The sequence below is a fragment of the bacterium genome, from assembly GCA_013360215.1.
Classification (GTDB): Bacteria; CLD3; CLD3; order SB21; family SB21; genus JABWCP01.
This window is the reverse complement of sequence record JABWCP010000039.1, coordinates 1-52700: the sequence shown is the minus strand read 5'-3', so window position 1 is coordinate 52700 and position 52700 is coordinate 1. Positions and strand designations below refer to the sequence as shown.

Annotated in this window: 50 protein-coding genes and 1 tRNA gene; 35 read left to right on the top strand and 16 right to left on the bottom strand. The window is 46.8% G+C overall.

Annotation, left to right across the window (positions count from 1 at the left end; translation table 11 throughout):
- Positions 1 to 819: 819 nt before the first annotated feature.
- The 11 genes from HUU58_15260 to HUU58_15210 form a co-directional block, all read right to left on the bottom strand.
- Positions 820 to 1461, bottom strand: coding sequence for a hypothetical protein (locus HUU58_15260; GenBank protein ID NUN47032.1), 642 nt, complete (start codon positions 1459 to 1461; stop codon positions 820 to 822).
- Entirely contained in the window at positions 1436 to 2515 is a 1080-nt protein-coding gene (locus tag HUU58_15255) for a hypothetical protein (protein ID NUN47031.1), read from the bottom strand. Before HUU58_15255 ends, HUU58_15260 begins: the two co-directional genes overlap by 26 nt.
- Before the next feature lie 72 nt (positions 2516 to 2587).
- Entirely contained in the window at positions 2588 to 3805 is a 1218-nt protein-coding gene (locus tag HUU58_15250) for a restriction endonuclease subunit S (protein NUN47030.1), read from the bottom strand.
- Positions 3802 to 5298: an SAM-dependent DNA methyltransferase gene (locus HUU58_15245; protein ID NUN47029.1), complete on the bottom strand. Its 1497-nt coding sequence runs from the start codon at positions 5296 to 5298 to the stop codon at positions 3802 to 3804. The genes HUU58_15250 and HUU58_15245 overlap by 4 nt, the downstream gene beginning before the upstream one ends.
- A gap of 3 nt (positions 5299 to 5301) precedes the next feature.
- Positions 5302 to 9417, bottom strand: a complete 4116-nt coding sequence (locus HUU58_15240) for a hypothetical protein (GenBank protein ID NUN47028.1) — start codon at positions 9415 to 9417, stop codon at positions 5302 to 5304.
- 86 nt (positions 9418 to 9503) lie between these two features.
- Positions 9504 to 12260 carry a DEAD/DEAH box helicase family protein gene (locus HUU58_15235; GenBank protein NUN47027.1) on the bottom strand — a complete coding sequence of 919 codons (2757 nt, stop codon included), beginning with the start codon at positions 12258 to 12260 and terminating at the stop codon, positions 9504 to 9506.
- A gap of 320 nt (positions 12261 to 12580) precedes the next feature.
- Positions 12581 to 12658, bottom strand: a tRNA-Val gene (locus HUU58_15230).
- A 152-nt stretch (positions 12659 to 12810) separates the two neighbouring features.
- Positions 12811 to 13779 carry an electron transfer flavoprotein subunit alpha/FixB family protein gene (locus HUU58_15225; protein ID NUN47026.1) on the bottom strand — a complete coding sequence of 323 codons (969 nt, stop codon included), beginning with the start codon at positions 13777 to 13779 and terminating at the stop codon, positions 12811 to 12813.
- 44 nt (positions 13780 to 13823) lie between these two features.
- Positions 13824 to 14570: an electron transfer flavoprotein subunit beta/FixA family protein gene (locus HUU58_15220; protein NUN47025.1), complete on the bottom strand. Its 747-nt coding sequence runs from the start codon at positions 14568 to 14570 to the stop codon at positions 13824 to 13826.
- Between the two features lie 550 nt (positions 14571 to 15120).
- On the bottom strand, positions 15121 to 16038 hold the full coding sequence (glsA, locus tag HUU58_15215; GenBank protein ID NUN47024.1) for a glutaminase A: 918 nt from the start codon (positions 16036 to 16038) through the stop codon (positions 15121 to 15123).
- A 28-nt stretch (positions 16039 to 16066) separates the two neighbouring features.
- Entirely contained in the window at positions 16067 to 17167 is a 1101-nt protein-coding gene (locus tag HUU58_15210; GenBank protein ID NUN47023.1) for an HIRAN domain-containing protein, read from the bottom strand.
- Between the two features lie 157 nt (positions 17168 to 17324).
- Between HUU58_15210 and cheB the strand changes: the two genes are divergently transcribed.
- The 9 genes from cheB (at position 17325) to HUU58_15165 (ending at position 31246) form a co-directional block, all read left to right on the top strand.
- Complete coding sequence (gene cheB, locus HUU58_15205; protein ID NUN47022.1) at positions 17325 to 18383, top strand: chemotaxis-specific protein-glutamate methyltransferase CheB; 1059 nt, start codon at positions 17325 to 17327, stop codon at positions 18381 to 18383.
- Positions 18384 to 18392: 9 nt separating this feature from the next.
- A complete protein-coding gene (locus HUU58_15200; GenBank protein ID NUN47021.1) occupies positions 18393 to 19856 on the top strand; it encodes a hypothetical protein in 1464 nt (487 codons plus the stop codon).
- Positions 19853 to 22774, top strand: coding sequence for a hybrid sensor histidine kinase/response regulator (locus HUU58_15195; protein ID NUN47020.1), 2922 nt, complete (start codon positions 19853 to 19855; stop codon positions 22772 to 22774). Before HUU58_15200 ends, HUU58_15195 begins: the two co-directional genes overlap by 4 nt.
- 1 nt (position 22775) lies before the next feature.
- Positions 22776 to 24503 (top strand): hypothetical protein, encoded by a 1728-nt coding sequence (locus HUU58_15190; GenBank protein ID NUN47019.1) that lies wholly within the window; start codon positions 22776 to 22778, stop codon positions 24501 to 24503.
- Between the two features lie 30 nt (positions 24504 to 24533).
- Entirely contained in the window at positions 24534 to 25784 is a 1251-nt protein-coding gene (locus HUU58_15185; protein ID NUN47018.1) for a histidine--tRNA ligase, read from the top strand.
- Between the two features lie 176 nt (positions 25785 to 25960).
- The gene (locus HUU58_15180; protein NUN47017.1) at positions 25961 to 27238 is read left to right on the top strand and encodes a VCBS repeat-containing protein; all 1278 of its coding nucleotides are present in this window, start codon (positions 25961 to 25963) and stop codon (positions 27236 to 27238) included.
- Between the two features lie 15 nt (positions 27239 to 27253).
- Positions 27254 to 28756 carry a D-alanyl-D-alanine carboxypeptidase/D-alanyl-D-alanine-endopeptidase gene (dacB, locus tag HUU58_15175; protein NUN47016.1) on the top strand — a complete coding sequence of 501 codons (1503 nt, stop codon included), beginning with the start codon at positions 27254 to 27256 and terminating at the stop codon, positions 28754 to 28756.
- A 2-nt stretch (positions 28757 to 28758) separates the two neighbouring features.
- Entirely contained in the window at positions 28759 to 30354 is a 1596-nt protein-coding gene (locus HUU58_15170) for a cyclic nucleotide-binding domain-containing protein (protein ID NUN47015.1), read from the top strand.
- A gap of 1 nt (position 30355) precedes the next feature.
- A complete protein-coding gene (locus HUU58_15165; protein ID NUN47014.1) occupies positions 30356 to 31246 on the top strand; it encodes a PorV/PorQ family protein in 891 nt (296 codons plus the stop codon).
- Here HUU58_15165 and HUU58_15160 read toward each other — a convergent pair.
- The 3 genes from HUU58_15160 to HUU58_15150 form a co-directional block, all read right to left on the bottom strand.
- A complete protein-coding gene (locus tag HUU58_15160; protein NUN47013.1) occupies positions 31224 to 31706 on the bottom strand; it encodes a cyclic nucleotide-binding domain-containing protein in 483 nt (160 codons plus the stop codon). The two genes, HUU58_15165 and HUU58_15160, sit on opposite strands and share 23 nt — an antisense overlap.
- Position 31707: 1 nt before the next feature.
- Complete coding sequence (gene rfbB, locus HUU58_15155; GenBank protein ID NUN47012.1) at positions 31708 to 32718, bottom strand: dTDP-glucose 4,6-dehydratase; 1011 nt, start codon at positions 32716 to 32718, stop codon at positions 31708 to 31710.
- A gap of 81 nt (positions 32719 to 32799) precedes the next feature.
- Complete coding sequence (locus HUU58_15150; protein ID NUN47011.1) at positions 32800 to 33681, bottom strand: aspartate carbamoyltransferase catalytic subunit; 882 nt, start codon at positions 33679 to 33681, stop codon at positions 32800 to 32802.
- A gap of 286 nt (positions 33682 to 33967) precedes the next feature.
- Between HUU58_15150 and HUU58_15145 the strand changes: the two genes are divergently transcribed.
- From HUU58_15145 to HUU58_15055, 19 genes are all read left to right on the top strand, one after another.
- A complete protein-coding gene (locus tag HUU58_15145) occupies positions 33968 to 34894 on the top strand; it encodes an EamA family transporter (GenBank protein ID NUN47010.1) in 927 nt (308 codons plus the stop codon).
- Between the two features lie 3 nt (positions 34895 to 34897).
- Positions 34898 to 35524, top strand: a complete 627-nt coding sequence (locus HUU58_15140; protein ID NUN47009.1) for an FMN-binding negative transcriptional regulator — start codon at positions 34898 to 34900, stop codon at positions 35522 to 35524.
- Between the two features lie 29 nt (positions 35525 to 35553).
- Positions 35554 to 36009 (top strand): GNAT family N-acetyltransferase, encoded by a 456-nt coding sequence (locus HUU58_15135; protein ID NUN47008.1) that lies wholly within the window; start codon positions 35554 to 35556, stop codon positions 36007 to 36009.
- Positions 36006 to 36530, top strand: a complete 525-nt coding sequence (locus HUU58_15130; protein ID NUN47007.1) for a GNAT family N-acetyltransferase — start codon at positions 36006 to 36008, stop codon at positions 36528 to 36530. The genes HUU58_15135 and HUU58_15130 overlap by 4 nt, the downstream gene beginning before the upstream one ends.
- A gap of 26 nt (positions 36531 to 36556) precedes the next feature.
- Complete coding sequence (locus HUU58_15125) at positions 36557 to 36925, top strand: hypothetical protein (protein ID NUN47006.1); 369 nt, start codon at positions 36557 to 36559, stop codon at positions 36923 to 36925.
- 30 nt (positions 36926 to 36955) lie between these two features.
- On the top strand, positions 36956 to 37510 hold the full coding sequence (locus tag HUU58_15120; protein ID NUN47005.1) for a putative metal-dependent hydrolase: 555 nt from the start codon (positions 36956 to 36958) through the stop codon (positions 37508 to 37510).
- A complete protein-coding gene (locus HUU58_15115; protein NUN47004.1) occupies positions 37507 to 37965 on the top strand; it encodes a GNAT family N-acetyltransferase in 459 nt (152 codons plus the stop codon). Before HUU58_15120 ends, HUU58_15115 begins: the two co-directional genes overlap by 4 nt.
- A 108-nt stretch (positions 37966 to 38073) precedes the next feature.
- On the top strand, positions 38074 to 38643 hold the full coding sequence (locus HUU58_15110) for a hypothetical protein (GenBank protein NUN47003.1): 570 nt from the start codon (positions 38074 to 38076) through the stop codon (positions 38641 to 38643).
- 34 nt (positions 38644 to 38677) lie between these two features.
- On the top strand, positions 38678 to 39154 hold the full coding sequence (locus HUU58_15105) for an N-acetyltransferase family protein (GenBank protein NUN47002.1): 477 nt from the start codon (positions 38678 to 38680) through the stop codon (positions 39152 to 39154).
- 49 nt (positions 39155 to 39203) lie between these two features.
- Positions 39204 to 39716 carry a DinB family protein gene (locus tag HUU58_15100; GenBank protein NUN47001.1) on the top strand — a complete coding sequence of 171 codons (513 nt, stop codon included), beginning with the start codon at positions 39204 to 39206 and terminating at the stop codon, positions 39714 to 39716.
- A 23-nt stretch (positions 39717 to 39739) separates the two neighbouring features.
- On the top strand, positions 39740 to 40171 hold the full coding sequence (locus tag HUU58_15095; GenBank protein NUN47000.1) for an EamA family transporter: 432 nt from the start codon (positions 39740 to 39742) through the stop codon (positions 40169 to 40171).
- Positions 40172 to 40186: 15 nt separating this feature from the next.
- Positions 40187 to 41332: an aminotransferase class I/II-fold pyridoxal phosphate-dependent enzyme gene (locus HUU58_15090; protein NUN46999.1), complete on the top strand. Its 1146-nt coding sequence runs from the start codon at positions 40187 to 40189 to the stop codon at positions 41330 to 41332.
- Positions 41329 to 41712 (top strand): ACT domain-containing protein, encoded by a 384-nt coding sequence (locus HUU58_15085; GenBank protein NUN46998.1) that lies wholly within the window; start codon positions 41329 to 41331, stop codon positions 41710 to 41712. The genes HUU58_15090 and HUU58_15085 overlap by 4 nt, the downstream gene beginning before the upstream one ends.
- A complete protein-coding gene (locus HUU58_15080) occupies positions 41703 to 42452 on the top strand; it encodes a class I SAM-dependent methyltransferase (protein ID NUN46997.1) in 750 nt (249 codons plus the stop codon). Before HUU58_15085 ends, HUU58_15080 begins: the two co-directional genes overlap by 10 nt.
- Positions 42413 to 43279 carry an MOSC domain-containing protein gene (locus tag HUU58_15075; protein NUN46996.1) on the top strand — a complete coding sequence of 289 codons (867 nt, stop codon included), beginning with the start codon at positions 42413 to 42415 and terminating at the stop codon, positions 43277 to 43279. Before HUU58_15080 ends, HUU58_15075 begins: the two co-directional genes overlap by 40 nt.
- Before the next feature lie 2 nt (positions 43280 to 43281).
- Positions 43282 to 44061 carry a PhzF family phenazine biosynthesis protein gene (locus HUU58_15070; protein NUN46995.1) on the top strand — a complete coding sequence of 260 codons (780 nt, stop codon included), beginning with the start codon at positions 43282 to 43284 and terminating at the stop codon, positions 44059 to 44061.
- Between the two features lie 5 nt (positions 44062 to 44066).
- The gene (locus tag HUU58_15065) at positions 44067 to 44492 is read left to right on the top strand and encodes a VOC family protein (protein NUN46994.1); all 426 of its coding nucleotides are present in this window, start codon (positions 44067 to 44069) and stop codon (positions 44490 to 44492) included.
- 62 nt (positions 44493 to 44554) lie between these two features.
- Positions 44555 to 44896 (top strand): hypothetical protein, encoded by a 342-nt coding sequence (locus HUU58_15060; protein ID NUN46993.1) that lies wholly within the window; start codon positions 44555 to 44557, stop codon positions 44894 to 44896.
- Between the two features lie 9 nt (positions 44897 to 44905).
- The gene (locus HUU58_15055) at positions 44906 to 46441 is read left to right on the top strand and encodes a PLP-dependent aminotransferase family protein (GenBank protein ID NUN46992.1); all 1536 of its coding nucleotides are present in this window, start codon (positions 44906 to 44908) and stop codon (positions 46439 to 46441) included.
- A gap of 53 nt (positions 46442 to 46494) precedes the next feature.
- On the opposite strand, the gene HUU58_15050 is transcribed toward HUU58_15055, so the two are convergent.
- The gene (locus HUU58_15050; GenBank protein ID NUN46991.1) at positions 46495 to 46899 is read right to left on the bottom strand and encodes a hypothetical protein; all 405 of its coding nucleotides are present in this window, start codon (positions 46897 to 46899) and stop codon (positions 46495 to 46497) included.
- Positions 46900 to 47054: 155 nt separating this feature from the next.
- Between HUU58_15050 and HUU58_15045 the strand changes: the two genes are divergently transcribed.
- From HUU58_15045 to HUU58_15015, 7 genes are all read left to right on the top strand, one after another.
- Positions 47055 to 47522, top strand: coding sequence for a DinB family protein (locus HUU58_15045; protein NUN46990.1), 468 nt, complete (start codon positions 47055 to 47057; stop codon positions 47520 to 47522).
- 5 nt (positions 47523 to 47527) lie between these two features.
- Positions 47528 to 48019 (top strand): MOSC domain-containing protein, encoded by a 492-nt coding sequence (locus HUU58_15040; GenBank protein NUN46989.1) that lies wholly within the window; start codon positions 47528 to 47530, stop codon positions 48017 to 48019.
- 40 nt (positions 48020 to 48059) lie between these two features.
- Positions 48060 to 48980 carry an EamA family transporter gene (locus HUU58_15035; GenBank protein NUN46988.1) on the top strand — a complete coding sequence of 307 codons (921 nt, stop codon included), beginning with the start codon at positions 48060 to 48062 and terminating at the stop codon, positions 48978 to 48980.
- A gap of 85 nt (positions 48981 to 49065) precedes the next feature.
- The gene (pdxS, locus tag HUU58_15030; protein ID NUN46987.1) at positions 49066 to 49947 is read left to right on the top strand and encodes a pyridoxal 5'-phosphate synthase lyase subunit PdxS; all 882 of its coding nucleotides are present in this window, start codon (positions 49066 to 49068) and stop codon (positions 49945 to 49947) included.
- Between the two features lie 20 nt (positions 49948 to 49967).
- A complete protein-coding gene (locus tag HUU58_15025; protein ID NUN46986.1) occupies positions 49968 to 50483 on the top strand; it encodes a DinB family protein in 516 nt (171 codons plus the stop codon).
- Positions 50484 to 50499: 16 nt separating this feature from the next.
- Positions 50500 to 51081, top strand: a complete 582-nt coding sequence (gene pdxT, locus HUU58_15020) for a pyridoxal 5'-phosphate synthase glutaminase subunit PdxT (protein ID NUN46985.1) — start codon at positions 50500 to 50502, stop codon at positions 51079 to 51081.
- A 41-nt stretch (positions 51082 to 51122) separates the two neighbouring features.
- Entirely contained in the window at positions 51123 to 52403 is a 1281-nt protein-coding gene (locus HUU58_15015) for an MFS transporter (GenBank protein ID NUN46984.1), read from the top strand.
- A gap of 70 nt (positions 52404 to 52473) precedes the next feature.
- Here HUU58_15015 and HUU58_15010 read toward each other — a convergent pair.
- Positions 52474 to 52700 (bottom strand): hypothetical protein (locus HUU58_15010; GenBank protein ID NUN46983.1); only part of this gene is annotated, 227 nt, incomplete at its 5' end.

Below are 52700 nucleotides of genomic sequence, written 5' to 3'. Positions count from 1 at the left end.
CTACGCTCGCAAGACTTCCTGCAATGTTCTATCACCAATCTCAATCCTTCTTTCCCTTCTATCCAAAGGGGGGTACGATGTTGCTTCCGTTTCCCATTTCATTGTAAACTTTTATTTGCTTTTATCGTTCAAATGTATGTATGTTAATGATGTCTTATTCCCGGTAGTCCCTGAAGCAATTCAAACTATCGGGTTTCGTTTTTTATGAGGGTTTCTAAGTCTATAATTTTCAGTAATCTGCTCAAAATTCATAGTGGTCTCCGATATTGCCACCAATGGTTTGTGGGTTTGTGTTCTCAAGGATTACAGAGCATCCTGTAAACTGACATAATCAATAAGTGCTGAATCTCCGAACGTGAATCACAAAGCCCCAATCTTGCACGCTGTGCTTGTCTTCCTTAAACAATCTATGCCTCTTTACTCTGCGCCGAAGGCGCATCGCTCAGGGCAAGTCAACTTACCAATTCTCCTTTAAATGCTCTTTGCATTAATGCTTGAAAAAGCAAATCCAATTCCTGCTCCGACGCGCGCTGCTTCGTACGCATGGCTTCAACTTTCTCGACAGTCGTAAACCTATAAGGTCTATCCTGACTATAGGTTTCGACCTGCCTGTTCCATATTCCCGCATTTACGTGTAATTCAATCAATTCCAATAGACCTTTTAGGTTTAACTCACCAACTTCACCTTAAACGCTCTCTGCATTAAACTCTGAAACAAATTTTCCAATTCCAGCTCCGACGCGCGTAACGTATTAAGTACTATAAGGATATTTTCAAGAATTTGAAAACACATCTGCATAATGCGGACAATCCTAATTGTCACGGCCGTTTGCCATCGATCCAAATCTTTAAGTTTTCGAGTTCTTTTTGTTGTTTTGTTATTTTTTCTTTTGCACTCCCCTGGTTAAGGTTATTTCGCGCTTCCAATATTGCATCCCTCATGGCTTGGATTTTCTTGTTATACTCCGTTTTGTCATTCGCGTTCATTTGCGAAACAACCGCTTGTATGCTTCCGTCGTTTTCCAAGTTCTTTATCTTGCCATCTAACTCGTCAAGCGTTTTCTTTAATATGTCTTGTTGCTTGTCCTGCGCCTTCCCATCAGTTGTTTGAGAATTTCCAACAATCGTTTTCCAGTCATCGGGTATTACAAAGCTGACTTTGTTGTCTCCTGTTCCATACTCACCATCCTCAATGAGTTTCCAATATTCTGACAGGTTTTCTGTCGTGATTGCCTTTTCAGTTACATGACTCAGAAGATCTGCACACTTTTGTTCCTTAGTAATCCCTTTGGGAGTATAGCATTCTGCGTAATTCCTCCTACAAACCGGTACCTGATTTTTTTCGCATCTAACTTCTAAGGGTTGTGTTCCACAAGAAGTTTTGGTTTGCGAATTGATTCCAAAGGAAGGGAAAATAAGCAAGTACAATCCGAATTTAATTTTCGTCGCAACTGATGTCATATAGACTTTGCTCCTGGTTTTTTTGGATTTTTAGTTGAATTCTGTTACTTCCTATAAGGCGCTGCCCAAGCAACGCAATGAACCTCTCAATTGACCGAGCCTTTAACTCACCCGCAACAATTTTTTTATTTTTGATTGTATCACAAGAAATGTAACGTGGAGCGAACCCAGTACCTCGCAATATTCCATTCACGGCATCATCGAAGCTCATCCCCTCAACTATGAACATGCCCACCTCTTCCTCTGGTGGTTCCACAGCCTCTTGGATGAAAGATCGGACCGTTTCATACAATCTATCCTCATATCCGTCTGGCTTCGCCATGTCAATATGATTCCTGTCCAGAGCGATTGGTAAACCATCGAAAGCCGTTAGAGTATATGTTCTCTCGACAATTTTGATAGTAATCATTGGTTTAGTTTCATAGAGAACATTAATCCTAGGTTGAAGTAACCCAGACTTCACCCTGCTATCAGCCAGTAGCTTCCAAGAATTATAATAAGCCTGTAATAGAGTGTTCATATCAGAAGATTTGAGATCTTTCAACTGTGGATTTGAGCTTAACCAAGATGTCAAATATGCAATAGTTGCTCCATGACTAGGGGTTGAAAGCAGTGTAATAGATTTTATTTTTGAATAGTCAGGTGTAGTCTCTGCCCTTAAAAGCACACAAATTCGCTGTGCAATAATTCCCCCCATGCTGTGAGCAATAATATGAACTTGATCATAGTCACGCAGAATACCCTTAGTTTGCAATTCTTGTTTCTTGGCAACCGAGACTTCTTCTATATTTGATGTTTTGGACAAGTATGGAGAGTCATAGTCAACTACGAAAACATCAAAATCTTCAAACTGGGGATCAGAAGAAATTAACATTGGCCATGCCTTATCCGTCTTACCCCACGTTGTGCGAGCATCGCCAAAAATACCATGATAGAAAATGACGATTTTTCTCTTTCCGGCCTTCTTCTGAAAGAAAGAGCCTTGATGAGTCGCAGTGGAAGGCATGCAAGATGCTATTGCGAGACAAAGAACGACTATTGATGTCTTCATCATAAGAAATGCTCCCCTATTTATACACTTAAAATGTTACAAGTTTTCCACTACCCACATTTCAGATTGCACTATTCAAGCAAGTACCAACTCCCCCTTAAACGCCTGCTGCATCAAACTGTGAAACAAATTTTCCAATTCCTGCTCCGACGCGCGCTGCCTGAAGCGCATGGCTTCGACTTTCTCGACCATCGCGGCGAATTTTTGCTGTAAGGAGAGAGGGGGAACTGGTATTTCAATCATTTTAATGTTACCTAAGCTTAAAAATGATTGAGCTCCACCAATTGAAAAGCGCTTGAGAAGAGCCTTTTTCATTCTTTGATCATTGAGAATGTATTCAAGAAATCGAGATTCCAGTTTCTGACGATTATGTTTGAGCAACGCAACATTCTTCATGCTGAATTCTTCATGCAGGTTGTTCATGACGGCGGTTCCAAGATTGACTCCAATATTTGTGTAAAGAACATCTCCGAATATAGGATTACACCTCCTATAGATTTCCTCATGAACATCTTGCGAAACAAAGTCCAGATTGCTGAAGTCAATCCTATGTGGGCGAATATTCTTTCCAGTTATGAACTTCACTCCTTGTGTTAGGCGTTTGGGAGTGTCGTGCGTACCATCTGTAATTCTATCACACAGCTCATCCATGGTCTCCTTTTCCCACCCCTTCGGATTTGTCACCGGATCGCCGAACATTTCGAGGAAGGCGGACTGGAGAAATTTTTCTGTGAGCTCGATGGTTTGGCGACGCTTTTCGCGCGCGGCGTCGGCTTTCTCAAGTATCACGGCGATGCGCTTCTGGATAGGAAGAGGAGGGAGAGGGATTTGAACATTCAACAATTGGTCTGTCGGTAGGTTCGAAATATTTGTAGTTTGCCTGGAAATACTTCTGAGAAGCGCTTGAATTTCGTCAGAATTCAAATAATGATAAAGATACGACGCGTCAAGGCTCTCACCATTTGCGCGAATAACGGAAATGAATCCCCCAAGTGTTGCCGGGACTTGAAGTGAGCGAATCAAGCAACACTTGCCAACCAAATTATTGCTATTGGCTGTTGATATTAGAATGTCTTTTTCACGCAATAACTTATCAGTCCTTTTTACTAGTGCCTTTGGAATATAGATAAGACTTCTCCAATCAACATTAGATTGGACATTGGCAGTACGTAAGCACACTATTGCATCATCAGAAGGAATATCAGTTTTTTGATGCGGCTTGAACGTAATACCCCTTATTAACAAAGCATGATCGCGTAAATTGACTTTGGGATAGTATTGAACAGTAGTCACTTCATCATCTCCCTAATCTCTTCCACATCCATCGCGATCCCTTTTTCCAATTCGACGATCTTATTCATGATCACATCCGGCTTTTCGTATTCGATTTCCGTGTGCACGATCTCTTTGTATCGTGAAATGGAAAGATCGTATTTATTTGCTCGGATATCGGAGACGGTCACTTTGAAGAATTTTTGATTGTCGATAGGTGATTCCGAATTTCTCAATCCCCAACTCTTCAGAATGTCCGGAATATCATTGGCCTCAACACGCTGACGTTTATCGTCGAGTGAAAATCCGTCGGCTTCCATATCGTAAAACCAGACGTTCTTCGTCGTGCCGCCCTTCTGGAATATCAGCACCGCTGTGGAAACGCCCGCATACGGTTTGAATACGCCCGAAGGCATAGAGATCACCCCTTCGAGCTTGCACTTATCCACGATGATCTTGCGGGTATCCACATGCGCATTGCTCGTCCCGAATAACACGCCGTCCGGCACGATCACGCCCGCCTTGCCGCCGTTTTTCAGCAGGCCGTAGATCAATTCGATGAAAAGCAGTTCCGTCTTGGTCGTGCTGGTGGTAAAACGCTCATTGATGTCGCTCTTGTCGATCGAGCCTTTGAATGGCGGATTGGCTAAAATAACGTCGTATTCCGATTTTTCGGTAAATGCCTTCGACATGGTATCGGTGTAAACGCAGCGCGGATTGTCAATGCCGTGCAGCATCAGGTTCATCGCGCCGATACGCACCATCGTGGAATCGAAATCGTATCCGGTGAGCGCGCGGCTTTTCAGGAATTGCATCAGTTTCTTATCCGCGATCTTATCGCCGATCAGGTGATGCGCCTTGCCGTCTTCGTCGCGTTCGATCAGGTCAGGGGTCGTGTTTTCTTCGAGAATTTGTTCATAGGCGGCGACAAGAAACCCGCCCGTGCCGCAAGCCGGATCGCAAATACGCTGGCCGATCTTCGGATCGACGAGTTTCGTGATCATACGAATGATATGCCGCGGAGTGCGGAATTGGCCGTTCTTGCCGGACGTGGTAAGCTGGCTCAACAAATACTCATACAGATCGCCCTGCACGTCCACGTTTTGTTCCGAAATGTGCATATCGTCGATGATCTTGACCGCTTCCTGCAAGAGCGACGCTTTCGGAATGACAAACACGGCGTCTTCCATGTGCTGTGTGAATGTGCTCGTCTCCCCGCCCACTTCCCGCAGGAAATCGAACACCTTATCGCGCACATGCTTGAGCATTTGATCGCCGGGCAATTGGCTCCAGTGCGACCATCTGCATTCCTTATTTCCGTGAAATACCGAGCGGTACGTTTCATTTCTCCGCTTAGCCGCGGCGGCGCGGGCATTGTCCATGTCTTCCAGTCTTTTCAGAAAGATCAGATAGGACATTTGTTCAATGGCTGTAATCGGATTGGCTATTCCACCGGACCAGAATTTGTCCCAGAGGGAGTCGATTTTTGATTTTAAGTCAGGGTTTGTGAGCATGATTTACTTGTGTTTGTTCTGCGCTTCAGTCATGTTACTGTCAATTATCATTTCGATCGTGTTATTGGACACCGTCGGAAATATATGTCGTATTTTTTCTACTGAATAACCAATTTCATAAAGATCCTTGATAGCCAGTCGCTGCTCTTCAGAAATCGTATCCTTTCTAATCTCGACCCGCGTACTTGCTCGTGCTTTTTGCTGCTGCACTGGAACTTTATACTCGTCTGAAAAAGATATACCATCAAGATCTTCATATTGCGGGATGTCATCAATAGAATAGCCCCACTCCGCAGAGTATTTTTCAAAGTCCTCAATTCCACGAGATGTGGATTTGCCACGTTCTATTTGCCTATTTTTACACCGCAACCAACGTCTTCTTGCAAATTCCAGATCTGCTTCTGATCCATATTTCTTGTGCTTCCAAATATTTTCATAAAATTCAAGAGAAAGAATCATACGATTTGATTTCTCAACTGACGTCCCAACTATCTTTATACTAAAAATTGATTCTGGGTGTTTGATATACCACTTCTCAATAAAATCTGCGATGGCTTTTTCGTTTTCTTCATTGAGTTTCGGTGATGATTTTGCAAATTCAAAAACAAATCGATTCTTTATACCTAAATCCAACTTTTTTATCTTGATATTACTGTTCAAGAACTTCAACACTTCTGTCCATCGGTTTTCATCTACGTAATGACAAATCAGCCGATGCGCCATTAACTCGTACGATATATCATCTTGTTCCTTTTCATAAACACTAAGCGCTTTAAAAAAATAGTCATACTTAGGATGAAACTCTATGAATTGAGGAAGGAGGTCAAACGCCTGCTTTTCAATAATAGCATTGTAGACTATTGTTTCATATTTTTCCTCAAGCAAAAGTGAATGCGTTTTCCATTGGGTTATTATTTCACTACCATTTTTTTGTTTGTGCAGCCATTCAATACTTTCCGGAAATGGCGAAAGTTGTGATTTTACAAAAACGTATTCGGGTGCATCAACCGGTTTGGGCGTGATTTTATTGAACTGTTTCAATGCTTCCTCATAAAGCCCTGCTTTGCATGCGAGTTTTCCAAGCTCCAAGTATTGTGACGTCGGGAGACCTTCTTGACTAATTGCCATAACTTTTCTATATGCATCGTTACCATCAGTTGTGTTGTCCATTTTCGCCAGCGCTGCTATCAGTTTCTCAAAAACGTTAATCCATGTCGGATTGTCAATTATATTATTTTTCCTGGGGCCGCGCATTTCATTCGAAATAAAATCAAGGAACTGTATACTGTCTGATCCACTTTGCACTCCCAGCATAAAATCTGACGCTCGGTACTCTGGATACTCCGAAAACGCAACATTTTTTACAACATTACTGAACAAGCCCCCCTGCCAATAGCACCCAAGAGCTTCTGTGTGTAAGGATTGTTCTTGATACAATTTAGCTGCTTCAGTATACTTATTTTCTATTTCATAACACAATGCCATACATCTTTTAGCTTCATCAGGTAAAGAAGCGCGCTCAAAATTTGCTGATGCTAGACGCAACTTATATGAACTCTTGGTTCTTCTTCCGTCCTCCTTTAAGTTCTTCGCTACTTCTGCGAGCTCTTCAGGGTTTTCCCGATCTTCGGACCATTTTCTATCTTTTGTGGTCTGGACGCCCGGCTGACAGAGACAGATATTTTTTGTCCCCCATGGATTATTCGGATCAAACATGGTTCTATACTTATCAATAAGAGCATCGGGGTTAGTCATCATTGCATTATTCCAGAATTTGCTAATGCCATCTTCTGTATCAACAATGATCAATCGCTTCTGAGCCCTGCTGGCTGCCACATATAGACGATTCATAAAATATTGCATGGGCAATAGCCTATCCAAGTCCTGTTCCTGAGGCTTTACGGAAGAGAGTGGGTCTAACAGAGTTGGGTAGTTGCGAACACAATCATCTCCGAACTTATAGATAACAACACGAGGGAATTCTTGACCTTTGGCAGCCATTGGACTTAAGAAGGTTCTTGGACGGTCTCCGGAAACCGACAATTCCTTTAAAATACTGTCTTTCTCGATGTAGTCTAATTCTTCATCTTCTTGACAGGGTAAGATAACCGTAATGCTCTCCTCCTCTCTTAGTCGATCAACACAATGCTGACTTTGTATATCATAAAATTCCGGAACTGAAGCATCCCTTTCAAACCAAGATACTTGTGGATGCAGCTTAGGTATATTAAAGAGAATGCCGCGAACTAAGAGTATGAGATTGCACACTCCTACGATGTGACGTGTCGAACGGTAACTGTTCTTCAGTTCTTGAGGATTGAATTGAAGCCGCCCTGATCCAGAAGGATCCAAATGTTGAACTATTCTTTCATAAAAAGCTGATGAAACTGATTCCCAATTGAATCCTGTTGGGTTGAGAGTCTGGAATGGGTCACCTGCAAATGAAAATGCGATATTTTTTATCTGATCCGGTAATGTCCGTCGTCGTGAAAAAAGATTCATCCTGAAAATAAGTTCCAATTCAATCCGAGTAAAATCTTGTGCCTCATCACAAAAAACGGCTGGATATTGGAAATAATCTGCCCCAACCTCATCAAGAACCTTGCGCGTCAGATCCTGATCATCCCAGTATTGCGATTTATTGCATAATGGATAATACCAACCTTCCCAACATTCATCATAAATTAAGTCAAATGTCTTCTGACTGACTGTTTTTCTCTTTTCCGGAAGATCAAAATAGGAATCCTTGTCAAAATAGTTATCCTCATCGTCACGCATGCCTTTGATGTATGTTCTAATAACATGCCATGCTAATTCGGCGTTGATTTTTTTTAGTTCATTCCGGAAATCACGCCTCATATGGTCTGACCATCTTTTCTTAAACTCTCCAAAATCAATCCTTTTATCTTTACGGAATAAGTTTGACTTTTCTGATGGCAGAGATTTTTTAAGAAAATCATGAAAAACTTCAAATGCCTGATCGAGGGTTTCCTCCAATTCCTGCTCCGTAAATACTTTTTTTTCTGCGGCAAATTTGTGGTTTGATGTCACTATTTTGACCACAGCGGCTCGGGCGTTTTCCAGTAGTCTCGGATTATATGTGAGATACAGGGGCGGCCGCTTTAGCCTCTGATCTTTCGACTTCTGAATATGTCGAAAAAAAAACTCTGCAAACATATAATGTAAGACCGTAGACTTACCGCTACCCGGTCTTCCATTAATGAACAGGGGAAATCTCTTTTCTTTGGGTCTCTTTGACAAGAAAACGGACTCTAGAATAACTGATTCCTCTGGAGAAAGGGCCAAATTGCCCTCTTTGTTAGACTCAATGGCACTCCACACTTCAAAATCATCAGCGAGTACTAATGCAGGATAAGATCTTCCGCTTTGTCTCAATAATTCGTCTTGGGACACCGTTGAATTCATTAAAATAGACGCAAATTGTTCCTGAATCTTCTGAATTTCTGATTGATTGGCTTTTGTAATCGGTGAAATCAGAAACAATATTTTTGATTCAGGAAAGTAACGGAATAAGATCTGTGCACTAGTTGAAGAGCTGATCTTTAATGTGTCTGTCGCATCCCCAAATATGCCACTAGCAATATTGTAGAAATCTGTTAGATATTGTTGGTATTCACCCTTGGAGATACGTTGGACCCATTCATGACTTTCGAACACAATGCCATCGTCAAAATCCAGGCTATTGCCCTGATCAAAAAGATAACTGTATTCTATGTCATTCGGCTCAGGAACAATTGGTACAGAATTTTCTTCTCTAATGCGAGCCCTGATTTCATCGGTAACTTGTAAATTTGATGGTTTAAGGTTTTCACAATACTCGACTTCTGCACCATGAAATTTCTCATATTTCGGAGTTCCCTTTTTCAAAATAGTAAGAAATACTATCGCCATTGTGGAGTCATCAACGATTCGCTTTTCTGCGACTAACCTATAACCCCCTAATTTCTTTTGTATGATAGGACTTGGCAAAAAATCTTCCCATGAGTCTACTGATTGATCGGCTTCAACCTTTATTCTCAGCTTCTCAATTTCCTTCGCAAAGCCCTTTTCTTGAGCATCTTTATGACAAGTTGTGGATATGAATACAAAAAAACGCATGTTACCTCCCATTATTTTGCAAATGTCTTTCCAAATAGATTAGAACAATGATTTATATATCACGAAAAAGTTCTTTACATCCATCTTCAAGCAACTAATCTTCTTGTTAACATAATCAATTCATCCACTTCCTCTTTCCCAAATAACTTCTCCACCGCATTCATTCCAAGATTCGTAAACGGTTCCTCATACAGATCGGCCAGTTCCAGTTTGCGTCTTTGCAGAAATACGCTTTGCACGACACGAAGAAAACGCGACTGATCGGCGTTGTAATTATGTTCCAGAATAAAGGCATCGAATGACCTTTGCACGATGGATGCGTAGGTCGGAAGCGACTCCAGGTGCAGGATATGTTTGAGAAAATCCACGAGATTCCCTACGCGCACGCCGAAAGCTTTGAGAATATTTTCTTCGTCAAGGCCGAGATGGATCAGTTCTTTTTCAAGTGTATCGTCTAAGTCTTCCAGATCGCCTGCCGTGATGGTTTCACCGGCTTTGAGCTTTTTGATCGTCGGATGTTTTTCGGCCAGTTCAAGGATCTTCTCCTCGACCTGCTTTTTGTATTCCTCGATCATGATCTTTTGCTTTCCGGTCTTGTCGCGCAGAATGATCCACCGGCGGGAATCGATGATGTCGTCGAGGCCGAGTTCGATGGGATCGGTTTTGATGTCTTCGGCCAGTTTCATCACCGGGGCGAGGGCTTTTTTGGCTGTGTCAAGACGTTCAAGCGTGAGTTCGGTCCAGAATTTATTGGCTAATATATTTTGGCGGTGTTCTTCGACCGCTTTTACCTGCGGCAGTGATGACGGCAGACGTGCTACGTCTTCACGAATGGATTCCATGAGCGCGGATAAGTCTTTTTTCTGCAGAAGAAACAGTTCCGCACGTTCCATCTTGCTGATGAAAAAGGCTTCTTTGGGATTGACTCCGGTGACGAACCGGAGCAAGGGCGCGATCCTGAGACGGAGCAGTTCGAGTTTGTCTTCCGTCAGATAAGCCCAGAAATCATCGTCCGTGACCTGCCTCAGGTCGCTCATGGATCTCTTTACGGTAAAAGAATCGGTTGGAATCCTGGCAATGTCCGCGCGTACGTCCTGCACGATGCGTTTGAGATCGGCGGAAGACTGGTCGCCCAGAAGAAACTGAAGTTTCTGAAGGCGAGTATGGAATATCGTGACGAGCACGGGCACCTGCGAAGGGCCTTTGTCGTCTTTGGGCATCATCTCGAAGTGTTCGAAATTCTCCCAGAAATCCACGATGAGGAAACTCTCTTTGCGGCTATTGGGCAGCCAGGCATAGTTTTGACAGGCTTCGTGCGGGCGCGTGCCGCGTCCGATCATCTGCCAGAATTTGATCTGCGAATTGACCGGCTTCATGAAGGCCAGATTCACGACCTCCGGCACGTCGATGCCCGTGTCGAGCATGTCCACGGAGATCGCTATGCGCGGCATGTCGTTTTTCTTGAAGGCATCGATCAGTTCGCGCGTGCGTTCCATCTTGCTGGTGATCACCTGCACCACCCGCCCCTGATGTTCGGGATACATTTTGTTGAATTCCTCCGCAATGCGCATGGCGTGATCCTGCGTGATGGCAAAGACGATAGACTTGCCCGGAAGCTGGCCGGTGGAATCTTTGTGACAGACTTCCATGAATTCCTCGATCTGTTTCCGCAGGGTGTCGCGGTTGGTCACTTTGCGTTCCAGGTCGGTGCCTTCGTAATTGATGTCCTCCGGATCAATGCCGCGCTCGCGCAGGGCGTTTTGTTCCTCCTCGCTCAGGTCCACGCCTTTGATGCCTTTGCGCTGGAATTTGGTCTGTGCGGAATAGACGTTGTAGTCTACCAGATATTCTTCTTTGACGGCATCCTCGTAGGAATACAGGAAGGTCGGGGCGTTATTTTCGCAATCGAAGAATTTGAATGTATCGCGGTCGATGAATTGCGCCGGAGTAGCCGTAAGGCCTATCTGAACGGCATCGAAATAGGCCAATACGTCGGTGAATTTATTGTATATCGAGCGATGGCATTCGTCGGTAATGATCAGATCGAAATCACCGGGTGTGAATTCCTTGAAACAGATCTCCAAAGTCTGCAGCGTGGATACGAAGACCCTTTTGGTTTTGTCGAGGTCGTAAGTTCGTATACGTCCGCGGGCTTCGTTGGGCAGATGGCGTTTGAGTCCGTCCGTCATGGCCTGTTGCACCAAGGCATCACGGTCAGCGAGGAACAGAACCCTCTGAGCGGCGCGGGCCTGCAGAAATACGTCGATCAGGGCCATCGTTGTGCGCGTTTTGCCCGTTCCCGTAGCCATGACAAGCAGGGCTTTACGTTTTTTCTTTAATTCGATGGTCTCGGAGATGCGGCGAATTGCTTCCGCCTGATACGCGCGGTCAACGATGGATTGTTTTATCTGAATCGTGCTTAGCGGAATGCGGTTTTGTTTGATCCAGAGCAGGCGTTCGAGATTCTCACGTGAAAAGAACCCGGCAACGTGGCGCGGTGCTGATTCCTCGGTATCCCAGAAGAAGATATCCGTGCCATTGGCCATAAAGGCAAACGGTCGGAAGGATTGGGTTTTAGCGATCTTAGTGACGTAATCTTCAACCTGCTTCTGCCCTACGCGGGCATCGCGGCTGGTTCGCTTGGCTTCCACGACGGCCAGAACTTCGCCGTTGGCGTGGTAGAGGCAATAGTCGGTGATCCCCTCTTCCAGCTTACCGTCGTATCGGTCGACCGGAATTTCAAACCCCACCTGCGACCGGTCGGACAGATTCCATCCGGCTTTTTTAAGATCGGGATCGATCAGGGAATAACGGGTTTCAGCTTCGGAAATGGATTTAGGCAAAATACGAACCCCAAAGAGAAAGGATTATAAGCAATTTCGTAGATGAAAAGAGAATAATCAAGAAAAATGCTTACCAAAGGATACTCGTATCATAAATGGAATCTATAGATTATGCTGGCGATTATAGCTCACAATGGAACCATGAACAACTGTTGCTTCAATGATATCGAATAGGGTATATATATTAAAGCGCTGATAGAAATATTCATGAGATAAATTGGCAATATCCCGCTTATGTTTAAGAATTGGTGGGCAATATCCCGCTTCAGGCGGGATGGCCTTTCGCGTCTAAAGAAATATATAGAAATATGTTTAAGAATTGGTGGGCAATACTGGATTCGAACCAGTGACCTTTCGCGTGTGAAGCGAACGCTCTGAACCAACTGAGCTAATTGCCCGAATGTCGTACGAAGATAAAATAAAAGCCGGTCAAAGATAGGCGGCTAAGGCTTATTTTGCAATGATTTTTTCCGCCGGCAGATATACTTCATAAACAAAAAAGGGCTGATCGCTTATGCGTCAGCCCCTGGCAAGCTAAAAATAAATCGGACTATTTGCCTTTGATCTTACGCACTTGGGCGGTCATGGCAGGCAATATCTCCATCACATCGCCTACGATACCGTAGTCGGCGATTTTGAATATCGGCGCTTCCGCATCGCTATTGATCGCCACGATGTATTTGGAACTCGACATACCGGCCAAATGCTGAATGGCACCGGAAATGCCGCACGCGATATAGAGTTGCGGGCTGACCGTTTTACCGGTTTGACCGACCTGCTCTTCGTGCGAACGCCATCCGGCGTCTACGACCGCACGTGATGCGCCGTGGGCGCCACCGAAAGCTTCGGCCAATTCCACGACCAAGTTCCAGTTTTCAGGCGCTTTGAGCCCGCGTCCGCCGGAAACGACGACATCGGCTTCGGTGAGCTCGACTTTTTTACCGGATTCGACGACCGTGTTTTTTACCGTAGCACGGATGGGGGCCATCGTCATCGAAAGATTTTCTACTGCCGCGGCCGCACCGGACTCGGTTGCTTTAAATACATTGGGGCGAATCGTGATCACTTGGGTGGCCGTCGTAATGCGCAGTTTTTGGAAGGCTTTGCCGGACATGATCGGGCGGGTAATGGTGATTTTACCGCCTTCGACGTCCAAACCGGTGACATCGCTCGCGATACCGGCGCCCAGACGTGCAGCCGTACGCGGTGCGAGGTCTTTGCCCATCGCCGTCGCACCCAAAAGTACCACCGAAGCATTTTCTTTTTTGACGGCTTCGTTCAGAGCTTGCGTGTAACCTTCGGTCGAATAGTTTTCCAACGCCGCGTTTTCTGCGACATAGACTTTGGAAGCGCCGTATTTGCCGAGTTCGGCGGCTATACCGGACACGTTATTTCCGATGACTACGGCGACGGCCTGCGTACCGAGTTTATCGGCCAGACGTTTGGCCTCGGCCACGGCTTCGAAAGCCGATTTCTTAAAAGCGCCGCCGCGCTGTTCTGCAAATGCTATAACGGACATATATACTCCATATTATTTTTTTTGTTGATCGGATCGTGAACCGCTTAGATGACTTTGGCCTCTTCGTGCAGTAAGCGAAGCAACTCGGGAACCGCATCGGCGCCTTTGCCGACGATTTTGCCCGCAGGACGTGCCGGTGGCAATTCGATCGCTACGATTTCCGTCATCGCCGGAGCTTTAGCCGGGTCTTTTTTATCGATGGTTTTTTTCTTGGCCGCCATGATGCCTTTGAGGTTAGGCAAACGCGGTTCATTGATTCCTTTTTGGGTGCCGATTACGGCCGGATACGAAAGTTCGACGATCTCTTTGCCGCCTTCGATTTCACGTTCGCAGGTGATCGCTTTGGTCTCGGCCTGGACATCCAGTTTGGTAACCACCGTGACGCAGGGGAGATTCAGCTTTTCAGCGATCATTTGCGGCATGACGGAGCTGTCTTCGTCAATGGCTTGTTTGCCGAAAAGTACCAAATCGTACGCGCCGGTTTTGATTTCTTCCGCCAGTGCATGGGCTACATCGCCGTCAAACGCATCGGCTTTGAGCAGGATCGCTTTGTCCGCGCCCATAGCCAAACCTTTACGAATGTCATTTTCCGCGCGATCCGTACCGAGCGTCAGGATCGTCACTTCACCGCCAAATTTTTCTTTGAGACGAATGCCTTCTTCGATGGCAAATTCGTCATAGGGGTTGACCACAAAATTGGCCGCCGAAAGATCCACAGACTTGCCGTCGGCGCCGATTTTTACGCGCGTTTCGCTGTCCGGAACTTGTTTCATGCAGACGATAATATTCATTAAAAAATCCTCCGAAATAATATGTTAAAATATGCAAAATCACATAGGCTGTACGCGCGCCGAAGATAGGCAAAATACCCATCGCGGTCAAATGATTTTGGTAAGTTTTTGGCGATATATCGTAAATTATTAATGATCGTATAACGGTCAAAACGTAACCAGCGACCCCAATGCGCATCGTTAAAACGCATGAAACTCAATTATATGGTCTTGATGTTTTTTTCGCGCCTTAGCGCCTTGGCGAGCTTGTATAATTTCTCGCAAAGCCGCAAAGAGAAAATAGAAACAGGTGTGATTTTACATTGTCTCACCCGCGCACGCGGGTGCTCATACACAACGGTCATTCCCCCTTTCGCGGGAACGGCAGGGTAGGGGTTGGCGTCTTAGCGAGAATATTTTTTTCGCCAAGTCGCAAAGAGAAATGGTAAGGGATATTTCGATATTATGTTATGCGTCACATAACGGTCACAACATAGTCTGCAAACCAAACGCTTTTTGCTAAAAGCCAATTAAAATTCAAGTATGAAGTCGTTAATAACAAGGGAAATGCTTATACCCAGGAGGAAAGTTGGCAGGCCGAAGAGAGATGTTCTAATATTTGAATGCCGCCGATGCTATTTCCTTTGTCATCCAAGGCCGGCCCGAATGTAACGATCGTATAACGGCCGGGCACGACGGTAAAAATACCCCCGCCCACGCCGCTTTTGGCCGGTAAACCCACGCGTACGGCAAACTCTCCCGAGGCGTCATACAAGCCGCACATGGTCATCATGGCCAATAAGAAACGCTGGCTTTTGGCATCCACGATGGTTTTGCCGGAAACCGGATCCGTGCCGTGTTGTGCCAAAAAAAGCCCGAGGCGCGCCAGTGTAACCGCATCCATCGTGATCGAGCATTGCTGAAAATAAGCATTAACGGCCTCTTCGACATTGCCCTCAAGATTGCCAAAATGTTTCATAAAATGCGCCACGGCGCGGTTACGATGGCTTGTTTCGTATTCAGAGAAATAAACTTTTTCATTGACCGCGATCGGAGTCCCGGATATCTCGGACAGGAAACGGCATAAAAATTCGGATTTTTCGCCGGCCGTCTGACCGGGTAATAAACTGGTCACGGCGATGGCGCCGGCATTGATAAACGGATTACGCGGTTTGCCGGATTCGTACTCAAGCTGCACCAGCGAATAAAACGGATTGCCGCTGGGTTCCATACCCACATGCTGCAGTACGGCATCCAGACCGCGCTGCCGGAGCACACAAGCTAATGAAAAAATTTTGGACACACTTTGTATCGAAAAAGAAACCTGGCAGTCGCCGGCACCAATCACTGTACCGCCGGTGTCCGCTACGGCTACGCCCAAATGTTGCGCATCCGCTTCGCGCAAAGCCGGGATATAGTCGGCGACACGGCCGTTTTGGAGATACGGTTTGGCCGCGAGTACAGCGTGATTGAGCGTTGAAATGTCCATGGTGTGTGCGTGGGAGGGCGTCGTCCGGTTAGTTGAAATGATGCGTCCACTTCCGGACCAGTATATGCAAGCGCAGATTGGCTTCTTCGGCGTCGGGCAAAACTTTGACGACGGTGGCGTGAAAAACTACGCCTTGGCGCAATTCCGAAAAAAGTAAGGCCGCCAGTTCTTTTTTGAGGTAACCTATTTTTTCACCGCGGGCGCTGTGCACGCTCACGGCCATAGGGTCGTGCGTATTTTCGGGTTCCGGCACGAGCGTCAGCCGCGCACCTTCGCTCAGCGTGCTGATGTCAAACTCCGTATGGCGCAGTCCGACTACGCGGGTATAAAAATGTGACTGATCCTGATAAAAATGTTTGAGTTCGTTTTCCAATTCGGTTTTTAGCAAACGATCTTCTTCATTGAGATCAAATGCACCGGCCGACGCGTCGGCGTCATTGGATTCCGACTCGGCGGGATCGTACGCATCGCCGAACGGCGGTGATTCTTCGTCGCGGTTATTAAAATCAGGCGTGTCGTGATGCCAATCGTTATCGCTGAGAAACTTGTCCACGGTTTGCAGATTGAGTTTTCCGAGAAACCAGATCAGATTGAAATCAATAAAATCGTCATCGTGTTTGTCAAAATTCATCAGCTGGTATTCGGCGAGTATATTGATTTTGAGCATATCCGGGAGCACGCGCGACAAAATTTCACGAAACGGCAACATGGCGATGACGCCCATATCAAGCAGCATTTCCAGTTTGTGAATGCCCGGGAAAATAGCGCCTTTATAAAAAAGATAAATGATTTCCAGTGTTTCCAAAAGCTCTTCGGATAAATCGGCGATCAAAAGATCTTTGGGCAGATCGTAGGCTTCGTAGATGGTGATATTGATCGTAGAATGGTCATCTAATTTGGCCGTATAATTTTCGATAACCTGAAATTCGTCCAATGCCGTATTGCGCGCCTGCTTTTGCATGGTTTTTTGATCCGAAGCGACATCGCTGAGTATCATTTGTGAATACGCGGTCTGCGCAAAGGAGGCATACAAATCAGGATACGGTACCGTATCGTGCGGTGCATGGGTATGCAAATGCAGGCAATAATAACGTACGATGGGGATGCGTAACATCGGCAAAGATTTCATGCGCCCAAAATAGGCACGATACCGGCGTAATGCAAGAATTTTAACCGGATGCGGGAAACGGCGCGATATTTTGTAGACTAAACCTTGTATATGCAGGCCGTCTGATATATATTTTCCCCATATTCAAAACGCGTTCTCACCTACCTTTTTTATTCGTATGAGTCAGATTCGTGTTCTGATTGCCGATGATTCGCCGACCGCCGTGGACATTATCGCCACGATTTTGGAAACCGATGACGATATCCGTATTGTCGGTAAAGCGGTCAATGGCCGCGAAGCCGTGGCTATGGCCGAAACGCTGCGCCCGGATGTGATCACGGTGGATATCCAGATGCCGATCATGAACGGCCTTGATGCGATCAAACAAATCATGGCGCACTATCCGACGCCGATTTTGGTGATCACCTCCAGTACGGATGCGAGCATTGCGTTTCAGGCGTTATCGTTTGGCGCGCTGGAAGTGGTCGAGAAGCCCTCCCTCGAATTGGATTTTCATGCGCGTAAATACGAAGAATTTATTCGCAAAGTAAAATTGATCGCACGGGTCAAAGTGATTACGCATATCTCAGGCAAAATGGTGGATGTCAAAACCGTCAACGATACGAGTGATTTTTTGCGTGTCATCGGCATCGTTGCGTCCACCGGCGGCCCGCGTGCGCTGGCTTCGATACTGGGTTCTTTGCCCAAAAACCTTTCCGCGCCGGTATTGGTCGTGCAGCATATTGCCGACGGGTTTACCGACGGTCTGATCCTTGCCGACGGGTTTACCGACGGTCTGATCCAGTGGCTTGCCGACGTGTCGCCGCTTCGGGTCAAGTCCGCCGAACAGGGTGAGGCGTTGGCACGCGGTACGGTATATATCGCTCCCAACGGTAAACACCTGGAAATCGGAGCGCAAAACAAAATCGTTCTGAGTGAAAAAGAAGACGTATCCGGGCACAAACCGTCGGGTTCGGTTCTTTTGCGTTCGCTGGCGACCCATGCCAAGCGGCATGCGGTGGGCGTACTTTTGACCGGTATGGGCCGGGACGGCGCCGACGGTATGCTGGCTATAAAACAAAACGGCGGACATACGATCGTACAAGACGAAGCGACTTCGCTGATTTTCGGTATGCCCAAAGCCGCGATAGACATAGGCGCCGCGGAAATCGTTTTACCGGCGGAGCGTATCGCCGAACAAATAACCCGTTGGACGGGTATCAAAACCGACGCCTGAGGATAACCGTTGCAACAGGAATTTACCCGCGCATTATTTGAAACGTTTAGGAAAACGATCCTCGATTTCTGCGGAATCGCCATACCCGATGACAGCCGCAGCGAATTGGAACGTAAAATCCGTGAGCGCATGACGCAGACCGGATTTAGTGATTTTTATTCCTACCACGTACACATCGCAGGCCGGGAAGCCGGCGAAGATGAATTGCGTAAATTCATCGAATCCATCACCAATAATGAAACGTATTTTTTTCGCGAGCCGGCCCATTTTCGCGTGCTCAAGTCTCACATCGTGCCGGAGTTGCTTCGTAAAAAGAAAGAGCGCCGGATTCGTGTGTGGAGCGCGGGCTGCTCGACCGGCGAAGAAGCTTATACCATCGCCATCAGCCTTTTCGAAACGCGCATGTTGCTCGGTGATTTTGATATCGAAGTGCTGGCAACCGATATTGATCGCAACGCGTTGACGATAGCGCAGCTCGGTAATTTTGGCCGCAATTCTTTCCGTGCGATAGACCCGTCGTATCTTAACACCTATTTTCGCATCCCTGATCAACGGCTTATGGATTACCGGATCATAGACGAGCGCATTCGCGCCATAACGCGTTTTGAATATCTCAATTTGTTTGACGATCATTATCCGGATTATCTGCACGACATTGATGTGATCTTTTTCCGCAACGTATCCATTTATTTTCCCAAAGATAAAATCCAATCGGTGAATCGCCGCTTGAGCGAAGTGCTCAATGAATCGGGTTATTTGTTTTTGGGTTCATCCGAGACGTTGCATCATAATTTCGGCCATTTGGATCTGGTGGATTACGACGGTGTCTTTTTGTATCAGAAAAAAACGGGAACCGAAGAAAAAACCAAAAAAACGATAGCGCCTTCGCTTCACGAATCGAAACGTCACCATCGTCCGGCTTCTCCGAAAGAAATCGCCAAACCGCAAACGCCCCGATCCGCGTCGTCACGCACCAAACCGGAAGCGCCGCCCAGTTTGGATCAGGTCTTTGCAATGTACAAAGACGGCGCGTATGCACAGATTCTGGCATTATGGGACATGCACGCTGACGGGCTAGAACCTAAAATTCCTTTTTTGATTTTAAAAGCTTTCATCTATATTGGGCAGGAAGACTTCGATTTGGCGCGCAAAACCTGCGATGCGATGATGGCGCTTGATGCGCTCAATGCGGAGGTTTATTTTTTAAGCGGGCTGGTAGATTACCACGCCGGACAATTTGCCGCCGCAACGGAAAAACTGAAAAAAGCGCTGTTTTTGAAAAAAGACCTTGCGATGGCGCATTATTATTTGGCTTCGGTATATCGCCAAAGCGGGAAAACGGACGATGCGCGGCGTGAATTTCGCAACACTATCAAAATTTTAGAACATAAACAGGATACTTCGGTGTCATTTTTGGCACAAGGTTATTCGTCCGATTATCTGATCAATGCTTGTAAACAATATTTGAAATGAACACGCGCTTCGATCGCAGCACATTTATTCAAAAGTTTGTACTCGAAACACGGGAAAATATCCGGCGTTTGAACAATGCGTTGCTCCGTATCGAAAAAAATCCGGGCGATACCGATGCACCGGATGAAATCCTGCGCACGCTGCATACCATCAAAGGTTCGGCGCGTATGCTCAATCTGCGCGCGATCAGCGAGCTGATGCATGCGTTTGAGGAGGCGTTCGGTAATGCGCACAAACAAAAGTACATGCATGAACGTGCCGTGATGGATACGTTTTTGCGCACGCTTGATAAGACGGATACGCATCTGGACGATATCGTTCGCGACGGGCATTCCGAAGCCGATCTTTCGTCGTGGCTTCATCGCATCACGCTCATCGCCGAACGAAAAATCAACGAATTGCAAAAAGAAGCAAGCGCCGACACATCGGATAAAAAAATCACCGAGACGACGGAACCGGTCGCCGAGCCGGTCACGCCCAAAAAATCGAGCAAAACGGTGACGCTGGATCGCGGGCTTTTTATCAAACGGTTTCTCACCGAAGCCGAAGAACATGTTCGTAATTTGAAACAACATACCGCCGCTTGGCAAAAACAGCACGATGCCGCGTCGCTGGAGATAGCTATCCGCGCCGCTCACACGCTCAAAGGTTCCGCCCGCATGATGAAGTTTGAAAACGTGGGCAATATCAGTCAGCGTGCCGAATTCTTCTTTCGCGGATTGAAAGAAAAAAAATTGACATGGAGCGCTGGCGCCGACCAGGTATTGGTAATGGCGTATCAAAGTTTAGATGATCTGATCGAAAAAATCCGCATTACCGAAAAGGATGAATTTCAAAATGCCGCCTTGATGGACATGCTGGATGAAATCAATGCGGGTGCCGTGCCTACCGAAGAGGCTGTCCGGGATTTGATTCGCAAACCGGTGCATCCCGTGGGTGAAACGCGGCCCGTACGCGAAGTTAAGAGCGGGGCGTCGGGACCGGATCGTTTGGGTGAACGCCTGATCGAAGCGGGATTGATCACGCGCGAAGAACTGATGCATGCCAATCAGACCACCGATACCCGCATGCCTCTGGGCGAAAGATTGGTCGCTTTGGGTTATATCAATCGCGATCAGCTCAATCAGCTTTTGATGGAACAAAAATCTTCGCGTGAACTGCTGGGTCAAACGCAAATCAACGCCGGCCGCATTACGCAAAAAGAAGAGGTACTCAATTCAGATCAGTTTGTTCACGTGCGTATTGATAAGCTCGACGAACTGATCAAGTCCGTCGGTGATATTTCGACCAAACAGATCAAAACCGAAGAGCATATTGCCGTACTGCGCAAAATTTATCTGGCACTCAAATATTGGAATTCAGAACTCCGCGATTACGAAAACGCTGCCCAAGCCGGCAATGTCATAGATAATCCGCACCTGTCCCAACGTTTATCGGAGACGGCGGATGAGTTGGCCGATGTGATCAAAATCGCGCGCGAAGAAGCAGCCAATTTTGATTTGTCTTTGAATGCCATACAAACCGGTATCATGGGAATGCGCATGGTGCCGATCCGCAGCATATTCGACGGATTTCCGCGTGCCGTACGCGATCTTGCCAAAAACTTAGGCAAAGATGTGAAGCTCGTCGTGGAAGGTGCGGAAACCGAACTTGATCGTAAAATCGTAGAAAGCCTCAACGAGCCTTTGATACACCTGATACGCAACGCGATCGATCACGGACTAGAGCCGTCGCCGGATCGCATCGCCGCAGGCAAAACGGCCGAAGGTCTTCTGCGTATCGCCGCATACAATGAAGGTAATACCATTCTGATCGAAGTCGAAGATGACGGGCGGGGCATTGATCTCGAACGCATCAAAGCCAAAGCCATCGAAAAGAAAATCGTAACCGACGAACAGGATATCTCGCGTTTTTCGGAAAACGATCTGATCAATCTGATTTTTCTTCCGGCGTTCAGTACATCGGAACTGATCACCGACATATCCGGGCGCGGTTATGGAATGGATGTCGTCAAACGCGCGATCGAATCCATCAAAGGTTATATCGAAGTGGTCACGGCGCCCAATGTAGGCACGCGATTTTCGATCCATCTGCCGTTGACGCTGACCTCCCTGAGAGCGTTGTTTGTAAAATCGGCGGCTTATAAATTTGCCGTGCCGATGCAGGCGGTGGCCGAGACACTCAAAATCAAACACGACGATATCATCGAAGTCGTGGAGAAAAAAGCGATTCGCCTCCGCAATCAGCTCATTCCCATCGTGCGTTTGAATGAAGTCGTCGGTTATGCCGCTTCCGATGAAGAGCGCGACGAACGTTTTTTGATTATTATCCATGCCAATGGCGAAAAAGCCGGATTTGTGGTGGATGATATCATTGATGAACGGGAGATTCTCGTAAAGTCATTGCCGAAGCAATTTGCCAAGGTCAAACATATATCGTCGGCGACCGTCGCTTCCAATAACGAAATCATCATGGTCTTGCACGCGCCCGATCTCATCCGTGCGACCAAAGATTTTTCAGTCCGCGAACAAGTGCAAAGTATTCCCAAATCAGCGCGCAGTATTTTGGTCGTGGACGATTCGCTCAACACGCGCGAAATCGAGAAAACCATATTGCAAGCCTACGGTTACGATGTCGAAACGGCCAAAGACGGGTTGGATGCTTTGGAGAAAATACAGCAAAAGAAATACGACCTTGTGGTAACCGATTTGGAAATGCCGGCGATGGACGGTCTCACGCTGACTTCGCGCATCAAATCGGAAGCTTCGTATCAGCACATACCCGTGGTGATCGTGACATCGCGCGATTCCGCCGAGGATAAGCGTCGCGGTATCGAAGCGGGTGCCAATGCTTATATCGTCAAAGGATCATTTGACCAAACCAATCTTATTGACACAGTCGAAAGCCTGATCGGATAATATGTTAAACGAAACGAGCGCTTTATTCAATTCCAGATCGGATAACCGGGTCATGCTGTGGTCACCTTTTTTAGCCACGCTGTGCGTGACACTGGTGATGGCGATTTGGAATGTGATCACGTATCAACGGTTGTTTGAACTTTCACCGGACGAATCGTTTTTCGTTTCCGTGACCGGATTTCTCGTTGTCGGTCTCACGATCGTAGTCGGCGGCATGATGCATCTGGCGCTTTTTCGAAAAACATTGACCGCCGAAAGCCATAGCGGTACGCTATCCGAAGAATCTATTCGCAGGATATGGGTCGAATGGCTGAAATATCCCCGAACGATGGTTTTTTATCTCTACTTTGTGTACCTCGCGGGAATGAGTTTATTGCTTTCATCGGTTTTGCTCGTGCCGTTTGTAATCCAGTCGATTTCCGGATGGGAATACATGTATAAAACGTTGATTTGGGTATTACTTGGTCTAATTCCCTTTTCCATTATTTTATTTTATGTGCTGGAGTGGCGAATTCATGTATGCAGTTCGCGGTTTCCCGAAGTTTTGGCGCAAATGCCCGACGCCAACGATCCGGATATCGTCTGGATTCGTCTGCGTACGCGCGTCATGGCCCCGATCCTCGCGATGACACTGTGGTACGGTCTTTTGCTGTATAATTATCACAATCATCCGGTTGCGATTACACTTTTGGCGCTTGTCATGTTTGGCTTTATCGGATGGCTTACGACCCGTACGGTGCAGACGGCGCATGATCGGTGGTTGACACTCTGGTCCGGTCCGGACATATATCCGTCTGAAGAGGTTGGTCATACCATGTTGCATGCGGGTGATATATACCGATTACAAAAAACGGCGGAACGATTTGCGGCCACGGCCAAACGGGAGGCGCTCGTTTTACGTGATCAAATCCAACCCCTTGGTGCGACCGCTGAACACATTTTGTCCGGCTTAAAATCGCAAAACAGCTACGCTTCCAATCATGCCTCGGCATTGGCGCAGATCACGGCATCGCTCGAAGAGCTGATGAAATCGGTTGCGCAGATATCCGAAAATTCCAAATCCGTCAATCAATCCACGCTCAAGGGCAGTCAGGAAGCGGAAGACGGGAAACGTCATGTAGCGGATACATTGCAGAGTATGGAGCAGATACATCGCGAATCGCAAACCAGCGCACAACGTATTTTGGATTTGAGTCTCAAAATGACGCAAATCGAAGATGTGATCAAAATTATTAATTACATCACGGATCAAACCAAAATATTGGCTTTCAACGCGGCTATCGAAACCGCAGGCGCCGGGGAAATGGGCGAACGATTTGGCGTCGTAGCGAAAGAGATCCGGCATCTCGCACAAAATATCGCCGACTCCACCGAAGAGATCAAAAAAATCCTGCTCGACGTGCGTAAAGCGTCGCAAGTATCGGTACTGGCCAGTGAAAAAGAGCTGATGCAGGTCAAAGAAGGAATCCGGCACGCCGGGGATGCGCGCGAATCGTTTGAACAAATATACTGGATGGTGCGCCAGACGATGGAGTCCGTCCAGCAGATCGCGCAAGCGATCCAGCAGCAGCAGAGCGCCTTGGAGCAGCTCTGGATGAGCATCAAAGATATTGATGCCGGCGCCAAAGAATCATTACGACAAAATAAAAACATGTTATCGTCCGCCGAAGAATTACGTATGTTGTCTCAAAACACGCGTACATCGCAGCGGCCGCAATCCACCGCTTAAGTCTTTTAGGAGTCCCTTGTGACGTATCGTATGCCGACCGGAACCAAAGATGTGTTACCGTCTGACAGTTATAAATGGCAATATGTCGAGCGTAAAATCGCCGATGTGATGCGCCGTTTCAACTACAAAGAAATTCGCACACCGATGTTTGAATATACCGAACTTTTTGCGCGCGGGATCGGCGAAGCGACGGATGTTGTCGGAAAAGAAATGTACACTTTTTTGGATAAAGGCCAGGAGAGCCTGACACTGCGACCCGAATTGACGGCTTCGGTTATGCGCTCATACATCGAAAACAGTCTCGGCGAGCAACTTCCCTTGAATAAATGCTGGTATATGGGCCCGATGTTTCGTCAAGAGCGTCCCCAAAAAGGGCGTCTGCGTCAGTTTCATCAGTTCGGAGTCGAAGCGCTCGGCAGCGCTTCACCGGAAGCCGACGTCGAAACGATGTTGGTCGTACTTACTGTATATGAAGAGCTGGGTATCAAAGCGCTCAATTTTAAAATCAATAGTGTCGGCTGCCCTCAATGCCGCCCCGCTTACCGCGATGCCTTGGTGGCTTTTCTTGACGGTGTCAAAGAGCAATTGTCGGAAGAGAGCCGCAAACGCTTGGTTGTGAACCCGATGCGTATTTTGGATTCCAAAGACGAACGCGACATCGCGCTGACGCAATCGGCACCGTTGATGAAAGATCATTTATGTACGGACTGTGCAACGCATTTTTCGCGCGTCCAAAGTTCGCTGAATGGGTTGGGTATCGTGTACGAAATAGACGGACGGCTCGTACGTGGTCTTGATTATTACACCAAAACGGCATATGAAATTCAAAGCGGTAATCTGGGTTCGCAGAACGCGTTGGGCGGTGGCGGACGGTACGATCTTTTGGCGGAAGAATTTGGCGGTAAACCCACACCGGCTGTAGGTTTTGCGGCAGGTATCGAGCGTTTGATGATCGTTTTAGAAGCGGAGGGTATTCCGATCGGCGAACCTGAAAAATTGGATGTGTATTTTATCGCTCTCGGCGCGGCCGCGGTAGGGGCCACTATGCCGCTGATACAAAAAGCAAGACGCGAAGGGTTGACCTGTGACACGGATTTATTGGCGCGAAGTATGAAGGCGCAGATGCGCGATGCCAATCGTATGCAGGCACGATTTACCGTAATACTCGGCGATAATGAAATCGCTCAAAACATGGCCGTCGTAAAAAATATGAGCGATGGTGCACAGGAACAAATTTCACTCAACGAACTTACGTCGTACTTAAAGACTAAATTAGCATAACTAAATCCGAGAAAGAGCCGGCAAAATCGGATATACTACAAAACGCAAACTACCTAATAACTATTGATTTAATAGCTCTTATTGGACATATTCACTTCATGAGGAAAATTCTTCCCATTTAATTTGGTTCTTCCTTTCTGAGTAGGGCAATATCATTTAGTATGTTTAGATTTTTTATGAAATCGTTTCATCGCCGTTCATATCTTACCGTCATTGCGACATTGTGTTTCGCGCTTCCCACATTGGGACAGGATATTTATACGACGGGCACACCCTTTAATCTCTATTTTACACCATTTGCCATCCATGTCGGGGATTTTAATCGCGACGGATTTATGGACGTGGTGACCTCCGGAAAAAACGACCTAGACGGTTCGGGTATTATTTCCGTTTTGTACGGCAAAGGCGACGGAACTTTCAAAAATAAAATTGATCTTGCCAGCGAGAAGTTTGCCGTAGACATACAGGTGGGCGATTTAGATAATGACGGTATGCCTGATATCGTTACGGCCAACGGCCCTGCGCAAACGGTATCTGTTTTTATGAACCAAAAATCCGGCGGATTTAAAGCTAAAGACCCGATCAAAATCAAAGGGGAGCCTTCGCTGATCAATCTTGGCGATTATGACAAGGATGGTAAGATTGATATCGCGATCGTAATCAAAGCGACAAAAGAGCTTCATATTTATAAGGGCACATCGTACAAACTATCGGCCGTAAAAATTCTTGATGACGTACCGTCGGCCATACGCAGCGATGATTATTCGGGCAACGGATTTTCCCATATGGTGATTAGTTATGAAGCCGCATCGTATGTCACACTGGCGAATATGGTCGAACTCAAAGGTTACAAATACGAAATCAACACGGCCAAAATAGATATGTTGGCCTTACCGCAATTTACCCACCATGCGGACGGTAATAACGACGGATTCGAAGATGCGTTTCTTTTTGATCGCAACAAAAGTACGATCGCGGTGATCAAAGCAGAAGCCAATGGTCTTATTTTGGATAACATATTTACACTCAAAGTTCCTGCAGGTTCGACGTCGTTTTGTGTCGGGGATTTTAACAAAGATAAAAAAGCCGATATTGCGCTTCTGGATTCGGCCAATGCGCAAGTAACGATTTATATGAATCAGCAACCTGATCCGGCGCCGCAAAATACTTTTGCGCAAGGAAAACTGATCATCGTGTATGCACCGGATTTTACCAAGCCCAATAATGCCGACGTCCTCATGTCGTCTGCGTACAAAAAAGTCAGTATGTATCTCTATTACCCGGACGGAAAGCCGGCACGTAAATATTTTGATATCGAATCCGATTTATCCGACGGACAATTTACGATCGAGTGGGCCGGTACGGATGAAAACGATGCAGAATTACCTAACGGGGAATACTACTTCTACTATCAGCTGGGCAGCCTCATCATAACACGCGGCCTCAAAAAATAAAGAGAAATGAACAGCATGCGATTGATGTTTTTATGGTGCATCCTCGGCATCGTGTGGAGTCCGGATCTCAAATCACAATCCAAAAAACAGAATGTATCGCCCGCTATCAAGCAGTTGCAAGCGGATGTCCTTGATGACATCGGGCAAAAATTTGTCGAGAATGCGTCGTGGGGAATTGTGGTCCAATCGCTCAAAAACGGCGAGACGTTGGTTTCCGTAAATCCTAAAAAAAATCTCATCCCGGCATCCAATCGGAAAATTTTTTCCTCCATTTTTGCGTTGGATCAATTGGGCGCCGATTTTGCCTATGTCACACAGGTTTTTGCTAAAGGTGTGCTGGATTCGGATTCGGTTTTTACGGGCGATATTATAATTCGCGGTGCGGGTGACCCGACGATTTCCGGACGCTTTTATGAAAATAAAATTACAAAAATTTTAGAAGATTGGGCGGATAGCGTACAACGAAAAGGGATCAAATCCATTCGCGGTCGCATCATCGGCGATGATAACGGTCTTATGGGCGACGATGTGCTCGGGGATTATTGGGAATCTACGGAAGAATCGTATTGGTACTCGGCACAAATCAGCGGACTCAATTTTAACGATAACTGCGTGGATTGGTATGTCAAACCCACGCGCATCGGCGAACCGGCTAAGATTATTCTGATACCGCCGACGCAGTATATCAAAATTAATAACTTTGTTAAAACCGTCTCGTCAAAATCGGAAGCGGTCAAAGTAGATGCGATACGTCGACGCGCTGCCAATGAAGTGGATTTTATAGGTAGTATTCTCACTGAGAGCGATCCGCAACACGGGTATGTGACCGTAGAGAATCCGACACGCTACACGGCACACGTTTTTAGTGAAATCCTCCAATCCAGAAACATACGCGTGGATAGCGCTGCCGTTGATGCCGATGATCTGGTGAGGTATGTATACAATGAAACCGATTCCAATATGATACGTATTGCACGGTATGTTTCACCGGCCATGCCCGAGTTGATGAAAATAATCAATAAAAACAGTCACAATCTATACGCCGAGTTATTATGGCGTACGGTGGCGGCGGTGAAAGATTCGTCGGGAACTTCCAAACGTGCGTTGGCGTTGGAAGAAAAATTTTTAAAATCCGTCGGACTGAATCCGGATAAAATAAGTATTTGCGACGGATCGGGTTATGCGCGCGGCAATCTTGTGTCACCTCAGGATATTGTCACATTATTGACGTGGGTTCGCAAACACAAAAATTGGAAAACTTTTTACGAATCACTGCCTTTGGCCGGTGAAGAAGGCACCGTCAAGTCGCGCATGAAAGGGACTTTGGCCGAAGGTAATGCGCGTGCCAAAACAGGATATCTTGATAATGTCCGAACTATTTCAGGTTTTGTAAAAACGCGCGACGGAGAAGAATTGGTTTATAGTGTCATGTGCAATAATTTTACCACAGATCGTCTCGAAATAGATAGAATACAAGATATGATTATCGGACGCCTTGCCTTTTTTACAAGGAATTAAATATGCAGCGACTGAAAGGAAACAGTCTTTTTTCGGGTTTGCCCGAGACAGAAATCGCCAAACTCGAAGAATTTATTCGTATTAAAGATTTTCCGAAAAACGCGGTACTGATTGACGAGGGTGTGCCGGGAAGCTATTTGTATCTGTTGATCGCGGGCAATGTTAAAATCACACGCAACGGATTGGACGGTCGCGAGATGATACTTACCGAGCGGCATGCCGGCGATTTTTTTGGTGAAATGGCGTTACTCGATGATGCACCGCGTTCGGCACGGGTTGTTGCTACAGAGGATTCGGTGGCCGGTGTGATCGGTAAAAACGAATTTAATGCGATGATGATCCGTGAACCGCGGGTAGCGGTCAATATTCTACGAACGATCAGCATGCGTCTGCGCTTGTCCAACGATCAGATTATGCAATCCATGGAAGAAAAGGAGCGTTATCACGCCAAACAGTTGGAACGCTTCCAAAGTTTGATCGAATTTAATAAAACACTCGGCGCCGAACGTGAAGAAGTCGGGTTGTTTCGTGTTGTACCTGTTATTGTTCGCAGTCAGATATTATGCCATGATGTACTCTTAGTATTGGATGATCCCGAGTCGGGCAGATACCATACAAGCATTCAAGAAGTGTCGGGCTGGCGTATGATCGATTTTAGTGAAACGGATAAAGGCACGGCTAAGTTAGCGGCTCTTAAAAAAACACTGACGATGGAAGACTTTGCGGCGTACGAATTTCGTGACACGATGGAGCCGCAAGCGTTTTGGAAAAATGCGGCCAGTATAATGATCGCGCCGATCAATGATCCGCGACAAAATCACGGTTTTATTGCCGTGAAGTCCGCGCAAAAGTTTCGATGGGAACCGGAAGATGAAGCCTTTATGACTACGCTGGCGTCGGATGTATCTATGGTGTTGCGCAATATGCGCCTGATGCGTAAAGCGATGTTTGACGAAAAAATGTCCGCCGTCGGTAAAGCGTCGAGTTCGCTGTTGCATGATTTTAAAAACCTGCTGTCGGTTGTTTATAATTATGCGAAACTGATCAAGACAGCCGCGACGGAAGAAGAGCGAAAAGAATTAGTAGAAAAAATCGTGAAATTTTCGTCGCTTATGATGGGGATGTCGCAGGAAGTGTTGATTTACGGGGATGGTTCCGTCAAAGCCAGTCCCACACCGGTACGCATCAGCGAAATTTTTGATATGGTGATGCCGTTGCTTGATACCGCCGGTAAAAAAATCACTATGCAGACATCCATCCCTGAAGGTTTGGAATTTCCTCTCGATAAAGATAAAATCTGCCGTGTTTTTTATAATATACTTACCAATGCCTGCGATGCAATGGGCGATGCGGGGCATATATCCGTTACGGCCGCTTTTGAAAAAAATGATTTGGTGATCCGTATTTCCGACACAGGACCGGGTATACCGGAAGATGTATTGCCTCAAATATTCAAACCGTTCGTTACCACCAAAAAACACGGTACGGGCTTGGGTTTGCCGATTGTCAAATCCATTGTCGAAGCGCATCGCGGAAAAGTTCAGATCGAAACCCGAATCGGCAGCGGTACAACATTTATTTTTACATTTCCCAAATAAAATGACAGTGCGTTTAATATTGTTTTTTTCGCTGACGATTTCACTTCATGCCGGATCCGGCGAGACGGGATTTGCTTTTCTTAAGATCAATGCCAGCGCCCGTTCCTCGGCAATGGGCGAGGTGAGCACGTACGACGGTCAAGATCCTATGGGGGTTTTGGTAAATCCGGCCAATCTTTCCTTGACACCATCCCATAGTGTGGCTTTCACTTATAACCGGTGGATTGAAAGCACCGATTATCAGGCGTTTTCGGGAAAATTTAAAACCGGATCGTGGGCGTGGTCATTGTATTACCTGTACACCGGCGTGGATGATATTCCTCAGCGCGATATACCCTCGGAGGAACCGACCGCGTATTTTTCCTCGCACGATTTGGCGATTGGTTTTGTGTTGTCCCGCGCTCTTAATGACCGTTGGCATGCCGGTATCGGTACGAAATATATTTATGAACGCATACAAAATACGGTTACGGCCTGGGCATGGGACGGGGGATTGTATTATGTGCCCAATGAAACATGGCGTGCAGGTTTTAGTTTTCAAAATCTTGGACGTTCGGGTAAGTTAATCGATGAACGCATAAGACTCCCGTTTCAAGTGCGATTATCGGGCGGTTATACGGTGTATCGCCAGGAAAACCGGCATCGCGCGGACCTCATGGCCGACGTGATCAAAACCTACGGCGCATCACCGCGTTTGCATACGGGAAGTGAATACGTGTTTCAGGAAAAGGTATGTATTCGGTTGGGGTACGTTTGGGGTTATGCTTCGCGCAATATCAGCGCCGGTGTTGGTTTTATCTTTCAACGTCGCATGCGTTTGGATTATGCTTGGACGCCGTTTACCAACAGCCTCGGGTCAGCACACCGTATCAGCGCGGGGTTTGATTTTTAGCGAAAATGCTCAGCAGATGATTGGTTGCACGCAAGCGTTTGGCGAAAGTCGAACAAAAAGCCCACAGGACTTTGCGTGAAAAATTCTCATCGCTCATGATGATTTTGATAAACTGACTGTTTTTAACTTCCAGAAGTTTGGTGGACTCGATCGCAACTACGGACGCGGAACGCGGTTCCCCGTCAAAAAGTGCCATCTCACCGAAATAATCACCGGCGCTCAGAATGGCAACTTCCTCAATTTTATCGTTACTCACACTTTTGGAAACACGCACTTTCCCTTCGATGATCAGGTAAAAACAATCACCCTGATCGCCTTCTCGAAACACCACCGCATCGGTTTCAAATTTTTTCCCGGTAGCGACTTTTAGAACTTTGTTGATGTCGCGGGTATCCAATCCGTTGAAAATTTCGACACTCTTAATGAGGTCTTCCAGTGTTTTGTGTGCGCTGTCGGCCATATTATTTCCGATCTTCGTAGTTCTTTTTCATGAATTCCTGAAATGCTTTTTGTTTTTCTTTGATAGCGCGCCACCAGGATTCATTTTTCACATACCATTGGATGGTTTCGACGATGGCTTCTTCAAAATTGTAAGCAGGTTTCCAACCCAGACGACGCACTTTGGAAGTATCCACGGCATACCGGCGATCATGGCCGGGGCGGTCGGCTACGCGTTTGATCAGAGATTCGGGTCTATTCAGTGCCTTTAGGATGGTGTGTGTTATGGTGACGTTGGTGCGTTCGTTACCCCCGCCGATATTATAGACTTCGCCGATCACGCCGTGATGAAGCACATAATCCACGGCCGAGCAATGGTCTTCGACATATAACCAGTCGCGCACATTCATACCGTCGCCATAGAGAGGAACAGGAATATTATCCAGAGCATTGGTGACAAAAAGCGGAATCAGTTTTTCCGGATATTGATAGGGGCCGTAGTTATTGGATGCGCGGGTGATCAAAGTCGGGACACCGTACGTTTTATGATAAGCGCGCACCATCATGTCGCCGCCGGCTTTGCTGGCGGAATACGGACTATTGGGTGAAAGTGAATGTTCTTCGGTGAATTCGCCGTTTTCAATTGAACCATAAACTTCGTCGGTGGAAATCTGCAGGTACCGCGCGATGTTGTATTTTTTTGCCGCCTCAAGCAATACCATAGTGCCCAAAACATCCGTTTGTGCAAAAGAATCCGCTTCATGGATAGAACGATCCACATGAGTTTCCGCGGCGAAATTGACCACGGCGTCCACATTGGATACAAGATTGTCTACGACACTTCGGTCGCAAATATTTCCATGATAAAAAAAGAAACGCGGATTTTTTTCAAGATCGGCAAGATTGGCGCGATTACCGGCGTACGTAAGCGCATCGAGCACGATGATACGGTACGACGGATACTTTTTAAGCATGTAGCGAACAAAATTACTTCCGATAAATCCGGCGCCGCCGGTGACGAGAATGGATTGCATATGCGTTTAAGTCCTAAAAAGTAGTGATGCTTGCACAGACTATTTTACATGGTTTGTACAAGCTTGGTCATTAAAAAAAAACTATTTAGTAACACTCAAAAGATACATTACGGCCATGCGTGTGGCGACGCCATTGAGCACCTGATCCAAGATGACGGAATATTCGCCGTCGGCCACTTCGCTGTCAAGCTCTACGCCGCGATTGATAGGCCCCGGATGCATGATCGTCATATGCTTCGAACCGAGCGCTAATTTTTCTTTGTTAATACCAAATCGCGCATGGTATTCACGAATGGACGGAAAGAGTCCTGAAGACTGACGTTCAAGCTGGATACGCAGCACATTGAGCACATCCGAATGGCGGTCCGCCATGTTACGCGGGATAAACGTCGGCGGTCCGCAGACGGCAACTTCCGCGCCCAATGTTTTGAGCGCATAGATGTTGGATTTGGCCACGCGGCTGTGGGTGATATCGCCCACGATGGTTACGCGCAAACCTTTCAGAGATCCGTATTTTTCACGCAGAGTCAATATGTCTAAAAGTGCTTGTGTCGGATGTTCGTGCGCTCCATCGCCGGCATTGATGACATTGGTTTGTAAACGTTGCGATAAAAACCAAGCCGCACCCGCAGCCGAATGGCGAATCACCACCATATCTACCTTCATAGCTTCAATATTACGCGCGGTATCTTTGAGCGTTTCGCCTTTGGATGTACTGCTGCCCGATGGTGTAAAATTGACCGTGTCGGCGGACAATCTTTTTTGAGCTAATTCAAACGAGATGCGCGTTCTGGTGGACGGCTCAAAAAACAAATTAGCAATGGTAAAACCCTGAAGGGTGGGAACTTTTTTTACAGGGCGATTGAGAACTTCTTTAAACGACAGAGCCGTCTCGAGTATCAGCTCGATCTCTTCAGCGCTCATTCCTTTGAGGCCGAGCAAGTGACGGCTTTTAAGCTCCATAGAAGGCAACACAAAATCTCGGAAATTTCGCGGCAATATAGGCGGGAAGGCTGTTTTTAGCAAGGCAATTCTATGCTATTTGCGAATGTGTTTCTTCGATGCGCCGCAAGGATTTGATTTGTACCATTAAAACAAAAATTTTTAGAAAAAAATACAATGGTCTATAATGAAAACACAAAAATTGGTACTTTTTGACAGTGTAAATGTATCCTATATTGGACTACCTTTATCAAACGAATGACATATTGGACTATTTATTAATTAAAAAATTGGACTATATTTCATTATGAGTTCCAAAAAGTACTTTTTTAGCGGATTAATGTCTTATGTGATTTGGGGGTTTGTTCCCATTTTTTTGAAAAAACTGCAAGGGTTTGATGATTACGAAATAATTTTTTATCGCATTTTGCTGGCGGCTTTGGCCATGACAGGTGTAGCGCTCCTTTTGTGGGGTGAGACTTCGCAAGCGATCGGAGGATTATACCGTCGCTCAAAAAAAGATTTTTTGCATATGCTGATATTGACGTCTATCGGCGGAGGACTTTTGGCGACGAATTGGGTAACGTACGTTTATGTAGTCAATCATGTCAGCATCAACGCCGCTTCGTTTTCTTATTTGATTTTACCCATAGCGACTGCGTTTTTGGCATTGATCCTGCTCAAAGAGAAACTGAATGCGATGCGGTGGGCCGCGGTAGCGATGAGCGGTGTCAGTTGTTATTTGATGGCCAATGTGGATGCGCGCCAGATGGCATACATAGCGGCGATCACGCTGTCGTATAGTTTTTATCTGATCACTCAACGTAAAAACACGTATATGCCGCGCCGTACCAATCTCGCTCTGCAAATGATCGTTGGCACAGCATTACTTTTGACGATGGATCCCATACATACTGCACCGGTTGATTTGCCGATGCACTTCTGGATCAATGTCACGATCATTGCGATCGTTTTTACCGTAACACCGCTTTTGCTCAATCTGTACGCGCTCAACGGTATGGGTTCGTCCCAGCTTGCGTTTTTGATTTACATCAACCCGATTATTAGTTTCGTCACGGCGATCGTATGGTACGGCGAAGACCTGAACGAGCTGGCTGTGATTTCATACAGTCTCCTCGCCGTGGCTATTTTACTTTTCAATTGGGAGATCATCGTCAAGGCCGCCGAAAAAACCGGGTTGAGGGCCGCAACAAAAACCATCACTGCGGAGTAACGTATGTTCATTCCAAAACGATATCGGATCACGGATATAGATACGATTCGTACGTTTGTGGCGGAGTACGAATTTGGAACGTTATTCAGTCAATCGGACGGCAAGCCATGGGCCACACACATACCGATGCAGTGGCTTTCCGACGGAAGCCCGCACGGTGTGCTGCGTACGCATATATCCAAGGCCAATCCGCAATGGAAAGACGTGGAAGGTCAGACCGTTTTGGCGGTTTTTCTGGGGCCGCATGTGCATATCACGCCGACATGGTATGATCATGTCAATGTGCCGACGTGGAACTATGCGTCCGTCCACATCGCGGGGCGCGCCCGTATCATAGATGATCCGAAAGCTATTCGTGAAATGCTCACCGTATTGGTAGATACATATGAATCGGCACACGGCAATACATATTCTGTTCAATCCTTACCGAAAGATTATTACAACCGCGAAGCCCAAGGTTTGGTGGGGATAGAAATCCAAATAGAAAAGGTGGATGCGGCTTTCAAATTGAGCCAGAATCGTCACCGCTCGGATTATGAAAATATTATTCGTCAATTGCGTAACAGCAAAGACGGAAATTCCCATCGGATAGCCGATCTGATGGAAAAACATACACCGGAATTTTCTTAAATTTTAAATGTTTACTTATGGGCGCAACAATGATTTGGAAAAACGAAGCGTACGTAATTGATACCGATCCAAAAAATCTGGATGTGGATGTGATTCATGGTTTTTTAGGCGCGTCTTATTGGGCAAAAGATATTCCCCGGTCTGTTGTGGAAAAATCCATACGTCATTCGCTTTGTTTTGGCATCTATCATGAAGCGAAGCAAATCGGTTTTGCACGGGTGATCACGGATTATGCTACATTTGCGTACCTTGCCGACGTTTTTGTTGTCGCTTCGCACCGCGGTAAAGGGTTGTCCAAATGGCTGATGGGATGCATCCAAAGTCATCCCGAATTGCAAAACCTGAGGCGATGGATGCTGGCCACGCTTGACGCACATGGGCTTTACAAACAATTTGGATTTAATGTAACCGCGAAACCCGAACGGTTGATGGAAATCGTAGATATGAATATTTATTCGAAAATCGCCAAGGAAAACCGTCTATGAAAACGAAAGACGTAAGCGTCGTCACGACGTACCTGGCGATGCATCAAAAACCGTCCATCGAAACTCTAGCGATGCCGCCCGATTGTGTGATCATTCGCGCTGAAAATCCGACGGTAAAGTTTTATCGGTTTTTGTACGATGCGGTGGGTGCGGATTGGAATTGGATAGATCGAAAAAAAATGGCGGATGAAGAATTGGCCGAAGAGACGCAGGATGCGCTGGTGGAAGTTTATGTTCTGTATGATCGCGGTGTGCCGGCAGGTTATGCGGAGATAGATCGTCGTATAGCCGGGGAGATCGAATTGAAATATTTTGGCATCATACCGGAATTTATCAGTAAACGTTACGGCCGCTTTTTGCTGACCTGGATTATCGAAAAGGCGTGGCAATATAAGCCGCAGCGTTTTTGGGTGCATACGTGTTCGCTTGATCACCCGAGGGCTTTGCCGCTGTATCAAAAACTTGGATTTGAAATATACAAAACTGAAACACACACCGTTACCATCCCGGAGGTTCTATGATGCGTTATGTGGTTCTATGGGTTTTTATGGCGAGCGTACTTTGTGCGCAGGAAGAAAAAAAACCGGCCGATAAAAATACCGGTAAAAAACAATTTGTGTATGTCCTCAAACTTCGGCCGGATTTACTCAAAGAAGAAAACTGGAAAGAGGCAGATAACGCGGCCGTCGGACGTCATTTCAATTACCTCAAAAACTTGTTGGCTGAAGGTACTTTGATTTTTGCAGGACGAACGGATGTGATGAATGAAAATACGTTTGGTATCGCGGTGTTTTGGGCGACGGATGAAAGTGCGGCACAAAAAATCATGGCCGGTGACGCCGCTGTGCAAGCGGGTGTCATGACAGCCCAACTACTGCCATTCAAAGTGGCATTGATTCAAAACAATAGCAAATAATGTTGGTTGTATAAATAAAAAGGAATTGATATGACACGCGATGAACGTGGGATACTGATAAAAAAGATCAAAGACTTACCCAAAAACTTAGAAAAAGCCATAGCCGGCTTGAACAAAAAACAAATGGATACGCCGTATCGTGAAGGCGGATGGACGCCGCGTCAGGTTGTGCATCATATCGCCGATTCGCATATGAATGCCTATATCCGGGCTAAACTGGCTGTGTCGGAAGATCATCCGACGATCAAACCGTACGATCAGGATGCCTGGGCAGAAATGGAAGACGGCAAGAGTTTACCGGTGGATTATTCGATGACGATTATCAAAGCGTTGCATGCACGATGGGGACAGTTTTGGGATCGCGTGCAAGAATCCGATTGGTCGCGGACAGTCATGCATCCCGCAAACGGTGTAATGTCACTGGAGCGTATTCTTTTGACGTATGCCAATCATGGTGAAAAACACTGCGAGCACATCAATGGTTTGCGTGTTCGTATGGGCTGGACAGGAAAAAACAAACCGGCCAAAAAAGCAAAAACAAAACAGGTGAAAAAAACATCGAAGAATAAAAGGAAACGCGGATGAATATCATACGCTGTGAAGAACGGCATATAGACAAATTGGTACCACTTTTTGATGCATATCAAATGTTTTATCATCAATCGTCCGATGAATCGGCGGCCAAAATTTTTTTATCGACCCGGATTCGTAACGGGGAGTCCGTTGTTTTTATAGCCCTGGATGCGAAAGAAAACGCCGTGGGTTTTACGCAGTTGTATCCTCTTTTTTCATCGGTGTCCATGCAACCGGTTTGGTTACTTAATGATTTATACGTGAGCCAAACGGCGCGCCGATCGGGTGTCGGTGAGGCTTTGATGGAAAAAGCACGTCGCTTTGCCGTCGAAACAGGCGCTAAAGGCATTGAACTGGAAACAGGTGTTGAAAATGTTCAAGCGCAGGCGCTGTATGAAAAATTAGGTTATCAGCGCAACACAGATACGTATCGCTATTTTTTACCCGTAACAACAGCGTTGAAATAAAGTTCAAAAAACGCGTACTAAGAAAATATGCAGATATGATATAAGTACAGGTAAAAAAAGTTATGTTTTACAATTTACTATTTCTAAGTAACTAAATCGGGGAAACGTATGTTACGAATGACTCTAACCGTATCGTGTGTTTTGATATTGATCGGATGCGGCGAAGATAAAACTTCGTCAGAGAAAGAAATTTTTCATCGTTCGCTCAATGATCGTGCCGTCAAATATCTGTCACCGCAGACGGTGGATCTGGATAGCAACGGTGCGGAGGATTATTCCTTCACCACATCACTAATGCAGGAAGACGGAAAAACCGTGTTGCAGTTTGTAATCAACGGCACCACTTCCAATGCCGTGTTGTACAATACTTCATCAGCGGAGATACCCGCTCTTGCTCAGAACGCGCTTATTTCATCGTCGCCCGCAAGTCCTAAACAATGGGATGTGTTCGAAAATGATTTGTGTTCGATTCTTTATACATCTGCTACCGATTCCGTCTGGCGGGGCAATTGGTCTAAAGCGAATCATCAATTTGTGGGCGTACGTTTTACCGTAAGCGATCAACATCACTACGGGTGGATCAGCATGAGCGCCGATACAACTAATGGGCAATTGATTTTGCATGCATGCGCATTTAATACGACGGCCGGTGGATCCATCAAAGCCGGAGAAAAATAAAGTGAACGCGACAACAAATACATACGCATTGCAAATGATGGAGTCTAAGCATTGGCCGGAAGTCGCCGCCATATATCAGGCCGGCATTGAAACGGGAAATGCTACGCTTGAAACATCCGTACCGAGTTGGGAGGCATGGGATAAAGCACATATACCGCAATGCCGTTTTGTGGCGATGGATAATAATATTATCGCCGGATGGGCTGCATTGACGCCGGTGTCCGGCCGTTGTGTATATGCCGGTGTAGCTGAGGTGAGTGTGTATATTCACCCGGCTTATAAGGGAAAAGGAATTGGAAAAAAACTACTTAATCAATTGACGGTTTCATCGGAATCGCAAGGATTGTGGACTTTACAAGCGGGAATTTTACGCGAGAATACAGCCAGTTTGAAATTACACGCAGCTTGCGGATTTCGTGAAATAGGCTATCGAGAGAAATTAGGTCAGTATCAAGGAGTTTGGCGCGACGTGGTATTGATGGAACGCCGCAGTAAAAACGTCGGCTATTAAGTTATTGAAAGACGTCATCTATAATAAGCCATAACCAACAGGAGCGCATATGCGTCCAACGAAAGATGAATACCCCTCGTTTTTTGAAACGTACGTAAGCAAAGTACCGGACGGCGATATTGTACAACAAATGCGGCAAGGTGTAGAGAATACCGTAAAACTCATTAGCCCATTGAGCGAAGATCTGTTGAACTATCGTTATGCTGAAGGAAAATGGAGTATCAAAGAAGTTTTGATGCACTTATCCGATGCCGAACGAATTTTTTCGTATCGTGCGCTTCGTTTTGCGCGAAAAGACAAAACCGATTTGCCGGGATTTGATGAAAACATATACGTACCCGCGTCCAAAGCAACGCAGCGTACCGCAGAGAGTATTTTGAACGAATACCAAACCGTGCGGGCCGCTTCGCTCACGCTATTTGAAAGCTTGGACGACGAAGCGTTGCAGGAGCGCGGCACGGCCAACGGGCGCACAACCAGCGTACGTGCGATGGCTTATATTTTAGTCGGGCATGAATTGCACCATGTGGGCATCATCAAAGAGCGCTATCTAAAAAAATAAATCGGCTATTAACCGAAAGATCTATGAAATCTTTTTATTTTCCGATGATGTTGACGGTGGCATCCAACGTGATCTACCATATCGCACAAAAATCCATACCGTCGCATCTCAATCCGATCATTCCGACGATCATCGCTTATGCGGTAGCGTTGACGACCTCGTTATGTTTGTATCCGTTTTTTAGCGATACCCATCTAACGCAAGCAGGTTGGCGGGATGTCAACTGGGCCACGTTGGCTGTCGGTATTGCGATCGTCGGCATAGAAATTGGCTTTTTACTGGCTTACCGTGCCGGGTGGAATATCAGTCTTGGCGCCGTGACATCCAATGTGACCGTGACACTTTTGCTTTTGCCCATAGGCATTCTGTTTTTCAATGAACATTTATCATGGGAAAAAATAACCGGTATTGTTTTATGTATGGGCGGCTTGTGGTTGATTTTCAAACCATCTTAAAAAAAGGAAATTGTGATGCAGAAAAAATTATCGGATGACTCCTTGTGTATCCATGCCGGTACCAAACGCAGCGGTGAATTTCCCGGTGTCAATACACCGATTTATACTTCTACGGCGTTTGAATACAAAACCGCCGGGCCGATGGTGTATCCGCGGTATTACAATACACCGAACCAACAGGCGGTCATTGAAAAAATTGCCGCATTGGAAAAAGCCGAAGCCGGTGTATTGTTTAGCTCCGGTATGGCGGCGATCAGCACGACGATGCTCACATTAGCCCGCAAAGGCGATCATATTTTACTGCAATACGATATTTACGGCGGTACGTACCATTTCGCAGCGACACAACTGGAACCGCTCGGTATTGAATATTCGTTTGTCCGATCGCTGGATCCTGCAGAGTATGAAAAGGCAATTCGGCCCAACACCAAATTGATCTACATCGAAACGCCTAACAATCCGTTGCTCAAAATCATAGATATAGAGGTGATCGCGGCCATCGGTAAAAAGCACGGCGTCACGACGATGATTGACAATACGTTTGCGTCGTCCGTCAATCAGAATCCTATCGCACTCGGAATAGACATCGTAATGCACAGCGGTACCAAGTATCTCGGCGGGCATAGCGATATTTGTTGCGGTGTGATCGTTACCCGCGAAGCGTTAGCGGATGCGATTCGAAAAAAAGCCAACATGTTCGGCGGTAGCCTCAATGCCGAAACGTGTTATCTGCTGGAGCGCAGTATCAAAACGCTTTCGGTTCGGGTTGACCGTCATAATCATAATGCGATGACGCTGGCTGAAGCATTGCAAAATGAGAAACGTATCAAACGCGTTTATTATCCCGGGCTGGCATCGCACGACGGTCATGCCGTTGCGAAGCGTCAGATGCGAGGTTTTGGCGGGATGTTATCCTTTGATATTGATACCGCGGTTATTTCACCGGATCAATTTTTAGAACAACTGAGATTGATCAAGCCGGCGCTGAGTCTTGGCGGTGTAGAATCCACACTGTGTATGCCTTCTAAAACTTCACATCTGCGCCTTTCGGCCGAGGAAAAAAAACAAGCGGGTATTACGGATGCGCTGATGCGATTGTCCGTCGGTATCGAAAACGCCACGGATATACTTGATGATATTCGAGAGGCGTTGCGTTCATGAAAACCAAACTCCGAATACAAAACGGACCGGCCGGATTGTCGGTTGTTCGTTTAGCATCGGATGCGCCGTGGCCGCCCTGGCTCCAATCGAAAGATGGTTTTTTTTCGGTTACGCGAACAGATGAGGAATTGAGTATCGTGTGTAAACAAATCCTTGTCCCGCCGGATGCCCGAGCTGAACACGGTTGGCGTGCTTTTAAAATCGTGGGACCGATACCTTTTGAAATGACGGGCGTATTGGCTTCGGTGATCGCACCGCTTGGTGAAGCCGGGATCAGTATTTTTGCCGTCTCGACGTTCGATACGGATTATATTTTAGTCAAAGAAGAAAATTGGAGCCCTGCACGTGCAGTGCTCGACGACGTGGTAGAATGGATATAATATTTAAAGATCATTTTTCCGGTCATGCGGAAGCCTATGCGACGTTTCGCCCGCATTATCCGGAACCCTTTTATGCGTGGCTGATAAGTCTTACGGCGCGGCAAGAAAACGCGTGGGATTGCGGCACCGGTAATGGGCAGGCGGCAATCCGGTTAGCAGAATCTTTTGATACTGTTACGGCGACCGATGCCAGCGCACAGCAGATTCGCCAAGCGCAACCGCATCCGAAAGTTCATTATTTTGTAGAACCCGCAGAACAAAGTCATTTAGAAACAGGTAGTGTGGATATCATCACAGCGGCCGCATCCATTCATTGGTTTGACATGCATGCGTTTTACGGCGAAGTCAAACGTGTAGCTCGGCCGGACGCTCTTCTCGCAGTATGGGCGTATGATCGTGTAAAGATTTCTAACGAAATAGATATCCTCGTAGATCGTTTGTATTACGATATAGCCGGGCCATTTTGGCCCAAAGAACGACGCTGGGTTGAGGAGCAATATAAAACGATACCGTTTCCATTTGAGGAAATTTCAGCGCCTTCCTTTGCTATCAATCATACTCTGACAGTAGATGATTTGATCGGCTACTTGCGTACATGGTCCAGCGTGCAAGGTTATTTAAAAGTACACGGCAAAGATCCGGTTGATTGGATAACCGGTGAACTGCACAATCTTTGGGGTTCGGAGAAACGCCCGGTCGAATGGCCGATGTTTATGCGCATCGGGCGTATTCACAAATAACATTAACTTTAAAAAAAATAAAAATGGTACAAATCAGCGATCTTCGCATTTATCCGATCAAATCCTGCAAAGGATTTTCCGTCCCGTCAGTTACGTTGGATGCGTACGGATTTACCGATGATCGGCGTTTTATGATCGTGGATACATCCGGTCGTTTTGTGACGGCGCGTGAGGTGCATCCATTGTTATGGATCGAACCCTCGATCGAAAGCGGTATTTTGTATATGCGGGCGCCGGGGATGGAGCTTTTTGCAACACCGATCCATCTTATGCCGCACAGCATCGTCCGCGTCACGGTATGGGAAGATACGTGCGAAGCATGGGATTGCGGCGGCGCACCGGCCGAATGGCTGAGCCAGTTTCTCGGTGCGCGCTACCGGTTAGTTCGTATGCAGCCACAGTTTTTACGACCGGTGGATCGCAAGTATGCCGTTGCCGATGATCACGTGAGTTTTGCCGATGCGTATCCAGCGCTGGTGATTTCGGAAGCCTCGTTAGAATTACTCAATTCCAAACTGGCTTCGCCGGTGACGATGACACGATTTCGCCCAAATATCGTCGTAAGCGGTTGCGCGGCGCATGAAGAAGATACATGGCAAATCATGCGTACCGGTGCAGTAGAGTTTCGCGGCGTCAAACGGTGTTCCCGTTGTGTACTGACGACGGTGGATCCGGAGACAACCGAAAGTGGTGCGGAACCTTTGAAAACACTGGCGACATATCGCCGGAGCGCGGAGGGTAAAATTATGTTCGGGATGAATCTTATTCCGGTGCAAAAAAACGGTAAACTGCGTATCGGCGATACGATCACTTATACGGGATCATAAAAATGAAAATCACAATGTATCAGGTGGATGCGTTTACGCGTAAAGTTTTTTCCGGCAATCCGGCAGCGGTTTGCCCGATGCAAGTCTGGCCGGAAGATGAAATAATGAGGGGTATTGCCGCTGAAAACAATCTTTCGGAAACGGCGTTTTTTATTCCGCAAGGTGACGATTTTGCATTGCGGTGGTTTACCCCGGAAGTGGAAATTGATCTTTGCGGTCATGCCACACTGGCGACGGCCCATGTGCTTTTTGAACACCTGCACTTTGAACGATCGGAAATACATTTTCACACGCAAAGCGGAAAATTGACCATACGTCGTTTACCTGACGGAAAGTTGCTTATGGATTTTCCCGCACGCAAACCCTTACCCTGCACGGTGCCGCGGGCATTAGTTGAAGGTCTTGGCGCCAATCCGGACGTAATTCTTAAAGCACGCGATTACTTTTGCGTATTTGACTCCGAAGCGACGGTGCGTGCATTGTCGCCGGATTTCACAATGCTAAAATCATTAGGCGAAAAAGTTATCGTCACGGCGCGGGGCGATACGACGGATTTTGTGTCACGATTTTTCGCACCGAGCGTCGGTATCAATGAAGACCCTGTCACCGGTTCGGCGCATTGTTCGCTGATCCCGTACTGGGCGGAGCGGCTGGGAAAAGATGAATTGTATGCACTTCAGGTTTCAAAACGCGGCGGTGAAATTTTTTGTAAATTGCGCGGTGATCGGGTTGATATCGGTGGTTATGCGGCCGATTATCTGCAAGGTACGATCCAATGGTGAAACCGATGCGAATCCATTTTATAACACTCGGTGTGTCGGATATGCAACGTGCGGCGAATTTTTATTCGGATGTATTGGGATTCAAAATATTGAAAAAAACACCGGTGATTACACTTTTTGACAATGGCGGTATGGTACTGGGGATATATCCCATTCAACAGCTGAACGCCTTAACCGGCGCGTCGTTTGAAACGGTATCGCCTTCGTCTACGGGAATCCTTTTATCGCATAATGTTCAAAATGAAAACGATGTTGATGCGTGGGTCAATAAACTAAAAAACGAAAAGGTAAAAATACTCAAAGAAGCACAACCTGCCGTATGGGGCGGGCGCCATGCTTTTTTTTCCGATCCGGATGGGTATAGCTGGGAAATTTGTTGGAATCCGAAATTAATTCCCGATGAATTCGAACATCTTCCGTTGGTAAACTGAACGCATGCGATGAGATTTAGTTATGTTAATACAACCAATATTCACTAAAAATTTATAATTCTATGTTACCACTCGAAGGCCTCATTGCGTGGGCCGTTTTTATCGGTATGATGGTCATCGCTTTTAAGTTGGCGATCCTTGTGATGATTTTTGTCGTTATGCAAAGCCGGCAGAATCAGCAGCGATGGCGCGAACATCGTTCGTTCGGCTACCTCTATAGTTGTTTAGTATGTTTTTTGATCGGTACGGTCGGCACGATGTACATGTTTACCGTAAGCGATAAGGCGGAATTGACGTTTCTTGATTTTTATGTAAGCCCGATCGTTTTTTCCGTGTGTTGTGTACTCTATTTCTGGATCGGTTATGTGTGGAAGAAAAAAATTCATCAACCCAAAGCTCCGTAAAGGTGATGTATGGTGTTTGAACTCAACAAAGAAAGCGATGTTCCGCTCTATACGCAGATTGAACGGCGTATAACGGAATTGATCCGCGTCGGGATTCTCAAGGCCGACGAAAAATTACCCGCTACGCGTGATCTGGCTTTACAGTTGCATGTGCACCGCAATACGGTCGTCCAGGCGTATCAGGAACTTGAGGTTAAAGGTTTTGTGTACTCCGAAGTAGGCCGCGGTACTTTTGTCAGTAAACATGCCCACGTTGCTGCCAAAGGAGTGGTCGCCGCCCAAAACAAATCCGGTAATTTTTCATTCGACGGTTTGTATGCGGAGCACTGGATCAATCCCGAAGACCCTTCGATGCAGGCGATTGATACGATCGTGCGCACATGCAGCAAACCGCAGGACATGATTGCATTTTCTTCGGTTGTGCCGGATAAACATCTTTTCCCGCTCGTTGATTTTCAAAATTGTTCCTATCGGGCGATTCAAAAATACGGAGTGGATCTGCTGGAGATGGGTGATACGCAGGGGTTTCGGCCGTTCGTCGAATATTTGCCGAAGTTTCTAGTACGACGCGGTCTTACCGTACAGAGTTCGGATATCACGATGGTCAGCGGCATTCAGCAAGGCATAGATCTGATCGCACGGATTCTGATCAATCCCGGCGATACGGTGATCACGGAAGAAGTAACCTATCACGGTGCGCGGCGCATATTCAAATCGCTCGGCGCTAATATCATCGGCATTCCCATGGACGATCAGGGCATGCGCATGGATATTCTTGAAACGATACTGGAGCGGCAAAAAGTAAAGTTGATATATACGATACCGACATTCCAAAATCCAACGGGCCGAACGATGCCTCTGGAACGACGTAAACATCTATTGGAACTGGCGTACCATTACGAAATACCGATCGTCGAAGATCAATACGCCAACGAACTGCGCATGGAGGGCGAGGAGATCGTGCCGATTGCGGCATTAGATGACGAAGGTATTGTCATCGCGCTTGGCAGTTTTTCAAAAATATTATTTCACGGCATTCGCCTGGGTTGGGTGATTACTTCCAATCGCGCGTTTCAAAATAAACTGAATTACGCCAAACGCCTCACGGACTGGCAAAACAATTATTTGATTCAGGGCGCAATATTGGAGTTTTGTGAAGCCGGCCATTTCGATCGCTATCTGAAAAGAAAAATGAAAGTTGTCAAAGAGCGGCGCGATGCGATGATCACCGCGTCCCGTCAGTACTTTCCGGAGGAAGTGCATTTCCATGTTCCTGCCGGCGGTCTTTTTGAGTGGGCGGATCTGCCGGAAGGTATGGATGAGTATGATGTGCTGATGGAAGCCCGTCAGCGGCGTGTTCTTTTTACGCCCAAGCGTTTTTTTTCCGTGCGCCCGGATGCCGGCGGCGGTATGCGTTTGGGTTTTGTTTCGCAAACGACGGAGCATATTCATGAAGGTATCGCGATACTCGGAGATATTATTAAGAAAAAAATGGGCAGTGCGCCGTGGGTCGAGTCCGACTCCGCACTGGCTTCGGTGATGTAAAAAAAGCGGCCCGAAGGCCGCGCAACAGAAGAAGAAACGAAGTGGGAAATCAATTACATTTTAAACTCAGCCATAATTCCGGCACAGACATGACGCACGCACGGATGTTGGTCATTAAGCGCCCTTTTGGAGATAGCATCTTTGTAGGATATTCCGCCAATTTCAGCCAAGGCAAGAGCAGACAAGATTCTTACGCTGTAACTGCGATGGCCATCCAGCATGCCAAGCAATGCCGGGACAGCTTCCGAAAAATCCATTTCAGGATATTGACGGTGCAACTCGATCAATGTCTGTATCGCGTCCGCTTGCATGGATTCATTAACGCCCTTGAGCGTCAAAATAATATTTTTCCGGGCTGCTTCGAGTACATTAACCGGAGCGCGATCAGCCGCTTCAACCGTGGAAGCGATAACAATAAATACCAAGGTCAGCAATGCGATACGACGGAATGAAACCATACATGTCCTTTCAGTTTGGTGATATCGTCTATAATGATATTCGTTATGTAATAAATTCGTTGATTTAATGAACTATTTTCGGATGTAATCTAACACGGCATTGTTAGAACATTAGTACGATAACATTAACAGTGCGCTAAATCGGAATCGACAAAATGAACAAAAACAGAGTTGATCAACTGCAAACACAATGGGCGTATGATCGTTGGGCGGACGCACGTACTTATGCATCTATTCGCGCTTTGGGTATGGGACGTGCGCGTAGCGTACAACTCTTTTCACATTTAGTAGAAGCCAAACGTTTATGGTTTCTTCGTATCACGGGCGAATATAAACACGTGAAGGGAGTTTGGAATGATTGGTCTCTGGAAGAATGTGAGTCGCAACTTCAAACCGTGGAACGCCAATGGATTGATTTTATGACATCGCAAACAGACGATGCGCTGGAAAACACGATCACATATACCAACACGCAAGGTCAATCGTTTTCCAATACGATTAATGAAATAATAACGCATGTTTTGTATCACTCGACCTATCATCGCGGGCAGATCGCGATGGAAGTGCGTAAGGCCGGAGGAACGCCGGCACAAACCGATTACATCACATTTTGCAGAGAATAATCCGTATGCAAGGTATCATCAAACAGATCAATATTTCGTCCGGCGGCATCCCGAAAAAACAGATCGCTTCCGCGTATGTCAGTAATGAGCGCGTACAAGGTGATGACTGGAACAACAAAAAAGTTCACGGCGGGCCGCGCCAAGTCGTTCTGATGATTGCGAACGAAACGTATCAATCGTTGGTCCAACTCGGTTACCCTGTTTTCCCCGGCGCCTTGGGAGAAAATTTTACGACGGAGGGGTTACCGTACGCGCCGATTCGTTTTGGCGATACGTTTTCAGTCGGAGAGAAACTTATACTACGCATCACCAAGCTGCGGGTCCCGTGCAATACGATCAAAGTGTATGGAGCGGATATCGGGACGCATTTGTACGACGCTTTGGCCCGGGACGGTAATCCGGAGTCGCCGCATTGGGGAGCGGGCGGATTTTATGCCGAGGTTTTACACGAAGGTACGGTACAAGCCGGCGATGTGATTACAATAAAAAACGATTAACGATAAAATAAAAAATACATAGAGAGCACACGAGGTTCTTTTGTCGTCACACAAACACTACTGGCCGCACATCGCGATTGCGATCTGTACTTTGATCTGGGGTTCGACCTGGCTTGCCATCAAAATCGGTCTTGAAGATTTACCGCCGTTTTTATTTGCCGGAATTCGTTTTGTTATCGCGTCGGTATTATTGATTGCTTTGATGTTCTTTCAGCGTATTCCGTTTCCCCGCGACCGGCATTCGTGGCGTGTCATGCTGTTTCTGGGTTTTTTTCAAATGCTGGATTATGCCTTTGTATTCTGGGGTGAACAGTATATTGATTCGGGTATCGGTGCGATTATTTTTGCAACCATGCCGTTTTTTGTCATCATACTCGGATACCTGTGGCTAGCGGAACATGAAATCACAGGAGTCAAAATTTTCGGTACGGTCGTTAGTTTTGCCGGGGTCACGGTTGTTTTTCTGCGTGATATTCACCATATCGGTACGTCGTGGATGGGCGATGTTTCCATCATTTTAGCGGCACTGTGCGGTGCCGTCATCAGCGTATATGCCAAAAAACATGCGGACGGCATTCATCCCGTCGTCAACGTAACGGTACAAATGATTCTCTGCGCCGTTTGTCTTTTAGGCACTGGGTTACTTACCGAAGATACGTCGCGTTTGCACTGGACACCGCAATCCGTCGCGAGCATTTTTTACCTCGGCGTATTCGGCTCGGCGGTCGCCTTTGTTGTGTATATGTGGGTGATCAAAAAAGTTTCCGTCGTGGAAGCGGCGATCATACCTGTCGCCACACCCTTAGTCGCCGTGATACTCGGCTGGCTTGTCCGCGGGGAAGCGTTGACTGTACGTGCGATGATCGGCTGCGTACTGATACTGATCGGTGTGTATTTTGTTAATGTGTATCGTTCGCGGTCACGTACAGCCGTTCAAACGATAGTTGAGGATCACAATTGACCCTGAATTAAAAAAAATTATATTTGCGCACTTAAAAAATCGAAAGGAATATATCATGACAGCAAGTACACAAGGAGAAGACAATATTCTCAAAGGGACATTCAAAGTCAAAGTCGGTTTGGCCGAGATGATGAAGGGCGGCGTCATTATGGACGTGGTCAATCCCGAGCAGGCTAAAATCGCCGAAGATGCGGGCGCATGCGCCGTGATGGCGTTGGAACGCGTTCCGGCAGACATTCGTCGTGATGGCGGCGTGGCGCGTATGAGCGACCCGGAAATGATACTCGGTATTATGGATGCGGTCAGCATTCCCGTCATGGCCAAAGCACGCATCGGCCACTTTGTCGAAGCGCAAATCCTCGAATCGCTGGGTGTGGATTTTATTGACGAAAGTGAAGTGCTTACGCCGGCGGATGAAGCTAACCACATATACAAACATGATTACAAAGTACCTTTCGTTTGCGGTGCGACCAATCTCGGCGAAGCGCTGCGTCGTATCGGCGAAGGGGCGGCGATGATTCGTACCAAAGGCGAAGCGGGTACCGGAAACGTGGTCGAAGCTGTGCGCCATATCCGCACGATCATCGGGCATATCAAAAAACTGACCGTGATGGGCACGGACGAACTGATGAGCGAAGCAAAAACGATGGGTGCACCGTTTGAACTGCTCCAATGGGTTGCAAAAAACGGCAAACTGCCTGTACCCAATTTTTCAGCGGGCGGTATCGCTACGCCTGCCGATGCCGCACTCGTGATGCAACTCGGCGCGGAAGCGGTATTTGTCGGATCGGGCATTTTCAAATCCGGAAACCCGGTCAAACGTGCGGAAGCGATCGTCAAAGCGGCGACGCATTTCAAAGATCCTGCGATATTGGCCGAAGTGTCGAAGTCGCTCGGCGCAGCGATGGTCGGTATCAATGTAGACAATCTTGCTGCCAGTGAATTATTGGCCAATCGGGGATGGTAACCGATCACCGGATAGTAAGTATGAAAGATAAAATAGAAAAACTTCGCCGGGTGCACCGCGTCGCACGCGCAGGTCTGATCAAAACCTTAGACGGTATCACGGAAGAACAGTTGTACTGGCAACCGGCGGCCGAATCGCGTTCGATCGGAGACATGATGCGTCACCTCATTCGCGTTGACATGTGGTTTTACAAACGCCATGATATCACGCCGGATGTAGCCGACATAAAACGCCCGACAGTCACGCAACTCCAAACTATGTTGCAACAGGCGTTGGGGCAATATGAAGCCATTCTCGACGGATTGGAGTCTGATGCGTTATTGGATCGACGAACCACGGCGGCGGACAAAGTGCCGTACAAATCGTTGGGTGCTGTGATGGCGCATATCCCGCAGCATTATCTTTATCATATGAGCCAAATGATATACCTACGGCGCGCACAGGATCGCACCTGGGAGTCGCCTCTGCCGGAGTGGGAAACGGCAACCGATGTGATCGCGCAGTATATGGTCGGCATGGCCGGTGAACACGAATAATTAAGAGATCAAGTTTATGCAAAAAAAAATCGGTGTGCTGGCGTTGCAAGGTGATTTTGAGGCACATCAGAAGATGACACAGTCTGTCGGCGCCGATGCCGTGCAGGTACGCAAACCGTCCGAATTGGAGGGCTTGCACGGGTTGATTATTCCCGGTGGTGAAAGTACCACGTTGATCAAGCTGATGCGCGCATTTGTGATGGATGATGCGATACAGGCATTTTACGACAATGGCGGCGCAATTTTCGGGACCTGCGCGGGTTCGATACTTGTTGCCAAAACCATCGTCAATTCGCCGCAGTTCCGCTTCGGGTTAATTGATATTACCGTCGAGCGTAACGGATACGGACGGCAAGTGGATAGTTTTGAAAAAGACATCAAGATTCCCGTTTTGGGTGAAAAAAGCGTGCATGCCGTGTTTATTCGTGCACCGCGAATCGTCGCGGCAGGCCCCGCGACGGAGATCCTGTCGTCCGTCGGAGAGAACATATTGGCCGCACGTTCCGGGCGTGTACTGGTTTGTACATTTCATCCCGAGATCACCGATGATGCGCGTATGCATCATTATTTCGTGGAAAAAGTCGTCGGTACGAAGTGAAATTCTTTTGTTAAAGTTTGTATTCGGATAGATGTTATCGTATGCGTTCATTGTTCAAAAAAATCATCAATCATTATCGTGTTCCCGATGATGCCTACGAAACGTTCCGCCATGATTTTAAGTATGGCATTTCCAAAGGACTGGTGTTGGCCGGTTCCGCCGGTGTGGCCGGTGTCATTCTCAAAAAATCATTTTCCGCTTCCGATTTTCAAGTCGCTTTGCTCTATAGTGCGACCAATCTAGGATTGTTGTTTTCTATCTTTACGGCTGTCCATGCCGAACGTGCCAATAAAATGAATTATGCGTACGTGCCGGATGCCATTGCGCGTACCTTGTTTATTCTTACGGCCGTGGCTACGGCGCTGATCCCCAATGCATGGCTTTTTACGGCCATTCTCTGTGCGGCGTATGCATTCAATTCGCTCAACACGCCCGTTCTGACGAGTATTTATCGGAGTAACTATCCCGATCATTCGCGCGGTAAAGTGATGGGTATCGTGCGCACAGTGTTTAATATCGCGTTTGTTGTGGCGTCGTATGTTTTCGGACTGATGCTGGATTTGGACGGGCATAATTATGTGTACGTGTATCCTATTATCGGTTTGGTCGGATTGTGGGGCGGGTGGCAATTACGAAAAATAAACATCATTCCGACAGTCCATACTACGTCACCGATGCATCCGATCCGATCCGCCTTGACGATTTTGAGGGAAGACAAACCGTTTGCTCATTTCATGGGATATTGGGCGATTTTCGGTTTTGCCATGCTGATGATTGATCCCGTAAAAACTATTTACGTGACGGATCCGGCCTACGGGATTAATGCGACGTACGAAGAAGCGGTGCTCGCCGTGACGGTGATTCCGCAGGCGGTGATGCTTTTGACGTTTGCATTTTGGGGGCGGCAGATTGATAAATACGGTGTGATAAAAATTCGTTTTCTGCTCAATATTTTACCGACGATCAATGTGATTTTGTTTTATTTTGCGACCGATCTCAGACTGATTTATTTTGCCAGTTTTTTACAAGGTATTTCTATGAGCGGTGCGCAACTCAGTTGGCAACTCTGTGTGATGGAGTTTGCTCCGCGGCAGCAGGTGGGTTTGTATATGGGAATTCACACGATGCTGACCGGTCTGCGCGGTATTGTTGCGCCGTTTATCGGTGCGTGGCTTATCGGTACATCGGGTATGGGAAATACATTTTTATTTGCGGCAGGTCTGATGGTCATCAGTACGGTGATGATGATTCGTTTTTCGGCTAATCATATTCGACGCGATATCGAAGTCCCTCTCCCGATCGCCGCCGAACGCGGAGATTAAGTTTCTATTCAAATCAAAAAAATCAATCTCAAATTCTAAATTCTAAATTCTAAATTCTAAATTCTAAATTCTAAATTCTCTTCTCCCTCAAAGCTTCAATCAATAAATCCACATACGACGGTTTGCTCATGCGCATCCAGTGTTTGATCAATACGGTGCGTAGACTGAGAAAAAAGCGATCATCGGTTTTGAGTGCGTCGGTGGCGTGCTTTACCGACGGAGTGTCCACGACAAATTTGGATAAAATAAAGGGCGCTTTGGGATTGAGTACGGAAAACGCTTCATATATAGAGGTAT

What these genes read in the sequence shown, in the direction of transcription:
- HUU58_15055 (NUN46992.1), top strand. Translation starts at nt 44,906, where the DNA reads ATGGTGTTTGAACTCAACAAAGAAAGCGATGTTCCGCTCTATACGCAG.
- HUU58_15025 (NUN46986.1), top strand. Translation starts at nt 49,968, where the DNA reads ATGAAAGATAAAATAGAAAAACTTCGCCGGGTGCACCGCGTCGCACGC.
- HUU58_15135 (NUN47008.1), top strand. Translation starts at nt 35,554, where the DNA reads ATGATTTGGAAAAACGAAGCGTACGTAATTGATACCGATCCAAAAAAT.
- HUU58_15240 (NUN47028.1), bottom strand. Translation starts at nt 9,417, where the DNA reads ATGCGTTTTTTTGTATTCATATCCACAACTTGTCATAAAGATGCTCAA.
- HUU58_15065 (NUN46994.1), top strand. Translation starts at nt 44,067, where the DNA reads ATGCGAATCCATTTTATAACACTCGGTGTGTCGGATATGCAACGTGCG.
- HUU58_15180 (NUN47017.1), top strand. Translation starts at nt 25,961, where the DNA reads ATGAAATCGTTTCATCGCCGTTCATATCTTACCGTCATTGCGACATTG.
- HUU58_15100 (NUN47001.1), top strand. Translation starts at nt 39,204, where the DNA reads ATGCGTCCAACGAAAGATGAATACCCCTCGTTTTTTGAAACGTACGTA.
- HUU58_15255 (NUN47031.1), bottom strand. Translation starts at nt 2,515, where the DNA reads ATGATGAAGACATCAATAGTCGTTCTTTGTCTCGCAATAGCATCTTGC.
- HUU58_15105 (NUN47002.1), top strand. Translation starts at nt 38,678, where the DNA reads ATGATGGAGTCTAAGCATTGGCCGGAAGTCGCCGCCATATATCAGGCC.
- HUU58_15085 (NUN46998.1), top strand. Translation starts at nt 41,329, where the DNA reads ATGAAAACCAAACTCCGAATACAAAACGGACCGGCCGGATTGTCGGTT.
- HUU58_15130 (NUN47007.1), top strand. Translation starts at nt 36,006, where the DNA reads ATGAAAACGAAAGACGTAAGCGTCGTCACGACGTACCTGGCGATGCAT.
- HUU58_15125 (NUN47006.1), top strand. Translation starts at nt 36,557, where the DNA reads ATGGCGAGCGTACTTTGTGCGCAGGAAGAAAAAAAACCGGCCGATAAA.
- HUU58_15045 (NUN46990.1), top strand. Translation starts at nt 47,055, where the DNA reads ATGAACAAAAACAGAGTTGATCAACTGCAAACACAATGGGCGTATGAT.
- HUU58_15095 (NUN47000.1), top strand. Translation starts at nt 39,740, where the DNA reads ATGAAATCTTTTTATTTTCCGATGATGTTGACGGTGGCATCCAACGTG.
- HUU58_15015 (NUN46984.1), top strand. Translation starts at nt 51,123, where the DNA reads ATGCGTTCATTGTTCAAAAAAATCATCAATCATTATCGTGTTCCCGAT.
- HUU58_15070 (NUN46995.1), top strand. Translation starts at nt 43,282, where the DNA reads ATGAAAATCACAATGTATCAGGTGGATGCGTTTACGCGTAAAGTTTTT.
- glsA (NUN47024.1), bottom strand. Translation starts at nt 16,038, where the DNA reads ATGGACATTTCAACGCTCAATCACGCTGTACTCGCGGCCAAACCGTAT.
- dacB (NUN47016.1), top strand. Translation starts at nt 27,254, where the DNA reads ATGCGATTGATGTTTTTATGGTGCATCCTCGGCATCGTGTGGAGTCCG.
- HUU58_15120 (NUN47005.1), top strand. Translation starts at nt 36,956, where the DNA reads ATGACACGCGATGAACGTGGGATACTGATAAAAAAGATCAAAGACTTA.
- HUU58_15090 (NUN46999.1), top strand. Translation starts at nt 40,187, where the DNA reads ATGCAGAAAAAATTATCGGATGACTCCTTGTGTATCCATGCCGGTACC.
- HUU58_15040 (NUN46989.1), top strand. Translation starts at nt 47,528, where the DNA reads ATGCAAGGTATCATCAAACAGATCAATATTTCGTCCGGCGGCATCCCG.
- HUU58_15260 (NUN47032.1), bottom strand. Translation starts at nt 1,461, where the DNA reads ATGACATCAGTTGCGACGAAAATTAAATTCGGATTGTACTTGCTTATT.
- HUU58_15225 (NUN47026.1), bottom strand. Translation starts at nt 13,779, where the DNA reads ATGTCCGTTATAGCATTTGCAGAACAGCGCGGCGGCGCTTTTAAGAAA.
- HUU58_15220 (NUN47025.1), bottom strand. Translation starts at nt 14,570, where the DNA reads ATGAATATTATCGTCTGCATGAAACAAGTTCCGGACAGCGAAACGCGC.
- HUU58_15110 (NUN47003.1), top strand. Translation starts at nt 38,074, where the DNA reads ATGTTACGAATGACTCTAACCGTATCGTGTGTTTTGATATTGATCGGA.
- cheB (NUN47022.1), top strand. Translation starts at nt 17,325, where the DNA reads ATGAGTCAGATTCGTGTTCTGATTGCCGATGATTCGCCGACCGCCGTG.
- rfbB (NUN47012.1), bottom strand. Translation starts at nt 32,718, where the DNA reads ATGCAATCCATTCTCGTCACCGGCGGCGCCGGATTTATCGGAAGTAAT.
- HUU58_15170 (NUN47015.1), top strand. Translation starts at nt 28,759, where the DNA reads ATGCAGCGACTGAAAGGAAACAGTCTTTTTTCGGGTTTGCCCGAGACA.
- HUU58_15115 (NUN47004.1), top strand. Translation starts at nt 37,507, where the DNA reads ATGAATATCATACGCTGTGAAGAACGGCATATAGACAAATTGGTACCA.
- HUU58_15145 (NUN47010.1), top strand. Translation starts at nt 33,968, where the DNA reads ATGAGTTCCAAAAAGTACTTTTTTAGCGGATTAATGTCTTATGTGATT.
- HUU58_15245 (NUN47029.1), bottom strand. Translation starts at nt 5,298, where the DNA reads ATGCTCACAAACCCTGACTTAAAATCAAAAATCGACTCCCTCTGGGAC.
- HUU58_15195 (NUN47020.1), top strand. Translation starts at nt 19,853, where the DNA reads ATGAACACGCGCTTCGATCGCAGCACATTTATTCAAAAGTTTGTACTC.
- HUU58_15150 (NUN47011.1), bottom strand. Translation starts at nt 33,681, where the DNA reads ATGGAGCTTAAAAGCCGTCACTTGCTCGGCCTCAAAGGAATGAGCGCT.
- HUU58_15165 (NUN47014.1), top strand. Translation starts at nt 30,356, where the DNA reads ATGACAGTGCGTTTAATATTGTTTTTTTCGCTGACGATTTCACTTCAT.
- HUU58_15050 (NUN46991.1), bottom strand. Translation starts at nt 46,899, where the DNA reads ATGGTTTCATTCCGTCGTATCGCATTGCTGACCTTGGTATTTATTGTT.
- HUU58_15060 (NUN46993.1), top strand. Translation starts at nt 44,555, where the DNA reads ATGTTACCACTCGAAGGCCTCATTGCGTGGGCCGTTTTTATCGGTATG.
- HUU58_15080 (NUN46997.1), top strand. Translation starts at nt 41,703, where the DNA reads ATGGATATAATATTTAAAGATCATTTTTCCGGTCATGCGGAAGCCTAT.
- HUU58_15210 (NUN47023.1), bottom strand. Translation starts at nt 17,167, where the DNA reads ATGAAATCTTTGCCGATGTTACGCATCCCCATCGTACGTTATTATTGC.
- HUU58_15185 (NUN47018.1), top strand. Translation starts at nt 24,534, where the DNA reads ATGCCGACCGGAACCAAAGATGTGTTACCGTCTGACAGTTATAAATGG.
- HUU58_15075 (NUN46996.1), top strand. Translation starts at nt 42,413, where the DNA reads ATGGCCGATGTTTATGCGCATCGGGCGTATTCACAAATAACATTAACT.
- pdxT (NUN46985.1), top strand. Translation starts at nt 50,500, where the DNA reads ATGCAAAAAAAAATCGGTGTGCTGGCGTTGCAAGGTGATTTTGAGGCA.
- HUU58_15190 (NUN47019.1), top strand. Translation starts at nt 22,776, where the DNA reads ATGTTAAACGAAACGAGCGCTTTATTCAATTCCAGATCGGATAACCGG.
- HUU58_15140 (NUN47009.1), top strand. Translation starts at nt 34,898, where the DNA reads ATGTTCATTCCAAAACGATATCGGATCACGGATATAGATACGATTCGT.
- HUU58_15160 (NUN47013.1), bottom strand. Translation starts at nt 31,706, where the DNA reads ATGGCCGACAGCGCACACAAAACACTGGAAGACCTCATTAAGAGTGTC.